The organism is Candidatus Sericytochromatia bacterium (genome assembly GCA_035285325.1).
Taxonomy (GTDB): domain Bacteria; phylum Cyanobacteriota; class Sericytochromatia; order S15B-MN24; family JAQBPE01; genus JAYKJB01.
The window spans coordinates 1-51581 of sequence record JAYKJB010000059.1; the positions used below are offsets into that span (position 1 = coordinate 1).

The window sequence follows — 51581 nt, forward strand, 5'->3', positions numbered from 1 at the left end:
CAGTGGAACCACCGGCGGTGCCGAAGTCGATGATGTTCTTCTTGCCGGTGGCGGCCTTCTGGAAGGAGCCGACGCGACGACGGCTGGTCCAGCCATCCTTGGACGCGATGATCTCGACGTTCGCACCTTCGGGCACGCTGTTCAGAACGTACGAACCCTGGGTGGTGGTGGTGGAGAACTCGTAAGGCGCGGTCTTGTCGAGCGACTTGACGATGATGGTGGCGCCGTCAACGGTGGCACCCTTCTCGTCGTAGACGTTGCCGGAGACAATCACCTTCTCGCCGGAAGCGGCGGGAGCGGCGGGAGGCAGCGAAGGCGCGGCGGTGCCGGTCGCGTCCGTCGAAGGCGACGCGATGGGAGCGGCCGCCGAAGGCGACGCCACAGGGGCGACCGGCGAGGCCGCAGGAGTGGCGGCCGCAGGCGCGGGAGACTGGGTGGCGGTGGGGGTACCCCAAGGGCAGCCGGTCAGCATTGACAGGGACAGGGTCCCCGCAACGGCGGCAGCCATCTGCTTACGCGAGAATGCCATTTCTGTACAATCCTCTTTCTTGTGTGTGGGACGACTTGCCACTGAAACCCGACGCGGGACCGCCGGACTCGAGTGCAGAACGATAAGGGTGGATTTACCGGTAGTTAAACTGGCTTCCGAATCATAAATTGTTTGCTTGATGCTGTCAAATGCATCCGGGGGACCATCTGGCCCGCTTGAGGCACTCGCCAGTTCGGTATCAGTTCAACCATCGTTTTTATAACACGGGGCATGATCGCTCCGTGTGCGGGCCGTCACATCGCTCATGTGAAAGTCACCACATGATCGCGTGAGGCCCTCAGCGCGTCGGAGACGCCAAGGGTTGCCACAAGGCGCGCGGCAGGCGTTTGACCTGGTCCAGTTCGAGGATGTACAGGTCGCCCGCCGGGTCAAACAACATGTCGCGCACATCCTGCAGGGTGTCGTCGCGCAAGGCACCGGCCAGCAGCGGCGCTCCGGGCCCGGCCACCAGCTGAAGCGCTCCCCCCGCAGGTTTCCGCCACACCCGGCGATCGCCACCCAGCCAGAGCGCCTCGTCAGGCCCCCAGGCCAGCGCCCGCAGATCCGACATTGCGACATGAGAGGCCAGCTCCGCCTCGCCCAGCAGCACCTCCCGTTCGCGCCCGCGCAGGCGCAGGACCCTGGCGGTGCCGGCCTCGAGGCACAGCCAGCTGCCCTCCGGCCCCGGGGCAAACGCGCGTGGCGCGCGCAGGTCGGCCCACTCGGCCGCGGCCTGCAATTCACCCCGCGCATCCAGCTGCACGATCCGATCCGGTCCCGGCTCGATGATCGCCAGTCGCCCATCCGGCCAGAAGGCCAGCTCGCGCGGGTTGGCCAGCGAGGCCCCCAGCGCGGGGCCATAGGGCACGCGCTCATAGCCACTGCGGCCATCGCCCGCGATCGTCGTCAGGGTGCCGGAGGCGTCCAGGCGCTTGAGGCAGGGCGCCTCGCCCGTCACGGCAAAGACCAGGCTGCCGTCCGGGGCGATCGCCAGCGCGGTCGGGTTGCCCATCGGCGTCTGCAGGGGCGGTAACCCGCGCAACAGGAAGCCATCGCTGCCCGAACCGACCAGCGGCTCCGTCGCTCCGTCGGGGGCGATCGCATACAGGCGTCGCTGGGTGAAATCGGCCACCACCAAGCGGCCATCGGGCATTCGCACGAAGCGCGTCGCGCCCACAAACCCGCGCCCGTGCCGCCCGGGAGCGGTGCCGGCCAGCCAGGTGAGCTGATCGGCGGCCCGATCCAGCGCGAAAACCGGTCCCCGCGGCCGCGCCAGCAGGCCGCGTCCTTGCGCCCAGGCCAGCGCCACCGGCTGATGCAGGCTCCCGAGGTGGCCAGCGGGGAGGGCCCACGGGGTCACCGTTCCCCGGTCCCAGAACACCAGTCCCCCGGGCAGGTGTTCCAGCACGCATACCCCGTCGCCGTCCGGGCCGAGGGCCATGGGGGCACGGAGGGCCGGCGAGGCCGGCACGTCTTGCAGGGTGCCACGCGCCAGATCGAGCCGGCGCAGGCGATCGTGCCCGCGATCGCAGATCCACAGGGCCTCCCCGATCCGCGCCAGGCCCTGAGGCGACTTCAGGGCCACCTGAAGCGGGTCGGTGGGCGCGCCGGCATCCACGTTCGGGCCGCCGCCCACCAGCACGCGCAGGCGTCCGTCGGCCTCGCGCACCAGCACGCGGTCGGCCCCGCTCTCGGCGATCGCCAGGCGGCCCTCGCCCAGATCGGCCAGCCCCGTCGGCGTGTTCAGACGCACCTGGGTGGCCCAGTCGCCTGCCGCCGGGAGCGACTGCTCGCCTCCCCCCGCCAGCACGCGCACCCCCGTCGGCCCCGCCTCCACCACGCGATCGTGGCGCGAGTCGGCCAGCACCACCCGAGCGGCGCCGGCCACCATGCCGCTGTGCACCGCGGGCGCGTCCGTCGGCGGGTCGCGCCGCTCGGCATAGCCCCAGGCACCGCTGGGCACCACCGTCTCGACTCGCTGGTCGGCACCGATGCGCCAGAGCACATGCTTGGTTTCCGAGAAGATCCAGCTGTCCGGGCCCTGCGTGGCCACCCCCGCCACCTCGCCCAGCACGAGTTCCGAGGCGGGTCGCCCGTGGCCCTCGCGCGTCACGCCGGCGAAGGTCAGCAGGGCGGCGATGCGGGCGTGCACCGCCGCCAGTTCGGGGCGCTTGGCCTGCGCCTGCGCCAGCAAGGTGTCGAGGCGATCGCCCGCCAGATCGGGCGCGGCCGACGGCAGATCGGGGCCCAGGGCGATCGCCAGCTCCCGCTGCGCCTCGTCGGTGAGGGCGGGCGTCAGGCGTTCGAGCACCTCCTGACGGCCCTGCACGTGCTGTCGCAACACGCGCGACAGGGTCATCGTGGAGAACAGATCCACCGTCACCAGACGGCTCACGGCGTCGGGGCCCTGCGGCAACAGGGCCAGCAGGGGGCCGCCCCAGGCCGGCGCATCGATCGCGATCAGGGCCTGTTGGAGACCGGCCGGCACCGTCAGCTCGAACTGTCCTTCGTCTCCCGACACCGCCGTGATCGGGAGCCCCGCACCGTCGCGGACCGGTTGCAAGGCCGCATCGACCAGACGCAAACTGACGTTGCCCAGCCGCGCCGAGGCAAAGCGCGCGAGCGAACCGCCATTCTGGCCCACCACGGAGCCACCGTTCTGCCCCACCACCGAACCGCCGTTCTGCCTCACCACGGAGCCACCGTTCTGCCCCACCACGGAACCACCGTTCTGCCCCACCACGGAGCCACCGTTCTGCCCCACCACGGAGCCACCGTTCTGCCCCACCACGGAGCCACCGTTCTGGCCCACCACCGAACCGCCGTTCTGGCCCACGACGCGGGCCCCTTGGCGTACGGTGGGGGTCGCCTGCACCGGGTCGAGCGAGATGCCGCCGAGCCAGGCCAAGGGAACCCAGATGGCACCGCGCACGCGGCCCGTCTCGGCCTTGCGCGTCAGGGGCTGGGGGGCGATCGCCGTGGCCGTCTCGCCCGCCGCTACCGGCAAGGCAGGGCCTGACGGAGGATTCCCGCGCACCACCTTGCGCTGGGGGGAGCGCACGCGAGAGGCCAGGTCAGCCGCGGGCGCGCCGCAGGCCGTGAGGCCGCAAGTCAGGAGCAGCGCCGCATCCGTCCAGCGGCGCCAAACAGGCCCCAGGCACATCGCTGCCACCTCTCCTGCCAAGCGAGCGTGCAACGACGGATCTATTCCCGGTTTGGCAACGAACGATCCGTTTTCAGGTCAGCGGTGCCTTCGGAAGGGGAGCTCGATCAGAAAAGAAAGCTCACCCCGAGGCGCGCCACGCCGCCAAGCAGGCTCAGCAAGGGGCCTTCCGCCTCTGCCTGGAAGGGCAAGGCGTTGTAGCCGTCCAGATCCGCCGCCAGCAAGAGGTGTTCACTGAGGTGATACTCGCCACCCAGCGAGCCAGCGGCCCCCGGGACGAACCGCCCCAGCGTGGCCTGCCCGAACATCGCGAGATTGCCCTTGAACCCGATCCGCAGCACGTTGCGACCCCAGTAAAACTTCTTGGCCAGCCCCAGATCCGCCAGCATGCCAGGACCAGCGGCGGAGATCAGGCCCGCGGAGCCAAAGGTGGCGTAGGTCTCGGTGGGACCGGGCAGTAGCGGGGCCATGTCCCATTCCGCCGACACGCCACCGCCGGCGAAAGTGGCGCTGTAGCCGTCTGAGCGGCGCACGTAGGCCAGCGGCGCACGCAGGCCCAGATGCAGGCCCCACTTGGCGTCTTCCAGCAGTCGCTGGGAGGGGTCCAAGCGTTCGGTCAGGTAGAGCGGCTGGGCTTCACTGCGTTGGTCTCCAAGTTCGCGCAGCTTGACATAACCCGTCTGACGGGAGCCCTTCATGACCCGAAAGCCGGCATCGCGAGACAATCTCACGTTGCGCCCCAGGTTGAAGGCGATCCGGTCTCGGGCCACCGACCAGCCAGCCAGGCCGATCTCCAGGCGAAAACAGGCCTGCCGGGCCACGGCCCGTGCGGTGTCCTCTGCCAGTTCCTCGCAGCGATCCGCATAATCGCCGAAGGCCCGCTCAGGAGACTGCAGCGAAGCCACTGTCGCATCGCTCGCCAGCTGCTGAATCTGCAGCTGCAAGGCGTCCTGGCTGGTCTTTTCATCGTAGTTGAAACTGAAGGGCCGCTTGAGCGTCAGCGACTCGCTCAGGAGGGCCACCTCCCCGCCGGTGCTCAGGTCGTACAGCGCGACCCGCCACTCGATCGGACAGACCAGTTCGATCAGGGCAACCGCCTGGAAGCCGCCGCCCTCTCGCGGCTTCTGCTTCGTCTGGAGTCCCGTGCGCTCGATCCGCCCCACGCGCAGCGTCGGCACCAACACATAGCCGGAACCCGAGCTCCGGTTCTGGCTGCGCGCCTGCTGAAGCATGGCCGAGAGCCGAGCCCCACGCGCCAGCGGGACCTCGGCCAGGGCAAAGCGCCCCGTCTGACGCAGGGCCCGCAGCAATCCATCCCCCAGCGGCTGTTCGGCAGGCAAGGCCACGCCGAGCCAGGGGGCCTGATACTGCACGCTCGGGTCGTTGGGCGAGGCCTGGTAATCACCGGGCGCCGCCCAGGCGCCCGTCGGGTTGGCCAGCGCCAGCAGCAGGACGAGCACCAGGCGCCCGCCCCAGCGCTTGGACTCGTTCAAACGACTTGCCAACATCGCGGGGGACTCAGTCGTCGCGACGCGCCGGGCGAATCTGGCGGATCTTGGAACTGGGGGGCTTGGGTGGCGCGGGCGGCGGGGGCTCCCGATCGGGACCCATCCGGCGGCGCGCTTCCCCGATCATGGTGGCGAAGTGGGCAAAGTCGTCCACGCTGAAGTACAGCGCCGCCTGGTAGGCGTTGACCACGACCTTGCCTTCCCCCTCGACGAACCAGACCGTCCCGAACTCGCACTCGCCCAGGGTCCGAAAGCCGTTGCCTTCCATCTCGCATCTCCTCGTGCCCCCGACGCTTCGTCCGGCCGGGTTGGCCGCCATTTTAGCACGCGCGCCCGACCCGAGGGACAGCTCACCCGCGCGCCAGCAGCATGCGGCCGAGCCGGCGCCAGTGTCGAGTGAGCAGACACAGCCGGCTCGCCTTTTCGCCGCTGGCCGCCACATAGTGCTGGCGCAGCCAGGTGTCCGTGGGCCAGAGGCCGGCCCAGAGGCCGCCGAAGGCCCAGCGCCAGCGATCAACCAGCAGCAGTTGCAACAGCAGCGACCGCACGTCGGCCCGCTCGGCGAAGGTGCCCGCGACCCGTGCCCAGGCCAGCTGGGTGATCAGGGCCACGCGCAGCGAATCGGGTGCCAGTGCCCGCAGGGCCGCCACCGGCACCGGCGCGGCATACAGGTGGCGGGCCAGCGACAAGGTCAGCCAGATGAAGCTGGCCGTGCCATCCGTGCGGGCATCATCGACCAGCTTCTGCCAGTCGAGCCCGGGGCGCCCCGCCATCAGGGCAATGTCGAGCAACCAGACCGAATTGTAGAAGTGATGCTGGGCCCAGTGCGTGCTGGCGTAGGCGAGGGCATCCTCGGGGGCCAGGGTCGCGACGCAGGAGCCGTTCACGTCGAGCGTCACGGCCTCCTGCCAGGCCCGCCGGGCGTCGACCTCGCCGCGCACGGCGAGCCGCTCGGACAACATCTTGAGATCGCGGTGCAGTTCGATCGCGGCGATCGCCGGCCCCAGCGGTTTGAGCAGGGCCACCTGACCGGTCAACCGCTCGGTCAGGCGCGCCCAGTCGGAATGCTCGGCCAGAAAGCCACTGGCCTCCAGCAGGGCCATGGCCTCGTCCCAATCCTCCGGCGCCACCAGCAGATCCAGATCGACCATGGGGCGCCAGAACGGGTTGGGATAGAGCGGCTCGGCATGCGTCGGGCCCTTCACCACCAGCACCGGCAGACCGACGGCCTCGAAGCGCGCCAGCACCTCGCTCAGCTGCTGATCGATCAGCAGGCGGTGCGCCTGGTTTTCTCGTAGATCACGCCGGCAGCGGGCACTGAACCAGTCGGGCGCCCCTGGAATCGCCTTGTGCGAGAGCATGGGCGTGAAGCGCCCGCTGCGCGCCAGATCGTACAGCGCCTCCCAGTCGAGGGCGGCCGGCAGGGCCGGCACGGCGACCCAGTCGAGCGTGTAGGCAATCAGCTGGTTCAGGGCGATCGCCTCAGGCGACACCGTCAGCGGGCCGGCCAGCATCCCGGCCACCCCGGTGGCCAGGGCATCCTGCAGCCGCGAGCCCCAGGCCCGGGCGCGCGCCCCCCGCTGCAATTCGCGGGCATAGACCAGCTGGCCCCCGCGGCGGGCCTCCTCGACGCGCCCGACCACCTGCTCGTAAAACACCGGCGGATCGGCAAATGCCTTGCGATCGCCTTTCGTCACCAGCATGGCCCGGCCACTCTCGATGTAGACCTTGATCACCCGGTGCGCCAGCAAGAGCGGCAGGGGCTCCTCGCCGTTCTCTCGCGGGGCCCAATGATGGACGAGCAGGATGTCACCGGGTGCGATCGCGTCATAGGTGACGTGCACCAGGCGCAGTTCGTCGCCCGCCCGCAGTTCGGGCCACATGCTCGAACCGACGGCGGAGAGACGCAACTCCCCGTTTTGATGGAGGCATGCTTCGAGCATGGCCCTTGGGTCTGGCGCGGACATCACCAGGCAAATATCGGCCCAGCTATGGCCAAACTTGAACGCCCGGCGCGAGCCTCAAACCGGCGAAAAACGTCCGCCCCGGGCTCGTTTCAGCCCTCTCAGCTCGGTCGCACCACGGAGGCCGGCGCCACGTCTTCGTCGCCGGCGCCCGGGTCCTCGGTCAGCACCTCGACCACGCTGGCGGGATGCACCGTGGTGGCCATGTCGGCGAACTTGCCATCGACCGTCACGAGCCATTCCTCGCCCTCGTCGCCGTCCAGTTCCCGCTGAATCAGGGGCAACACGTCAGCCACCGTCAGGCGGTTGGCGAAGTCGCGGCGCAGCTGGGCCCCCTCCGGCAAGGCCAGGTCGAGCGCCACGGGCTCGCCCGCGAGCAACACCTGCAAGTTCGGGTTGCGCACCCGCAGGGGGCGATCGTTGACCTTCACCTGAAGGCGATCGCTGCCGGCCGGCAACACGTCGGCAATGGTCGGATGTGGGAACAGTTGCTGGGTCACCTCGACCGTTTCCCCGCCCGCGATCGACTCATTGATATCGGCCTCCCGCCCGTCGATCACGACCTTGATGCTGCGCAGCAAGTACTCCTGCGGCTCCCCGTCGAAGTAGTAACGCAGCACGGAATCGGGCGTCTCCACCAGGCCCGCCTGCACCATGAGCGCCCGCACGCTGCGGTCGACGGTCATGATATCGCCGTCCTGCACGTGGCGATCGCCCATGATCGATTGGCCATTCACCTTGACCAGCGGCGGGAAGTCGAGTTGCAGGCCATTGATCTGCACGCGCACGGGGCTCATGTCGACGATGTCTGACACCTGCAGCGGCGTGTTCTCATCACCCGGGCGCGGACGCACGACCTCGATCGCCGAGCCGTCCGACAGCAGCTGGTCGGGCGTGGTCGGCTGGCCGTTCAGCAAGATCCGGGTGTAGCCCCCCGGCGTGCTGGGGAAGGAGCGTGCCTCGCCATTGACCGAGACCTGGATCAGGTGGACGGGACGCGGCATGAGCGCCTGCATGTCGTAACCGGCGGCCAGCAAGGCATCCTGGACCTTGGTGGTGCCCCAGTCTTCCAGGCTGATCACCTTGCCGTCGAGATAGACCGTCAGGAAGCGGAAGCCGGGGGCTTCCAGCGCGGCCAGGGCGATGCCCACCGGCGTCACGCCCATCGGGCCCTCCAGCAAGGGCGGGCAGCTCTCGATCCGACGCACCATCTCGGTGCCCCGCACGGCCACGCGGTTATCGGGCAGGCCGAGCGCCATCGCCAGCAAGGGGGCAATGCCCGGGAAGAGCGCCCCCCCACCGATCAGGATGATGGCCGAGGGTGGGGCCCCGTTCATGCCGACGATCTGCTCGGCAATCTGCTTGACCAGGGTTTCGAGCGTCGGACGCACGGCCTGGCGAATCGCCTCGGCCGCGAAGGTGTGCGTCAGGCCGAGCACGTCGGTGAAGGTCACCGCGCCCTCGGTGGAGAGGGCATGCTTGACCCGCTCGGCCTCCATGAAGTCGAGCAGGTGCGCCTCGGCGATCGCCTCGGTCAGGGAATCGCCCGCCTGAGGCACCATCGCATACGCCGTCACGGTCCCGCCCTGGGTCAGGGCAATGTCCGAAGTGCCCGCCCCGATGTCGATCAGGGCCAGGTTGAGCGCCCGCATGTTGGCCGGAACCGCCGCATTGATGGCGGCGATCGGTTCGAGCGTGAGATTCACGACCTCGAGGCCCGACTGATGGCAGACCGCCACCAGCGAGTCCGTCACGACACGCGGCAGGAAGGTGGCAATCAGTTCCACCTCGATGCGCTTGCCACGCTGGCCTTCGAGGTTGGCGATCGGCTGCCCGTCGAGGTAGTAATGGACGATCGAGTAGCCGACGCAGTGGTTCTCATCCGAGCGCAGCGAGCCCACCGCCGCCTGGATCGCGGCCAGTTCCAGTGAACGAAGCCGCTCCTTGTCGATCATCGTGTCGAGACCAACGTCCTGACTCGAACGGGCCCGATGGGTCTTGAGCGCCCGCCCGGCCGCGGCGATCGCCACTTGGGAGAGCCGCTGGCCGGTCTGCGTTTCCAGGCGCTGGCGCACCGCCCGCACGGCCCGCACGACCTTGGGGATGTCGTGGATCTGCCCGTCCCGCATGGCCCGCTCTTCATGGGCTTCCAGCGTGATGTCCAGAATGCGCAGGCGATCGCCATCCGGTTGCGCCACCATGCCGATCACGTTGCGGGTGCCGATGTCCAGGGCAAAAATCGGGGCTCCGGGAGCAACCACAGGAGACATGAGATACCTCGGGTCAGGAACAGTTGGTGACCATTGTACCCCTGACGCGGCCTGCGCGCCCAGGAATCACGACTCTTGGCGCGGGACCCGCAGGCGAATTCGGCGCAGGGGGCGCTCGGCGGGCAGATCCTCGGAGAGCAGCGGATGAATGGGCGAAGCGAGCCCTGGCGCATCCGCACTCGGCTCCTCAGGGGGCCTCGCCGCAACCTCGGGAGTCGTCAGGGTGAGCGCAGCGGGGCGGTCCTCGGCCAGCTGAGCCGAAGGGGCCGGCACCTCGTCCTGGCTCGCCGGTAGAACGCGAGGCAGACCGAGCACAGGTGGCGCAAGCGGGACGTCCGCCGGCGGTCGCGACTCCTCTGCAGGAATCACCGTCGGCACGGGTTCGTAGCGTGGGTGGGCCACGAAAGGAGTCACCAGCCGCACACACAGCATCTCGCCCCCCAGGCGTCGCACCGAGGGACCGGCAAAGGCCTCAACCGCCCGCTGCACGCTCGCCAGGATCGGCTCAGGCGCGCAACCGGGGCGCTCCCGCAAGACCTGCTGCAGGCGCTCCAGGCCGAAGGCCTCCCCCTCCCGGTTCTCCACCCGCAGCAGGGCTTCCGTGAACAGCAACAGGCTGTCCCCATCTGCCAGCCCGGCCTGCCCCTGGTCCAGCGGCGGCCCCGGCTCAGCCGGCAGCCCCCCCAGGGCGCGACTGCTCAGCAGGGTCAAAGAACCACCCCGGTGCAAGATGCAAGCCCCGTGAAAGCCAAGCCCCGCAAACAACAACTGACCGGTGGACAGATCGAGCTGCGCGCTGAAGGCCCGCCAGGCCGACGGGGGCTCCCCCTCCTGGAGCAGGCGGGCCTGCATATCGAGCAGCAGGCGGCCCGGCGGCTGCGCCGCAGTGGCCAGCGCATCCCAGAGCAGCAGGCTGCCGGCTCGCTGCAACCCGCCGGCCAGATCCCTGGCCCGGCTCTCCCCGACGAAAATGCCCAGCTGGGAGCGATTGTACAGTCGCCAGGTGCTCCAGGCGGCAGCCGGGGCGCCCCAACCCCGCGAGGCCAGTTCGACCCGCCAGGGAGAGGTCACGGCGTCCGGCGACCAGGCGGTGGGTGTCGGCGCCAAGGCGCGCTGCACCTGGGCTCGCGCGACCTGTCGCCACTCAAGAAGGTCACCCTGCCGACGCCGCTGCCAGAGCCAGAGTGCGCCTCCCCAGAGGGCCCCGGCTCCCACCCCAGCCATCAACGCCAGCCCCAGCGGGCCTTTCAGGTCCGGAGACGCGGGGGGTAATTGGCGCGCCAGGGCATAGACCCAGCCCCCCACCCAGGCGACCTGAGCGCTCCCGATTCCCAGCACCCCGAGCCAGGTTCGGGGCGTCCAGGAGAATGAAGACGAAAAACGAAGGGGAGAGTGGGACATCAAAGGCACATCGGCCAGCGGGCGGCGAGCCGATGGCCTCGCCTAGCCGGCCGTCTGGGGTTGCGTCGACTCGCTCGGGGTTTCCTTATCGTACATCACCACGCCCTCTTCCTCGATCATGGCGATGAATTCCGGGCCCAGTTCCGGATCGAAATGGCTGCCGATGCCCTGCCGGATGATGTTCAGGGCCTGGGAAAGCGGCATGGCCTCGCGGTAGTCGCGCTTGGAGGTGATCGCGTCGAACACGTCTCCCAGGGCCAAGATGCGACCACCGAAGGGAATCTCCTCGCCCGCCTGATTGTTGGGGTAGCCCTTGCCATCCCACTTTTCGTGGTGGGCCCCGGCCATGGCGGGAATGTGCCGCTGGGCTTCCGGGAAGTGGATGTTGTCGAGAATCTCCCGGGTGTGGACCACATGCCGCTTCATGATCTCGTACTCCTCATTGGTGAAGGAGCCGGGCTTCTTGAGAATCTCGTCGGGCGTGCCGATCTTGCCCACGTCGTGAAGCAGGCCTGCGATGCGGATGTTCTCCACCTCCTCCTCGGGCAAGCCGATACGGCGGGCCAGGCGCACGCTGTACTCCGTGACGCGCGCGGAGTGACCTGCCGTGAGGGGGTGCTTGGCGTCGATCGACGCGCCGAGCGCGTGGACGAAACTGTAGAAGGTCTTTTTGAGGTCGTCGGCCAGTTGCATCGTCTTGGCGTGCAACTTGGCATTTTCGATCGAGACGGAGGCGTGGCCGGCGATCGCCTTGAGCAATTCCAGGTCCTTCTCGCCGAAGGCATTCACGACGGCCTGACTGTCGACGTAGAGCAAGCCGATCACCTCGGCCTTGGCCACGATCGGCACGCACATCACCATGCGCAGGTTCAACGCCATGATCGATTGCTGGAATTGGAATTCCTCGTCGTTCAGCGCATCGGCGACGTTCTCCGCCTCGCCCGTCTGGAGCACCTTGGCGCAGATCGACTGGCTGACCTCGTGGTCCTGGTCCAGCGGCAGGCTGCTGCGGGTATCCCGCGCGGCGCGGCAGATCAGCTTGGAACCGCGATCCACCAGGAACAGGAAGCCCCGTTCGGCGCGCGACACCTCCAGGGTCATCTTCACAATCAGGTCGAGGACCTCTTCCATGTCCAGGGAACTGCTGATGGTCTTGCTGAGATGGTTCAGCATCTCCAGGCGTTTGCTCTTGTCGATCCACTCCTGATGCAAGCGGGCATTCTCGATTGCCCCGGCCGCCTGGGCCGCGAGGCTGAGCACCATTTCGAGATCGCTCGGCGTGAAGTTCTCGTTGACCGATTGCCGGTCGACGTAGATGGCGCCGACCACCTTGCCCTTGACGCGCATGGGGACGCAGATGACCGTGCGCAGATTGAGGTCGACCACCGACTGGCTCTGGTTAAAATTCTGGTCCGCAAGAGCGTCGAACACGCAGACCACCTCGCCCGTGCTGAGGACCTTCTCCGCGATCGACTTGGAGAACTGCCAGTCCAGCGGCGGCCGGCGATCGACATTGACGCGGCTGACCTGGGAGCGAATCTGGCCGTTCTCGAAGAACAGCAGGAAACCTCGCTCCGCCTCCGTCAGTTCCACGATCATGTCCACGGCCTGCTCCAGGATCTTGTCGAGGTCGTGCAGGTTGCTGACGGCCATCGAGAAGCGAATCAACTGCTCCATGCGGCGATTGCTGGCCTGCAGCTCGCTGATCTCTTGCGTCTGCACCGACACCGTCCGCGCCATGACGTCGTATTCCTGCACCAGCGAGGCGATGCGTCGCGCCTCGTTGGCCGCGGCACTGGCCGCGTGGCCGAGTTCACGGCCGATCCAGCTGGTGCGTTCCTCCATCGGGGCATCTTCGGGCATGGCAGGGGAGACCTCCGGAATGGGGCCGGCCACGGGGGCAGGCGCCGGTTCGCTGACAGTGGCGGTGGCGCGGGCCAGCTGGGCCCGTTCGGTGAAGGACAGGAACTGGTCACGTTCATCCGCAGAGAGCGGTTCGAGCAATTCGTTGAGCTTGGCCAGGGCCTGCTGGCACCAGCGTGCCGACCGCTTGGGGTCAGCATTGGCGCGGGCCATGCCGTGCGCGGCGATCGCCTCGGCCGCCGGCAACCCGAGATCGATGGCCATGTCGACCGCTTCCTGGAAGTAGCCGAGCGCTTCGGGGCGCTCTCCCTTGGCCAGGGCCCACTCCCCCATCAGCCGCTCGCACTCCATCCGCAGGTGGCGCATGCCAAGCTGGCGAGCCGCTTCTGCCGCCCGTGTCAGGCGCTCGCCGGCCGCATCCAGACGGTTTTCGGTCAGGTCGAGCCAGGCGAGCCCCTTTTCGGCACGCACCACCACGTGCGGCTCGTGCCCTTTCAGGCCATGCTCCTGAGCTCGCTCGAAATAGCTCCGGGCAGCGGGCGTCTCGCCCAGACGCGCGTGAATCTCGCCCATCAAGATCCAGAGCCGCGTCTCGATCTCGGTGTTGCCCGTGGAGACGACCAGGTCGCGCGCTTCCTGCGCCGCCCGCAAAGCGTCGTTCAGCCGGCCGAGGTAGAGCAGGGACTCGATCAAGTAAGGAATCATCGACGAGAGCACGTAGCCACTGGTTTCCCGTGCCTCCGCCTCGAAACCGCGCAGGCGTTGCAGCACCCCGGCCCCTTGGCCCCGGTACAGTTCAGCCAGACACACCAGCACCCCGGAATAGGGCATGGTGACCTTGTGGTGGACCTCCAGGGCGATCTTCCGGCAGTCCTCGGCCACGGCCTGCATGCGGGCAAAGTCGCCGCGTTCATGCAACACCAAGGCGTGGTTCAGCAGCGCCACGGCCAGGTCATCGGAACAACCCAGTTCGCGCATGATCTCCGCGTTGCGGACGGTCGCGGCCTCGGATTCCTTGAACATCCCGCTGTGCAGCAGCACGTTCGCCATCACCATGTAGGTGTAGCCCTCGCCGTACTTGTCGCCCACCGCCTGCTGCGTGTCGACGGCCGCGCGCAGGTGCGTCAAGCCCGCCTCGCGGGTGTCGGGGGAAAGCGTCAACAGGTAACCCAGCAAACAGGCGCTGCGCGCCCCGTAGAAGGACTCGCCCTCCGCCCGGCAGAAACGCACCCCCTCCTCGAACACCTCGCGGGCCCGGTCATTTTGGCCCAGGAAGAACAAGGCCCGGCCCAGATTCGAGAGCGCCCGCGCCTTGGCTCGCGTGGCCCCGATCTCCGTCGCGATGGCGATGCAGCGCTCGTTGAGTTGGGCTGAGCGCTGCAGATCTTCGGCGCCCCCCTTGAGCTGCGCGGAGTGGGCCAGATACACCAGAATTTCCAGGGACCGGGGCTTGTCACCAGCCTGTTCCGCCAAGGCCCTGGCCTGATCGAGGGTCTTGATCGCCATGTCGAGGTCATGGCGCACCTGGTACAAGTACCCAATCAATTGCAGATAATGGCTGCGCAGGTCTTCCGCCTCGGGCACGCTCTGCAACAAGGCCCAACCTGGTTCAATCAGCGCTCCGGCCATCTCGACGGAGTAGCGCAACAGGCCTTCCCCGGCCTTGAGGGCAAATCGGACCGCCTTCTCTCGCGCCTGACCGGCCAGATGGTGGCGTGCCACGGTGCTGAGCAGGTCGAGGTCGCCTTCTCCTTCCGGCGGCAACCGCTCTTCCAAGGCCTCGGCCACGCGGGTATGCAGGGCGGCCCGGGCGTCCGTGGCCAGGTTCTGGTACACCGCCTCCCGCATTTCACTGCCCACATAGGCATAGGCCACCCCATCCACCTGCAGGACGCGGGCCTGGCAAAGGTCATCCAGAACGTCCAACAACACGTCTTCAGACAGACCACTGAGCTGCTTCACCGTCCCGAAGGGCACGGGTTGCCCGAAGACGGCGATCAGGTCGAGCACCCCGCGCGCATCGGCGCCAATATCGGCCAGGCGAGCCAGGAACATCTCCGCGACATCGGACGGAAGTTGAGAGGTGGCCACCGTGGCCGGAAGATCCCACAGGCCCTTGGCCTTCCCGAACACCCCGGTGCGCACCAGATGCTCCAGCAGGCTGTTCAAGCGGGACGCCACCCCATCGGACCAGTCGGCCAGTTGCTGCACGAGGCTATCGGGAAGCGTCTTGGTGCCCAGCATGCTGCTGAGCATGGCTCGCACTTCGGACAGGTCGAAGGGCTTGACCTCCATCTTCTGGGCCGCAGTCGCTTCGGCGCGCCCGTGCGTGAACAGCAACAGCAGGGGCGTGCCCTGCAAGTTGCGCTGCAGGTAGGTGACGGTCTCGAGCGACAGCGGGTCCGCCAGGTCCCAGTCTTCAAAGACCAGCACGCCACCGCTCTGTTTCAGCGTCGCTGTCACCAGGTTGGTGATGGCGGACTGAATCAGCAGACGTTCCTGGTCCGGTTCCATCGCGGCCGGGGCCTCGGAGGCCTGGCCCAGTTCCGGCAGCAATTTCCGCAGCACCGGCGTCACGTCGGCCAGCACGGTCGGGCAGACCTCTCGTGCCCTGACGATGATGCCCTTGAGGATCTGAATGAAGGGCCCGTAGGGCAGCCGGGACGGGACGGCCCGCCCCAGGTAGTAGGGCACGTTTTCGAGCTGAACCGAGAAACGAAACTCCTCCAGCAGCCGGCTCTTACCGACGCCGGACAGACCAAACACGGCCAGGCTGGTGCCCTCGCCCCGCTGGATCAGGCTACCGAGCGCCGACTGCAGGGCGTCCAGCTCTGTGCGGCGCCCCACGAACTCGCTGGTGAGCAGCGTGGCATCCAGGCTCTCCTCCGTATCCACCCCCAGCGCCGCGAGCACCTCCGCCACAGCCTGGTAACGGGCCACGGGCTCTTTTTCGAGCATCCGCAACAGGATCGCCTGCAAGCCATCGGACACCGGCCCGCAAGCGCCCTTGAGCGGCGGCACCGGCGCCTGGGCATGCGCACGCAGCACCGCCACGGCGTTCTCGGAGGTGAACGGGGGATGGCCGGCCAGCAGGTGATAGGCCACAGCCCCCAGGGCGTAGATGTCGCTGCGCTGGTCGATCCGCCCCCCCTTGGCCACCTCGGGGGCCATGTAGGCAATCGTGCCCCGGATTGTTCCGTGGGCCGTTCCGGCCACGTCCACCAGGCCGAAGTCCATCAGCTTGACCACCCCGTCCGGTCGAATCCGGATGTTCTCGGGCTTCAAGTCGCCGTGCACGAAGCCCTGCTGGTGAATGAAGGAGAGGGCCAGGCAAAGCTGCCGCAGAATCGGCAGCACGTCGGCTTCCGGGAGCGGGAGCAGTTCGTCCAGCCCCTTGCCCTCCACCAGTTCCATGGTGAAGTAGGGCTTGCCATCGGGCAGCAGGCCAAAATCGAACACCTGGCAGTTGTTCGGGTGGCGGAAGCGGGACATGGCGCGGAATTCGCGTTTCATGAACAAGCCAGCGTTTTCGACCGCCGCGGCGTCCGCACCCGGCTTCGGGTTCAAAAGTTTGAGGGCCACGCGGTCCCCGCTGGTCTGGTCCTCGACCAGCAGCACCGAGCCCATGCCGCCTTCACCCAGGCTGGAAAGCGCCTTGTAGCGCGTGCCGACGTCCGCGAGTATGTCTGCCATCCCATTCGACCTGTTCAGGCGCACGGGTCTAGGTTCGTGCAACCAGAGGAATTCACCCAGGTCATATACCCGTGAGAGGCAGTTTAACCGCGCCGCTGCGATTTTCGTCGCGAGAGGCGACCTTGCGGGGTCAGAGCGGCAAGCCGGGCCAGAGCGGAGCCAGCAGCGCCGGAGCGAGCGGAGCCTCAGACGTGGCCGGCAAGGGCTCGGCGCCCTTGAAATCCTGTTCCAGGGCGCGGGCGAGCGCGCTGGCCAGCTCCGGTGCCTGCACCAGCACCCCCAATTCCCGGTTGTTGTTCATGGAATTGCTGGTGAAGTTGACCGATCCTGTATAGAAAGTGCCACCATCCACCTGAATGGCCTTGGCGTGCAAGTGCGGCTTGCGCTGGAAGAGCACCTCCACCCCGGCCGCGCGCCAGGCCCGCGCCACGTCCAGGTTCGATCGGTAAACGGGGTCTTGAGAGGGAGCGAGCCGGCGCAGGTCGGCCAGCAGGGCCCTCACCTTGACGCCTTCCTTGACCTTCGCGGCCAGCACGCTGTCGAGTTCCGGGTCGCCCGCCACCTCGACCTGCAGAAACACCTCGCGCCGGGCCGAGCGAATCAGCTCGAACAGCTTGGTCCGGCTGTTGTCCGGGCTCAGCACCAGGTCCGGGTCGGTCGGCGTATAGGCGCGCCGCTCCCAATCGGCCTCGAACAACGCGGCGATCGCCGCCACGTCAGAGGGTGAGCGGTCCTCCAGGATATACTCCCGCGCCCCTTTTCCCTCGGCATTCAAGCCACTTTTGGTGAAGTTGGCGGTAGAGACGAACGAAACCGTCTCATCCAGCGTGACCACCTTGGCGTGGGTGTAACGAAAGCGCGGATTGGTCCAGCGACACGCCACGCCAGCGTCGGTCAGGCGCTTGGCCGCGGCCCGATTGGTGGGCAGCGGGGCCCCCGGATTGCCTGGGTTGTAGGGCTTCTCCTCCAACAACACCTTGACCTCGACCCCGCGCTGGTGGGCGGCAATCAAGGCGTCGATCACGCCCGCGTGCGTCAGGATGTAAACCTGCAGTTTGATCGAGCGCTTGGCCGACGCCAAAGACTGCAGGAAAAAGGCATCCCGCTCATCTGGCATCACGTGCAGTTGGAGCCCGGTCGACGGTGACGACATCGGTGCCCGCATCACGCGCGCCGGAGCGATCGACGTCAGCTGTGACGGGGGAATCCGCCCGGCCCCGCACCCGAGCAGCAGCAGGGCGCAAGCGCTGGCGCCCAGCGATAGCCGCCGCATCAGTTGGCCGAAGGGCGATCGTAGACGCGGCCCCGGTACTTGATGTAGCCGCCCTCACCCCCCTTGGGGTCGTAGTGAGTCCAGTGCGCCACGTCGTAGGGGTTCGAGCGAATGTACTCGCACTTCACTTCCACCGGCTCACCGACCGCCACCGGCACCTTGGGCGCCAGTTCCAGGTTATGGGCCACCTTGATGTAACGGCCCTGCACTGACACCAGGAAATGCTGGTGACGATTCCCCAGATTGTCATCGGGGAGCAACTTGGTAACCGTCCCGTTCAGGACCTTCCAGTCCTTGTTCGCCCGCGAGGGGGGCTGCGTGTGCCCCTTCTTCTTCCGCAGGGCCTCCAGCGCCGAGGCCGAGGCGGAAACGCCCCAGCTGGCGCTGGCCGTTCCACAGCCTTGCAGGCCGAGCATCAGGGCAATGGTCAGAATAAAGGCCGGGTTTCGGTTCATCGATGGTGTCCCTCTCGGATTGAACTTCGGTGATCCCTGCGGTCTGCCTGCGTGGACAGAGGCGTTTTTTATTAAATTTAAATTATCTTATACTCAATCTTAACCAGCACAGTATACAAGCTCCTTCCCTGAGCAGCAAGAGGGCCCCACGCAATCGGCCCGTCCCCCCCGTTGACGGGACCCGGCGCGATGACCAGGGGCGTGCCCGCGGGAGCGAGCAGATGCGCTCCCCGATGGCGGGATGGCGCTCACCGGGCGTAGAGTCGCACCGTCTGCTGCACCGCCAGTCCGGCGAGCTTGCCGCCGCCCCCCGTGGCACGACTGGCCAACGCCAAGCGCACGAGCGCTTCACGCCCGGTCACCGGCCCCCCGATCAGGACCTCGAAGCCAAAGGGACGGTGTTCAGACGCCAGGGCATAGCGAGGGGTCTGCAACTGGCCACCCTGCAACAGGTCCACGGCGGGAACCGCGGGGGGCGACAACGCCGTGCCGTTGTTGAAGGCGACCATGGCCAGCGCCCGTCCGTCCTGAACGCCGAAGTGGATGGCCCCCCGATAATCACTGGCCGTCAGGCGCGAGGTGGCGGGGGAGAGGTCCGAGGCCCCGTCTCGCAGCAGTTGATAGAAACCGGCGGGCGTGAGGCCGGCGGTCGCGTCGGACACGCTGAGGTCGACCGCCCCGGCATAGGTCTGCCGCAATGTCGCCAATTTCTCGTCGAGATACAGGTCGGGCGCCGTGGCACCCGCGCGCACCCGGACGACCCAGGAGCGCACCTCCTCGTAATCGAGCACGGGCTGACTGGCCCAGCGCATGAGCGTGTAAGTATAGCCATCCACGGCGGGGTCACTGCCGCGCACCAGCGGCTCGCCTCCCGCCAGCGGCTTCTTGGCCAGGAAGTAAAAGTAGAACTTGTAAACGCTGAAACGATGGCTGTCAGTGCCGAACACCTGCGCCAGAGGCCCCTGGCCGGCAGGCAGCGCGGCGTCGTCCGCCACCGTGATGCCAGGTTCGACACAGACCATCCACAGGGCGTTGCCGACGCTGCCGGCGACACTGCCCCCCGAGGAGAAATTCGCCTCCGGCAGGAACTCGGGCAGCACCAGCTCGGTGGTCTCGACCTGCGGCGTCAACCCAGCGGCCAGGTAGGGGCGCAGATCCGTGCGCGCCAGCCAGCTGTTGGCCGCATCCCCCCTCGCAAAGACCTTGCGGACCGCCTTGAGACGCCGGAACAGTTCATCCAAGGCCTGGTCGCCGGTCTGCTTGATCTGGCTAGAGCCCACCGCCGCGTTCATGGTGGTGCTGGCTCCGAGGTAGGTGTTGATCAGGGTCCCACCCACGAACAGGGCGATCGCCGCGGCGAGCAAGACCTCGACCAGGGTGAAACCACCCGCGGCGAACCTAATAGAGCGAGACCGGAATTTCATGGAAGACATAATGCCCCGGTAGGGTGTAGGCGGCGGAGCCGTCCAGAGGATCGAGATCGCTGTGGCGATAGCCCTCGACGCGCAGTTGATAGGTGCCCGGCGTCAGTCCTGTTACATCCCAAGAGGCGGTAAAGGAAGGGGGGTAGCTTCCGGTCGGCTCAATCCCCGCTATATTTGGCGGAATTCCGGGCTCGGTTGCCCCATCGACGCTCAGGCCCCCGGATAGCGAGGCCGTTCGCCACTCGCCATCGGGTAGACGACGGAGCTTCACGAAACAGCGTACCTCAGCGGGGCCAGAGGAACCAGGTGGATAGACGGCCGGCAAGTCATACAGGGGGCTGTGAGGACGCCCATCCGAGCGAACCCATTTGGCATACACCTTGATGCTGGGAGAGGTTCCGGATATGGAGAATTTCTCCCCCCGCGTGGGACTGATCATCTTGATGCGGGGCAACAGTTTGATGTTGTACTGACCCAGATCCGGCAATCCGGAGGTTCGACCGCCATCCAGGTAAGTCGCCAGCATGCCGGCTACCGCCGTATCGAAGATGCGAGGCACCTCGCTCACGCTGTTCGGCACCAGGGTATTGGGGACCACCACGGCCTGCAAGTCGAACGGATAGGGCACCGCACTGGGGTTGGCGGGCGGTGATGCGTACCGGAGATACATCGGCGCCAAGGCCAGACCTGAGGTGGTATGGTCGTAGTAGGCCGCAGGCGCAGGGCTCCCGGTCAGCAAGGGCGCGGCGGTGGTGCGCGCAGCCGGGTAGAGCGCCAGCCCCCAATCATCGGGCGTGCTGCTGGGTTGAGGCGCGATGCCGAAGCGAGCCTGGCCCGCAGCCAGCACGGACAGGCCCAGCGAGTCGGCCCAGGCTCGGCCCGCCGTGGTCAACGATGCCGCCGCCGCGTCCCCGGCATCAAACACACTGACAGGCGCCCCGAGCAAGGCCGCCAGACCGGTCAACCCCACTTCCTTTCGGTTATGCGCGGGATTCCCGTCAGCGCGGGCATCCCAGCCCGTCGCATCGCCGATCGCCACTCGGCGATACAGCGAGGAGGAGAGATTGCCTTTGGTGGCCCATTCGGCCGTAAAACGCCCCGAGGGATAGAGTTCTCCCAACCAGGGAAGCGACAACCATTCACCCGGGTTGGCAGAGCGCACCAGACGGGTGCGCTCCCCGAACAATTCGTCGAACTCCTCAGGATTCGAACTCAAATAAGGAGCCGCCTCGGGCGACAGGCCGCTCACGCCGTCAATCGAGCCCGAAAGCGAAAATTCGCCCCCCAGCCCGATGTATCGGGCGGGAGCACCCGTCGGATTGACAAACACCACCCCATTGCGCAGCAAGGCCTCTCGCAACAGCCGGTAGAACAGTGGTGCATTGACATGCGAACCATTCCAGCTATCCGCCGAGTGAGAGAATGCCGTGTTGACGCTATCGGAGGCGGCGGTCCCCATCTCGGCGAGCTCGCCGCTGCTCAGGAAGGGGTTGGCCGGCGCCACGAACGTCGTGCTGTTGTTCACTCCGGAATAGACGGCTTGACCAGGCCGATAATCCTTCCAGAAGACGTTCAACAGCGGATTGGAGGGACTCTGATTGGCCTTGATTCGCAGGTCGAGATAGGGGCTGTGCCGCGGATCTCCCAGCAGCGAAATCTGATCTGTGGGAGGAACCCCCGCATAGCGCCCCCCTCCCGACCACCAGCCACCGTCAGAGGCCGCTCCGACATAGGCATAGGTGCGACTCACACTGGGCACACGCTCCTGCAGGCCCGCGTAGCCTGAACCGGTGGCCAGTTGAGTGACCACTTCAAAACGCCGCCCCGCCGCCGCCGCCAGCAGCGAGAGTTCAATGCCGATGCGCGCGGTGTTGCGTGGGCCGCGATAGTTCGGGTTGCTGCTCGCGGCCGTTGAGGGGGTTGGAGTCGGGGTCGGCGTTGGAGTTGGAGTCGGCGTCGGAGTTGGAGTTGGAGTCGGGGTCGGCGTCGGAGTTGGAGTCGGCGTCGGGGTCGGAGTTGGAGTCGGCGTCGGAGTCGGAGTCGGGCTCGGAGTGGGGGTGGGGGGGGGGTTATTGCCCCCCCCTTGGCCCCCGCCCTGGCCCCCGCCCTGGCCCCCGCCTGAGCCCCCGCCTTGCCCACCGCCCGGTTTGCCCTGAGCGAGTTGAAACGAATCCCCGCCGCCGCCGCCGCCTGCCGGCACGCCGGCATCCAGGAAGGGGAGCAGCGGGTCGGGGAAGTACTGCAAGCCGTGCAATTTGGCCTCTGCGCTGGCGTGGTCGATGCCGTAAACACTGCCGTCGTCCACGGTCTGCCGAGCGTCATAATCCAGATCGCTGACCTGAATGATCAGGTCGTCCCCGTCGAAGACCGGATCCGCGTCCCCCTCTCCGGCCGCAGGTGCCTCGCTGCCATGATGCGAGACACCGTCAGAATGGGCCGTCACGTGCGGCCCGCTGTGCTCGCCGCGCCCGGCGGCGCCTTCGCCAGCGAGGGTCGCGCCGGCTGCCAGCGCGGCGGCCGCAGCGGGTGGCCAGGCGGCAACCCGCACGTAACGTGTCCCCGCACCGGTGGTTCGCTCGCGCTGCACCGTCCAGATTTTCACGTCCTCGGCGGTGATGGTGCCATCGCCATTCTGGTCTTGCAGGTAGGGACGGATGCCCTTGATCACGATGCGCGCCTCGCTGGCGTGATGAAGGGACCCACTGTTCAGCCAGTCCGACTTGATGAAGCGGTTGGCATCCCCGGCGTCTGAGCTGGGATAGAACGTGTTTTCAGAGGTCGGCTGCCCATCCGCCATGAAGGGATGCACCAGCAAACGCAAGGGCTCATCGACTGGCGTGACCAGCTTGTAGGGATGGGTCACCAGGCGGCGCTCCTTGACGCGGGCATCGGAACTGGTATCACCAGGGTCCTTGGCCGCGTCGCTGTAATTGCGCAAGGGAACGACGGGCAACAATTCCCCGTGCAGATTGACGAGCACGGCCTGGGCATATTTCCCGGTGTCATCCCGCAGCATGTCCTCCAGCAACTGGCGATAACTCAGCGGACTGACATCAGGACCATCCGCCGCAGCACCCGTGGGGAGCTTCACCGTGCCGAAAGCCTCTTCGTCGGCCGTCGTGAACTCATCCGCGTAACGCACGGCGTGATTGAACTGATCGGCCATCGCATAATGGGTGTCATTGGCAGATTCAGCGATGGCACGACCGCGCAGATATCGCCCGCCGAAGGACTCGAGGTCGAGGTATCGCGGACTGTCGACCCCATCTTGAAGCCGCCCGGGATAAAAGTAGGTCCAGGCCATGGGGTCCGACTCGGCCCCATCCAGCGGTTTCTCATCATTGATGTAAGGCTGATACTGGGGGTCTCGCCCCTCACTCAGGCGCGTCACAAAATGAGTTCGGAATTGAAATCCCGGGTGCTGGGAGGCGAGTTTCGACAGCGCAGCGCTGAACACGGAGCGCGCCGCCGAGGGCGACGGGTAAAACGCCTCGGTGTCGTCCTTGCGGATCAGGTGGGGCAGGTTCTCGAGCGACAGGACATAAATGTCGATCACCTGGCGGGCCCCCAAGGCGAGGCCATCGGTGCGGACCACGTTCGAGACATCGACCAACGGCTCCCCGGCCGGCACGGATACTTGATCCGAAGTGTTGTGCCAAATCTTGACCGACACGAGATAGGCCTGAGAATCACCGGCCACCGACGTCACCGTGATGGCCCGCACGTATTTGTAGCGCTGTGTCCTCGCATCCTTTGGATTCGCGCTGAGGGAATCATCCGCGGACAGGCCAGGCAAGGTGGAGAGCACGAAGGATTGGCTGTTGTGAAATCGCAGGGGCGAAGTCGCGTTGGGGGCCGACCCCCCTCGCGAACTGATCTCCTCGATCATCTGCAGGCCCTTTTGCATGGCGAACGCACGGTCACGCTCGTTGACTCCAGCGCGAAGGCCGCTGGTGATGAACGCCCCCAAAGCCAGTAGAACCAAGCCGGTCACGGTCACGGAGATCAGGACTTCGATCAGATTGGCGCCACGGCGACCCAGCATCTACGTGCTTCCCCTACAAGGCCGGCACAGGTGGTTCGTCGAGCACCCGCACACTGGAATAATCGAGTCTGTAGCCTGCAATCGCGGCGAGGGCCGCATCCAGTTCCGCCTGAGAATAGCGCAGGGAGGCCTCACTCCCCACACGTCCCAGCAAAGTGACAGGTCCCCCCGCAACCACGCCGCCGAGCACCTGGGTCAGGTTGCGCTGAGTATAGGCCCCCGTGGTCACGATCAACCCTCGCCAGGCAATACCACCTGGCACGCTCAGGCCGTCAAGCGAAAGATCTCCCTCCACGAACAACAGACCGCTCCCCGCAAGAGGTTGGCTGGCGTCGAAGGTTGCTGAGCCTTTCAGATACAGAAAAACCTGGTCTGGAAGGTTGGCCGGCAAGGTCTCACTTGCCGTGAGGTCAACCACCGGGGTGGCCAGTCCCTGAATGGCGGCCAATTCGCCACTGCCGAAGAGTTCCCGCCATTGATTCGCCGCCACCCCGTCCACGTGCGTGACCAGGTTCGCATCTGACTGGCCGGCCAGCGGCGGCAACGCCGAGTTGCCGTAGTCGATGGTGCCGCTCTCGCTCACGCTGGCCGTCCGCAACCAGTAGGGGCGTCCCGTCCCATCCAGCACGTCGAGGCGCAACGCGGCGGTGCCATCCACCGCCGTCAGGCTGGTGGCACTGTTGGAGAAACCATAGAGCGCGGCCTCCCGGTAACGTGGATGGACGAGCGGCAACTCGGCCTCCACCGTGAGGCTACGCTTGCGTGGATCCGTGTCGAAGGTCAACCCGTCGGCCTGGCTGAACACGTAGGCGCGACATCGCACCAGCCAGACCTCGCCGGGCTGACGCCCGCGCTCCCGTCCGATGTCCCGGGCCACCCATGTCACCCCGCTGGCATAGCGGTCCGGATCGGCCGCGCCCGCTTGAGCGAGCCCATTTCGAGCAGGCGCGTCAGCCGAGCGTCCAATTTCGTAGCGGGCGTGAACCTGTCGGCTGGCATCCAGGACGTACTCGTTGACCAGCCCCAGTTGCTCCTCACCTTCCAAGGTGTCGGCCGTCTCATCCGGGTCGATCGAGCCGGAGGCCTTCGGGTCGAACATCGCCACCGGTTGGTAGGGCTGACGTTTCAGCCAGGCCAGGGCGTGGTTGACGCCCGTGAGGGCAACATTGAAGAGTTGGGTGTCTTGTCGGGCGCGCCGCCCCTGTTTCAAGGAATCCGTCAGGTACTGGGTGCCTGCCAAGATGAAGACCGTGGTGAGTGCCGCGAACAGGACCACCTCGAAGAGGCCAATTCCGGGCCGAGGGCGCTTCGGTGCCAACGGGCGAGCAGCAGCGGCCACTGTCCCAGCGTGGTGCATCCAGGCCAACAGGAAAGCACGCGTCAAGGGGCGCCGCAACACGGGTGTTTTCCCGAAAGCACAGTCATAAAAAAGATATTCCCGACAAGGAGCAGGCACTCACGCCGTCCGGCGCGCGCGTCACCCGCCCGGTGGGGACATCAAGCGCCCGTTGAACAGTTCCATCGCGAGCCGGATCGCGCTGTCTTCGTGCGGGAGAGGCGCCTCGGTCTGTCCCCTGGCAGCCGCGGGACCCGAGGCAACGGGGCCTGTCTCGAGCGGCGGGTCGTGCGCCACGTCATCATCCCACGCGGAGGGGGCATCGGGGGGTTGATAGTCGAAGGTCTCCTCGGGCGGGGCCGCCGTTGAAGGAGGGGCCGCCACCGGCCTGGCCGGGGTCACCCCCGGCGCCGCGGGGGGGGCAGACGTTTCACGCGGAGGGGGTGCCGCGGGCCTCGCAATGGGGACGGGCGCAGCCGGGGCGGGAGGCAGCGGCGTGGCCGAGGGAGCCGATGGCGAGGGGGCGGCACGCGAGGCTTCCTGCGTGTCGATCCGCAGATACGCGTCGGGGCCGAACACCGCCCTGATCGCCTCCACCAGCAAGGTCTTCTTGGGCGCTTGGCGGTCGAACTGGTCCTTGAATGGCTTGGCCATGCGCAGCACCACCGCCCCGTCACCCTCCCACGCGGCGATCGCCACCTTCTGCGCCAGCAAGGCGGCCGTGGGGACGCTGCGCGCCCGCACGTAGGCCTGAACCGAATCCCAGGCGCCGGGCGGGACCGCTCGGCTCCCCCCCGCGAGGGACCCGGGCGAGCGCGGGGGCGCCGCCGGCGGTGGATTCACGGCAGGTGGCTGGGGCGCCTGCGAGGCCCCACCGGGTAACACCGCCAGCGGGGGGCGCGGGGGCAACCCGCCCGCCCCATCGTCTGGCGCCGGAGGCGGCGAAGCCGTCGGCCGTCCTGACGGGCCCGCGTCTGAGCCCTCCCCGGGCGCAGGGGCCCCCTCGGCGCTGGGCGTGGGCGCTGGGGGGGGGGCGGCGGCCGGCACGGACGCGGACGCCAAGGGCGACGCCGCGACGGTCGCGGGCGCCGGAGACTCAGGCCGCGAGGCCGGCTCAGGGGGCGCGGCCTCCGAATCCGAACTGGCTGCGCGAGCGGGGGGAGGTGGCGCCGCGGCCGGAGAAGCCTGGGGCGCAGGTGGCCGAGACACGCTCGGTCGGGCAGGCGCAGCGGGGCCTCGGGGGACCCCGCCGGTCAACGCCGCCTCGAGCGCCTCGACCCGGCCCGCCAGTTCCAACAGGCTCGGAATGGCCGGTCGGCTCGCCAGGCGAATCAGGCCCAGCTCAAGCCAGATGGCCTGCTGAGGAGAACGGCGCAGCAGACCGTCGGTCTCGTTCAGGCTTTCAAGCATCCAGGCCAGCTCCGGCAACGAGACACGCGCCGCTTGGGCCCGCAAGGTTTGCTGCTGCGACAGCGGCACCTCCAACTCGTTGGCACGCTCTGGGGCCGCAAGCAGCACCATCAAGTGGCGAAAATGGTTCATCAGTTCCCGCACGATCGCCCCGTGATCGTGTCCGGCCGCCAGCAGGCTGGCCGCCACGGTCAGCGCATCGGGGATGGCGGCGCCGATCAGGGCCTCCCCCAAGGTCGCCACCTCCTCGCCGCCCACCAGGCCCAGGCCCTGATTGACGCGAGCCAGCGTGAGCGTCTCGCCGCCCAGGCCCGCCGCCAGCTGGTCGAGCAGGCTCAACGCATCGCGCAGGCCCCCCTGCGCGCGCCGGGCGATCGCCTCGAGGGCGGCCGGTTCCGCGGCGATCGCCTCCGCCTGCGCCACTTGCGCCAGCCTCGCCACGAGGGCCGCCAGGGGAATCCGGCCAAAGTCGAACCGCTGGCAGCGCGAGACGATCGTCGGCAACACCTTGTGAGGGTCGGTGGTCGCCAGGATGAACATCACGTGAGGCGGCGGCTCTTCCAGCGTTTTCAGCAGGGCGTTGAAGGCCCCCTGAGACAGCATGTGGACCTCGTCGATGATATACACCTTGCTGCGTCCCAGCACCGGCGCCAGCGCCACGCGATCCTGCAGGTCCCGGATGTTGTCGACCCCGTTGTTGCTGGCCGCGTCAATCTCGATCACGTCGAGGTGCGCGCCGGCCGTGATATCGCGGCAATTCGGACAAGCCCCGCAAGGCGTCGCGGTTGGGCCCTCCTGGCAGTTGACCGACTTGGCCAGGATCCTGGCCACCGATGTTTTGCCCGTCCCGCGTGGCCCGCAGAAGAGGTAGGCGTGGGCCAGACGGCTCTGGGCCAGCGCCCGGCTCAACGTGCTCGCCACCGCCTCCTGGCCCACCAGGTCGGCAAAGGTCCCGGGACGGTATTTGCGATACAGGGCAAGGTAGGGGGTCATGAGGGCATTGTAGCCGATCCGGCCAACCCACGCGGACAGGCAGATCGTTGGCGGCACGTTGAGAGGCCGGCAACGATCTGCCTGAGCGAACGGGCCGGCCGCGCCAGCCGAAGGTCAGAGCTCGACGACTTTGATGTCGAAGAAGCCCGGCAGGGCCCGAATCTGGTCAATGACCGGTTCCGGCACGGTCTGGTCCAGGTTCAAGACCATCAGCGCCGGGCCACTGACCGCCCGCCGCCCCAGCTGCATGCCGAAGATGTTGAGCTGATGGGTGCCAAGCAAGGTGCCCAGCTTGCCCACCGAGCCCGGCACATCCTGGTGCGGCGCGAAGAGCAGCACGCCGCGTAGGAACAGGTTGAAGGCGTAGTCGTCGACCTGCACGATCGTCGGCAGGTCGGCGTGCAGCAGGGTCCCGGCCACCACCCGCTCGCGCGTCGGCGTGCGCACCTGAACCCGCACCAGGCCGACATAGTCATCGGCATCGGCGGCCCGCACCTCCGTCACCTGAATGCCGCGCTCCTTGGCCAGGAAACTGGCGTTGACGAAGTTGACGCCTTCCGCCAGGGCCGGTGTCAGCAGGCCTTTCAGCAGGGCATTGGAGAGGGGCCGCGATTCCACGTCGGCCAGATCCCCGGCATAGGTGATGGTTACGGCCTCGATCGGCCCCTCGGCGAGTTGCGCCGCCACCACGCCCAGCTTTTCCACCAGGGCCATGGTCGGCTTGAGCGAGGCCATGACCTCCGCCCGCAGATTGGGAATGTTGACCGCGCTACGGGCTTCGCCCCCGCCCAGAACCTCGGCGATCTGTTCCGCCACGTCGATCGCCACGTTGAGCTGGGCCTCCTCGGTGCTCGCACCCAAGTGGGGCGTGAGCAGGACCTTGTCCCCCATGGCCCGCAACGCCTCGTTGACGAGCGGTTCCTGGGCGAACACATCCAGCGCCGCACCCGCCACCTGGCCACTCTCAAGGGCCGCCACCAGCGCCGCTTCATCGATGATGCCCCCGCGCGCGCAGTTCACGATGCGCAGGCCCCGGCGCGCCTTCGCCAGCATGTCGGCGTTGATCAGGTTGGTCGTTTCGGGTGTCTTCGGCACATGCAAGGTCAGGAAATCCGCCTGAGCCACAACCTCCTCAACGCTTGCCAGCGTGCAGCCCAGCTCCGCCGCGCGCTCGGGCGTCACGAACGGGTCATAGGCCACGATGCGCATGCCCGCCGCGCGGGCCACGTTGGCCACGTGCGAGCCGATCTTGCCCAGACCGATCACCCCGAGGGTTTTCTGGAACAGCTCGGTGCCCGTGAACTGACTGCGCTTCCACTCGCCTCGCTTGGTCGAGGCATCCGCGGGCGCCACGTGCCGGGCCAGGGCGAACAGCAGGGCCAAGGTATGCTCGGCCGCAGCGATCGTGTTGCCGCCAGGCGAGTTGACCACCACCACCCCGCGCCGGGTCGCGGCCGGCACGTCGATGTTGTCGACCCCCACGCCGGCGCGCCCGATGATGCGGAGCTTGTGCGCCGCCTCGATCAACTCGGCCGTCACCTTCGTCTGCGACCGCACCATCCAAGCGTCATATTCGCCCACCACGGCTTTGAGTTGCTCCGGGGTCAGGTCCGTGCGCACGTCGAGCTCCGCCACGCCCTCCAGGGCGGACAGGCCGCTGGCCTCGATCGGGTCGCTCACCAGCACCCGCGGCAGGGCCCGCACCGGCGCCACTGCCTGGGCCGTGGTCATCATCGCATCTGTCATGTCGGTCTCCTTCGAATCAGGCGCTTGCGCCCGTCACACCCGCGTCGCCGTCTCGCGCTCTCCCACCCCGAGCAAGCTGGCCTGCGCCGCACGCACTCCCGCACCCAGCGGAACCGCGGCACCAAGGCGGTGGCAGACGACCTCCAGGGCCGCCAGCACCGTGAGCATGTCGAGCGGTTGGTAGAAGCCCAGGTGACCGATGCGGAAGATCTTGCCCGCCATCTTGCCCTGGCCCCCCGCCAGCACCAGGCCAAACTGCTCCTGAACGGCCTTACGCAGCTGCTCGGCATCAATCCCCGCAGGCGGATAAACCGCCGTCACGGAGCGACTGGCGATATCGTCACGGGTCACCACCGGATGCAGCCCGAGCGCCGCCAGACCGGCCCGCAACATGCGCGTCATCGTTTCATGGCGCTCGAACAGCGCGTCCAGTCCTTCCCCGCGCATGATGCCGAAGGCCTCGTACAGGCCGTAAATCTGGGGCAGCGCCGGGGTCCAGGGCGTCTGGTTCTTCGCATCGAACTGCTTGTGCTGGGTGAAATCGAAATAGTAGCGTGGCGCCGTGGCCGTCTCGTGGGCCTTCCAGGCCCGCGCGGAGACGGAGGCCATCGCCAGACCCGGCGGAATCATGAAGGCCTTCTGAGAACCCGTCACCACGATATCGAGATCCCAGGCGTCCACCGGCAGGGGCACGACGCCCAGGCTGCTGACGGCATCCACCAGAATCAGGATGTCGGGATTGGCGCGGCGGGCAGCCCGGGCGATCGCCTCGAGCGGCTGCATGACGGCCGTGGAGGTCTCGTTGTGCGTCACCAGCAGGACCTTGAAGGCCCCCGTCGCGAGCGCCGCCTCGATCGCCTCGGGAGCAAAGGCCTCACCGTATTCCACGCTCATCCGGGTCACCTTGCCGCCAAACCGCTCGGCCATGTCGGCAAAGCGAGCCCCAAATTCCCCGGCGACCAGCGCCAGCACCTGATCGCCCGCGCTGAGAACGTTGGAGACGGCGGCCTCCAGGCCCCCGGTACCCGAGCTGGCACCCAGCAACAACACATCCCCTTCGGTCTGGAAGAGCCAGCGAATGCCATCGATGCAGGCGCGGTACATCGCACCGAACTCAGGGCCACGGTGATTGATCATCGGGCGCCCCAGCACCTGACTCACCCCCGGCGGGATGGGCGTCGGGCCCGGCAACATCAAACGCATATGTTCACGCATGTGTTCGTTCACGGAAACATCCTCAATACATCCCACCCGTGAGGACCCAGTCAGGGCCTCACGGGGACCATTATGCCACGTCGAGAAAACGAGCGACACGCCAGGCCGGCCAGGAACGTGGCGTGCAAGGCGGGCCACAAGTCACGCGAGGGCGTTCTGTGGTTCGAGCTGACGCTTCAGACGAATCGATGCCTGATTCAGTGGGTGTTGGTTCCGGCAGGTTGCTCGCCGATGGCACGAGGGTTTCGACGTCCGGCCCACTCGCGGTTGTAAGCCTCCAGCGCCTGGTCGAGCAACGCCTCGTTCGAGTGCGCCGTCGCAGCGGCCCCAGCCCAGAAGCCAAAGCCCGCCAGGGCCGTCAGGGCGGTGGCCACGAAAAAAATCGGCTGCATCTCGCGCGTGGCATTGGTCAGATTATAAGCCAGTCCCCCCGCGGTACCCGCGAGCCCCCCCAACCCGACCAGTGCCCCGATCCGGGCGAAGCCGGTGGTGTGACCGGCCATTTCCTGATAGCGCGTCAGATAGCTGGCCCCCGCGGCCGACACCGCGACCAGGTCCCAGACGGCCGGAGACACACCGTGATTCGGCCAGATCCAGTCCGTGACCGGATGGCTGCCAAGGCCATAAAAGACGCTACTCTCCTGGCCCGCGACCCGAAACCAGTGGCCCCCGCGGCTGCCGCGCTCCCCATCCGCCACGAACACGGTGCCGTTGTCAAAGGTCACGTACTCGCCGCGTTCCAGATAGGCACTGGGGCGCACATCCGAGGCCCAGGAGGGCTGCGGTGCCGACGCAACCAGCGCACCCGCCAGCCCCACGCGAAGGCAAACAAGCCCCGTGCGGCCAGCCTTGGGGAGCCACCAAGCCTGCGAGCGAGTGGCCCGCGTCGTTCGGTTCAACATAACGCCTCATTATACGGGTTTTCTGCCGGCCGGCGGTGACCGATACCCTCGCGCGGGCGAACCCCCGTCCGACGCTAGGTTGGGGCTGTCCGACGCGCCATGCTCGAGCCGCAAGTCCCGCGCCCCGCTCGCGCGAGGACAGGGAGCGGAACATGAAACCAACCGATTCATTGATCCACTGGGCCTGCCCAAGCGGGGGCGAAGGACTGGAACTACGATCCTCGGAAGGCGAAAGCCTCTTGAGCGGTGTTCAGGCCCGCGTGCGCCTCTCGGACGGCAGCGAATGGCGCTGCTCGCCCCAGCAGGTGATTCACACCGCGTCCGGGGGGCTGCGTTGGCTGAGTTCACCGGGCGACATTCGCCGCCCGAGCGGCGATCTACAACTGACATGGGAAATCAAACACCACCCCCACGGGTTGAAAATCCAATTGCAGCTAAAAAATCTCAGCACGAACGTGCTGCGCGTCGCGTCATACGCTCCCCTCATCGGGACTTGCTCAGCTGGTCACCCCCAGGAGCCGTTGGTGCTCCAGGCCGGATGGCAAAGCTGGAGCTACGCCACCCCCCTGATGCCTGTGAGTTGGCAACGGGACCTACCAGGTGGGCCGATTGCCGGCCCCTGGCAGCTGACACCAACTCCGGGCGCCTTCGTATCTCCCGGTCACACGGTGATCCAGTTCGGCGAGCAGCGGCCGGTTCTCCTCGGCTTCGCCTCGGCCGAGCGAGGTCTCGGCAGCGTCAGCCTCGCGGCCCAAGGACCTGACTGGCGGATCAATGCCGGATGGGAAGCGGAGGATTACGCGCTTGCCCCTGGTGAAACCCTGACTTGTGAGCCACTGCTCGTCTTTCTCGCTGAGACGCCTGAAACCCTGCTGGAGCGATACGCCTTCGCCGTGAGGGCCCAGACAGCGAACGAGCAACGGGGGCGAGCCCCCCAGTCAGGTTCGCCCCCAAAGACGGGGTGGTGCTCCTGGTATGCACACGGGGCTCAGATCGACGAACGCCGCCTGGCCCACACCCTCGTCACACTGCGCGAGCGGGCGCCGCAGCTGGAGCTCATTTTGGTGGACGACGGCTGGCAAGCAGACATTGGGGACTGGGACGCCTGGAATCACGGCTTCCCTTCCGGAATGGCCGCCCTCGCGAACCGTATTCGCCAACATGGCTTCACCCCAGGTCTCTGGCTAGCTCCCTTCTTGACTTCAGAGTCCAGCGACACCTTCAGGCGACATCCCGAATGGATTCTGCGCGACCCAGCGGGCAGCCCCACCCTGGCGTGCCACAACTGGGGCCAGCGCTGCTACGCACTCGACCTTAGTCGTCCGGAGGTACGGGCGCACCTGACCGCCACGCTCAGGACCATCGTCCGCAGCTGGGGTTTCGAGTTTTTGAAGCTCGACTTCCTCTACGCGGGTGCCTTGCCGGGCCAACCGTGGAAGACCAACGAGTCCAGCGTGACGCGGTACCGGAAGGGACTCGAAAGCTTGCGCACAGCCGTCCCCGAGGCTTACATGTTGGGCTGTGGGGCCCCCCTGCTTCCCTCCGTGGGGCTCGTCGATGCGATGCGCATCGGGCCAGACATTGCCCCCCACTGGGAAGACCCCGAGCCAACCGGCTCTGCCCCGGCCATGGAGAACGCGATGCGCAGCACCCTGGCCCGACTGTGGTGTCATCCGCACTGGTGGACCAATGACCCGGACTGCCTTCTGCTAAACCCGCAGGGCAGCAACCTGAGCCAAGCAGCCAGAGAAAGCTGGACAAGAGTGGTGGCTCTGAGCGGCGGGCTCCAACTCTTCAGTGACGATGTCTCGGCGTTGAGCGAAGCCGCCTTCCAGAGCCTCAACGAGCTCGGGAACCGCCGTTTCACCCCGCAAGGGGCGAGCAAGCCCAATGCCAATGGCGTCGCCTGCGTCATCGAAGCGCGCGAACACGGCCCCAGCGTGGAGGGTCGGCCCTGGTTGATGCTGCTCAACCCGAACGCTACCCCCGCTGAGGTCGAACCACCCATCGCTCCCGCCCACGAAACCAGAGCCACCATCAGCCCAAACGCGGAGCAGCACGGGGCGCTGTGGATAGACGGTCAGGCTCGCCCCGTCGCTCGTCTGCCCGCCTTCGGCTCTGCCATGTACCGCATGTCCTTGCCCGGAACGGACTCGACCCGAGGTTTCTTCAAGGGAGCGAAACCCAGCCAACCCATCACACGAGGCACGCCGAAAAAAAACCCCCGCCAGAGGCGGGGGCCAGGCGATTAACGCTTGGAGAACTGGAAGCGCTTGCGGGCGCGCTTGCGACCGTACTTCTTCCGTTCCTTGGCGCGAGGATCGCGGGTCAGCAGATCCTCACCCCGCAGTGCCGAGCGAAGGTCGGGGTCCATGGTGACCAAGGCGCGGGCGATACCCAGGCGGATCGCTCCAACCTGGCTATTCACGCCCCCGCCCATCACGTTGCAATGAACGTCGAAACGACCGGCACTCTTGGTTGCTTCAAAGGGAAGCGCGAGCTGCGGGAACAGGGTCTTGCGACCACCAATGTAGTCTTCCGCCGTCCGCTCGTTGATCTTGATCGCGCCGGTGCCGGGCACCAAACGAACGCGAGCAATCGACGTCTTGCGACGACCGGTGCCCCAGTACTGAGCCACTTTTTGAGCCATCTTCGGGTTGCTCCTTCAATTACTGCGCGGACAGATCGAACGCGGTCGGCTGCTGAGAGGCATGCGGATGCTCGGCACCAGCATAAACCTTCAGCTTACGATACTGAGCCGCGCCCAGCTTGGTGTGGGGCAGCATCCCGCGAACCGCCTTCTCGACGACCCGAATGGGCTTGGCAGCCAGCAATTTGTTGAAGGTCGTCTTGCGGAAACCACCGGGCCAGCCGGTGTGATGGATATATTCTTTATCCGTCGACTTCTTGCCCGTCACGACAATCTTGTCGGCATTGATCACGATGACGAAGTCGCCCGTGTCGACGTGGGGGGTGTAAATGGGTTTGTGCTTTCCCCGGAGGAGGGTGGCAACGACGGTTGCCAGCCGGCCCAGGGTCTGCCCTTCGGCGTCGACGAGGTGCCAGGTACGGACAACCTCGCCTTCCTTGGCCATTGTGGTCTGCATGTGGTCTGTTCTCCTGCTCGCGGTGGGCCTGCCCACCACAGAGCGATCACAATGTGGGTAAAACGGGGGGGGAAACGAAGTTAAAAGTCTGAGACCAGGCGTGCTGAGCGGGATAACCGACCGACACGAAGGTAAGCCCATGAGGAGGCGCCGTCGGACCAGACGGCCGTGGCGCCACACCTTCCCAGGTGTTTCGAAAACCTTCCACCGACAGCACCCCCCTCCCTACGCGCAGAGCCGTGCCAACCAGGCGACGCACCATGTGATAGAGAAAGTGATCGGCGGTGATATGGAAAAAGAGCGTGCTGCCTTCCTCTTGAATCTCTGCCTGGCTTACCCGGCAGATCGGGCTGACTGGATCACTGCCCGTGCTGGCAAAATGCGTGAAGTCGTGGGTTCCCAGAAGCGAGGACCAAACCTCCCGCAACGCCACCAGGTCAAGAGGCCCCTCGACCCAGCTAGCGAACCGCGCCTGCAGTGGCGAACGCGGCCCCCTGTGCACAACGGCGTACCGATAACTCCGACTGATGGCCGAATGGCGAGCGTGAAAGTCCGGGGAAACCTCTTCAGCACGCAACACGGCGATATCCCGTGGCAAAACCGAATTCAGCGCCGGAATCCAAGCTTCTTGAGGCAAGAGCTTCGGAGTCTGGAAACTGACGACCTGCCCAGCGGCGTGAACACCGCTGTCGGTCCGACCGGCAGCCGCTGTGCGCACAGGTGACTTGAGCACCTTGCCCAAAGCGGATTCCAGAAGCCCTTGAACCGTACGGCCTCGGGTCTGGACCTGCCAACCGAGCAGGTCGGTGCCGTCGTAACTCACGAGCAGACGCATCGTGTGCATCAGGACGGCACCAACGAGTTCACACTTCCAACGACACGATGGCCATGGGAGCGGCATCGCCACGACGGGGGGCCGTCTTCACGATGCGCGCGTATCCGCCGTTACGAGTAGCGAACCGCGGGCCCACTTCCTCAAACAGACGCTTGACCACGTCGTTGTCATACACGAAGCCAGCGACCTGACGGCGAGCGTGCAGATCGCCCCGCTTGGCGAGGGTGATCATCTCATCGATAACGGGGACCACGGCCTTGGCCTTGGCTTCCGTCGTCTCGATCTGGTCGTGGCGCAGCGCAGCAGTCGTGAGGGCGCGCAGCAGAGCCTTGCGCTGGTCAGACGGCCTGCCCAGCAGGTGACGCTTCTTTTGGTGACGCATAATCTAATCCCTTATCTCGCAAGAGCGACGCCTAGTCGGCGTGCGCCACTTCTTCGTCCTTGTCCCTGGCCATCGAGTAACCGAAAGCGCGCAGGCGCTCGATCACCTCGTCAGCGGACTTCTTGCCGAAGTTCTTGATGTCCATGAGCTCGCGCTCGCTCTTCTTGAGCAGATCGCCAACCGTGTAGATGTTGGCGCGCTTGAGGCAGTTGTAAGCGCGAACGGAGAGCTCCAGCTCTTCGATCGACAGATCGAGGGGCGAAGCAGCCCCCGCCGAAGCACCCGCCACGTGCTCGTGAGCGGCGAAATCGGCCTCATCACGACCCAGCAGGGCAAAGGGCCGGAACTGATCAATCAACGACTCGGCGGCCTTGGAGAGGGCCTCCTCGGCGCTGAGCGAGCCGTTGGTCCAGATCTCGAGATTGAGACGATCGAAATCCACGGACTGACCGACCCGCGTATCTTCCACCGTGTAGTTCACCTTGCGCACAGGCATGAAGATGGCATCGATGGGAATCACCCCGACCGTCTGCGGACCCTTGCGGTTCCGTTCAGCCGGAACGAAGCCCTTGCCGCGCTCGACGTGGAACTCGACATCCAGCGTGGCGCCGGCATCGAGCGTCGCAATGTGCCAATCCGGGTTGAGAATCTCGACATCCGGATCGGTGACGATGTCACCAGCCGTGACGGGCCCTTCGCGACTCACGCGCAGGTGAGCACTCTTGGCTTCGGAGCCGTGCAACTTCAGCACCACACCCTTGAGGTTGAGCACGACGTCCACCACATCCTCGGACACGCCAGGGATGGTGGTGAATTCATGGGGAACCCCATCGATGCGAATGGCCGTGATGGCAGCGCCTTCGAGGTCCGAAAGGAGCACGCGACGGAGTGCATTGCCCAGCGTCGTGCCATACCCACGCTCGAGGGGCTCAGCGACGAAGCGACTGTAATGGAGACCTTCCTCGGTGGTGCGGGTCTCGACGCACTGGATATTGGGCTTATCCATTTGAGAATCTACCTCTTTCGGCTAGACCGACCGTCAGGACGGCCAGAAGGAGCGACAAAGCTTAGCGTGAGTAGTACTCGATGATGTACTGCTCGTTCGCGGGAGTGTCATTCTCCTCACGGGTCGGCATGTTGACGACCGAGCCTTGCAGTTTGTCGGCTTCGAACTGGAGCCAGCTGGGTACGCGCGGGGCGGTCACGCCCTCGAGACGCTTCTTGAAGAAGTCCGTCTTCTTCTCGACCACCTTGAGCACCATCCCGGGCTTCACCTGGAAGCTGGGGATGTCGGTGCGAACGCCATTGATCTCGATCATCCCGTGGCGAACGAACTGACGGGCCTGAGACCGACTGGAGGCGAGCCCCAACCGGAAGACCACGTTGTCGAGGCGACGCTCGAGCAACGCGAGCAGCACTTCACCCGTCACGCCGCGCTGGCGGACAGCCTCGGCGTAGTAGCGGCGGAACTGCTTTTCCAGCACACCGTAGACCCGACGAACCTTCTGCTTCTCGCGAAGACGGATGGCATACTCGGACGGCTTGTGACGGGCCTGACCATGCATGCCAGGGCGATAAGCCCGGCGAGCGATGGGGCACTTGGCGCTATTGCACTTGTCGCCCTTCAAAAAGAGCTTGATTCCTTCAGCCCGGCACAACCGGCAACGGGCATCTGTATAACGAGCCACTTGGCAATTCCTCCTTGCAGGAACCTGAAAAAAACGGGCTCGAAGGGCGAACGGGTCTCCTAGGACGCGGGCGTTCGCACCTCCATCGACCGAGTTACACGCGACGACGCTTGGGCGGACGGCAACCGTTGTGAGGGATCGGAGTCACGTCTTTGATCAGGGTGATCTCCAATCCGGCGGCTTGCAGTGCGCGAATCGCGGTTTCACGGCCCGAGCCAGGACCCTTCACCAACACTTCGACCTGCTGCATGCCGTGTTCCCGGGCGCGCTGCGCGCAACCGTCGGCGGCCATCTGGGCCGCGAACGGCGTACCCTTCTTGGCGCCCTTGAAACCGGCCGTACCGGCGGAACCCCAGGAAATGGTGTTCCCCTGCGTGTCGGTAATGCTGACAATGGTGTTGTTGAAGGTCGACGAGATATGAACCACGCCATTGGCGATGTTCTTGCGTTCGCGACGCTTCGGTTTGGCGGTGGGCTTAGCCACGGATGAACCTCCAATGAGCCGGGCGGTTTCCGGTTACAAAAGGCCGGACCTGACCCGAAGAGACGAGTTTCTGAACAGAGAATGTGGCTTGCGCCGGTGAGGGACCAGCGCGATTGCAAGGAGTTGGTGGCGAGTTCCCCGGGGCAGCCTACCCGAAGAATCACCAACCCGTGCCTGCCGGAGCAGGCGGATTACTTCTTCTTACCGGCGACGGTCTTCTTGACGCCGCGGCGCGTACGCGCGTTAGTCTTGGTACGCTGACCGCGAAGGGGCAGACCCCGACGGTGCCGGATTCCGCGGTAAGAACCGATTTCGATGAGACGCTTGATGTTCATCGCGACTTCACGACGAAGATCGCCTTCCACCTGGTGGTTGCGGTCGATCTCCTCGCGCAGGCGACCGATCTCGTCTTCCGTCAGGTCCTTGGTACGCGTGTCCGCATTGATGCGGGTGCGGCCAATGATCTGAGCGGCCTTGTAGGGACCGATGCCAAAGATGTAGGTCAGCGCGACTTCAATCCGCTTTTCGCGTGGAAGGTCGACGCCTGCGATGCGGGCCATGGGGTACGTTCCTCCTGGTTTTAAGAACTCTTTAAATATCTCATAGTAGACAAAAAGGCGCAAGCAGCCGCATTTTCCGGCTGCCGGCCGGATCAACCCTGACGCTGTTTATGCTTCGGGTTCTCGCAAATCACCATCACACGGTTGTGGCGCTTGATCACGCGGCACTTTTCGCAAATGGGCTTGACTGAGGCACGGACCTTCATGGACCGACTCCTTTCTGGTGAAACACCTTATTTTAACCTTAGCTTTGACTTAATCACAAGGCCAAAACGCCAGATCGACGCGTCGTGATCTCAGGTTCCCCTTCCGTCACGATGATCGTGTGCTCAAAATGAGCCGACCAAGACCCGTCCGTCGTGACGACCGTCCAGCCGTTTTTCTTGACCTTGACTTGATGTCCCCCGATATTGACCATCGGCTCGATCGCCAGTGCATCCCCAGGAACCAGGATCGGGCCCTCTTCGGCTGTCCTGAAATTGGGAATCTGAGGGGACTCGTGCAAATTCTTACCAATGCCGTGGCCGACAAAATCGCGAACCACGGAGAAACCTGCCGCTTCAACCACGTCCTGAACGGCCCCACTCACAGACCGCAGCGGCAATCCGCCACGCGCCTCGGCGAGACCAGCCATCAAACTCTGCTCCGTCACTTCGAGCAGCCGCTGCACGTCAGGCGCCACTCGCCCCACCGCATAGGTCCAGGCGGAGTCTCCGTAGTAGCCATCCACGATCGCCCCGATGTCGACCGAGATGATGTCGCCCTCCTCCAACCGACGGCGACTGGGAATGCCGTGAACGACCTCCTCGTTGTAAGAGGCACAGATCGTGGCGGGAAAACCGTGGTAGCCCTTGAATGCGGGAACACCGCCGCCGGAGACAATCACCCGCTCGGCGATCGCATCCAGCTCCTTACTGGACACGCCTGGCTTGACCGCTTCAGCGATGGCCTCGTGAGCCATGGCGACCAAGCGACCGGCAGCCCGCATCGCTTCGAATTCAGAGGTTTGGGTCAAGCGACTCATGACAGGGCCTTCAACGACTCGAGCATCCGGGCAAGTTCCGCGCGGACCTCATCCATGGCGCGGTTCCCATCCAACCGCTGCAACAGACCTCGCTGCTCGTAACGCTGCGAAATCGGCGCGGTCTGTTCCAGATAGACCCGCAAGCGATTCCGCACCGTCTCGGCAGCATCGTCCGCCCGCTGGTAAAGCTCGCCTTGGCAATACTCACAGTGGTCACCGGCCGCAGACGGGTTGAAGGCGACATGAAACGACGCCCCACAATCGCGGCAAACGCGACGCCCAGACAAGCGTTCCACCAGTTCATCTTCGGGCACATATACGTCGATGACCAGCTGCACGTCCTGATGAATGCCAGCCAGCATCCCGTCCAAAGCTTCCGCCTGGGGAGCCGTCCGCGGAAACCCATCCAACAAAAAGCCCTGCCGCGCGTCGGGCTCAGCGAGACGCTCCTTGATCAACCCACACATCACCTCATCGGGCACCAGGTTTCCGGCATCCATGTAGCGCTTGGCCTCGAGTCCCAGGGGAGTCCCCGCCTTGACGGCGGCGCGCAACATGTCACCAGTGGAAATCTGCGGAATGCCATAATCGGCCGAGAGCATCCGCGCCTGGGTGCCCTTGCCGGCACCGGGTGCCCCTAACAAGACAATTCGCATCCTACACTCCTTGAAAAGAACCTGAGAAACCGCCTGAGCAAAGCGCTAGGACATGAATCCTTCGTACTGCCGCGCAATCAGGTGCGTCTGCAATTGATTGTAAAGGTCAATCGCCACGCCGACCATGATCAACAAGGCTGTCGAACCAAGCCCCTGAAGGGTCGTAACCCCTGTCGCCCGCTCGACCAGATAGGGGAGCACGGCAATCAAACCCAGGAAAACGCCCCCAGCAAAGGTGACGCGATTCAACACCCACTCGATAAAGTCTGCGGTGGGTTTGCCTGGTTTGTAGCCCGGCACGAAGGACCCATATTTTTTGAGGTTCTCAGCGAGGTCATTGGGATTCAAAACCAGGCTCGCGTAGAAGTACGCAAAAAACATGATCAGGGCGAAATAGACGAAGAAATACAGGTAACCGCTGGGCGACAGTGCAGCCATGAAGTGATTGAGTCCATATTGGAGCACCGCCTTGACGTTTTCCCACTGCCAAAAAACCGCCTGCCCCACTTGCCAGTTCACCGCGCCGGTTTTGGCCGCGCCCAGCAACTGACTGACGGTCGCAGGAAAAATCAACAGTGAGGACGCGAAAATGAGCGGCATGACGCCCCCCATATTGACACGCAACGGAATGTAACTCTGCTGGGCCGGAACAAACCGACCACCGGCGCTTTGACGCTTGGCGGACTGCACCGGAATCCGACGCTGCCCTTCCTGGACAAATACGATGGCGACGAGCATGGCGAGCAAGGCAAGGAGAAGCGCTCCCACCGCCATGCCGGAGATACCGCCGCTTTGCATGAGCTCGCCGGTCTTGGCGAAGTAGCTCGGGAACGCGGCGATAATACCGGCGAAGATCATCAAGGAAGCACCGTTACCGATACCCCGCTCGGTGATCACCTCCCCGAGCCACATGATGAAGGCAGAGCCGGCCACCAAAATCGACACCGTCGAGATCATGAACCACCATGGATAGGGACCAGCCGGGTCGTGGCCAAGGGCAGCGCCAGACTTCCACAACCAGTTGGTCATTCCGAACGACTGAATCGTCGCCAGGACCAGCATCAGGTAACGGGTCCATTGCTGAATTTGCTTCCGTCCGGCCTCGCCCCCCTCCTTCTGGAGTTCCTCCAGTTTCGGGATGACGCCCGTCATCAGCTGCATGATGATGCTGGCATTGATGTAGGGAGTGATTCCCATCGCAACGATGGAGAACTTCGCCAGGGCTCCGCCGCTGAAGAAATCAAGAAAGCCACCCAAAAAGTTCATCTGATTGAACAGCGCGTCCAGAACCTGGTGGTTAATGCCGCTGATCGGAATGTGGACCACAAAGCGGAAAACGAGAACCATTCCGAGGGTCCAAAACACCTTCTCTCGCAACCCTGGGGCGTGCCAGAGATCGCGAAGGACCCCGATCACCTTATTTTGTTCTTGCAATGCTGGAACTCCCTGATCGTGAACGCCCGAACAACCTTGTGCCTGGGGCACGTTGGCGTCGGGCGTTCCACGAATGAGCGATACCAAGCCGTCCGGCTTAGTTGCTCTCTGCTTCCGAGGTGACACCGAGCAGCTCGATGCTGCCGCCAGCCGCCTCGATCTTCTCGCGAGCCGAGGCCGACACGTGGTGGGCCTTGACCGTCAGCGCGACGGACAACTCGCCAACGCCGAGAATCCGAACCCCGTCCCGCTCCCGCTTGATCTTCCCAGCCTCGATCAGCGCCAACGCGTCAACGACGCTGCCCTTGGCGAAATCCGCCAAGTCGGCGACGTTGATCACCGACCACTCGGGCCGGTAAGGCATACGGAAATGCTTCTTCTTGGGAAGCCGACGATAGAGCGGCATCTGACCACCTTCGTGACCGAGCTTGATGCTGCGACCACTCCGCTGACCCTGGCCGTTGTAACCCCGCGTGGAGGTCTTACCCATGCCCGAGCCGTGGCCACGCCCCACCCGCTTGTCGGGATGAGTCGCGCCCTCGGCGGGGCGAAGATCCGTGAGATGCATAACTCAGTTCTCCTCCGCGACCGTCACGAGGTGACGAACCTTGTTGATCATGCCGCGAATGATCGGGGTGTCGAAATGTGAAACCGTGCTGTTGGTTCTGCCGAGGCCAAGCGACTCCAGCACACGGTGCTGCTTGTAACAGTAGCCGATCCGACTACGAACCAACTTGACGCTGATCTTCTTCGTCTCAGGCATGCTTCACCTTCCCCAACAACTCTTCAACGGTCTTGCCCCGGTCAGCAGCGACCTCTGCGGCACTGCGCAGGCGACGAAGTCCGTCGATGGTGGCCCGCGCGCTGTTCAGAGGCGACGAAGCGCCCAGGTTCTTGCTAAGAATGTCATGGATCCCAGCCAGTTCCAGCACGGAACGAACGGCCCCACCGGCGATAACGCCGGTACCCTTCGAGGCAGGCTTGATCATCACGCGGCTAGCATCGGACGCACCGACGATCATGTGCGGGATGGTCGAACCCACCATCGGAACGGTGACGAGTTCTTTCTTCGCGTCGGCGATCGCCTTCTGGATGGCGGAGATCACCTCGTTGGCCTTGCCAACACCGATCCCGACTTGCCCCTTCTGGTTGCCGACGGCGACGATGGCCCGGAAGCTCATTTTCTTACCGCCCTTGACGACCTTGGTCACGCGACGGATCTGAATAACCTTCTCCTGCCATTCGGAGGGCTCGGCCACTTCGCGCTCACGGCGATCGCCTGGCCGGCCCGTATCACGCCCGCGACGGGCGCGATCCCGGTTTTCATTCATACGATTGTCCATGGTTCAACGCTCCTAGAAGTTCAAACCGGCTTCGCGCGCGGCATCGGCCAGGGCGGCAATGCGCCCGTGATACAGGTTGCCCCCACGGTCGTAGACGACCGCCTCGATACCGGCGGCCTTGGCCCGTTCAGCGACGACCTGACCCACCTGGCGCGCCGCGTCGACGTTGCCACCCTTTTCGAGCTTCAACTCGAGCGAGGAAGCGGCCACCAGCGTGCGACCGGCAATGTCGTCGATCACTTGGGCGTAAACGTGTTGATTCGAGCGGTAGACCGCCAGACGGGGACGCGAACCGCTGCCCGAAACGCGCTTGCGGATGCGCTCGTGACGGATGGAAGTCTGCGCCTTGCGACTCTTCTTGGTAATCATCGCGCGCCTCCTTACTTCTTCTTACCGCCGGACTTGCCGGCCTTGCGACGAATGACTTCGTAGTCATACTTGATGCCCTTGCCCTTGTAGGGCTCAGGCGGACGAACCGAGCGGACCTTGGCGGCCATATCGCCCACCAATTGCTTATCGATCCCTTCCACCACCACCGAGGGCTTGGGGCCGGGTGGGACGGTGAAGGTGATACCAGCAGGCGCCTCGATCTCGACAGGGTGGGAGTACCCCATCTGGAGGGTGAGTTTGCTGCCGGCGACAGCGGCACGGTAGCCGACGCCGTTGATCTCCAGCACCTTCTTGAAGCCGTTGGTAACGCCTTCGACCATGTTGAAGACCAGGGTCCGAGAGAGACCATGCAGCGAGCGGGCGGTCTTGGTATCGCCGCCAGGCGAGACGAGCAGCACGCCGTCTTCGAGGGAGACGGAAACCTCCGGACGCAGGGTCCGGCTCAGGGAGCCCTTCGGGCCGGTCACGAGAACGGTCTGACCAGTACCCCGACCGGCCGAAATCTCGACCTTCACGCTGGCGGGCACGGTGATCGGACGCTTTCCGATACGAGATTGTGACATGGGTGCCTCCTACCAAACGTACGCGAGGACTTCGCCGCCCACGCCATGCTTGCGGCAGTCCCGGTCAGTCAGGACGCCCCGTGGCGTGGACAGGATCGCGATGCCAAGTCCACCAAGGACCCGGGGAAGATCATGCTTGCCGACATACACCCGCAAGCCAGGCTTGGAGATGCGCTTGATGCCGGTAATGACGCGCCGCTTGCCGGACACGTACTTCAGATCGACGCGAATGCGGGGCTTACCCGACTCAGCGTTGACCAACTCGAAACCGTCGATGTAACCCTCAGATTGAAGGACGCGTGCAATTTCGTGCTTAAGTTTGGAGTTCGGAAACTCCGTGCTGCCCAGGTTCGCCGTGTTGGCGTTCCGAATGCAGGTCAGCATATCCGCGATGGGATCGGTGACGGGCATGGTTACCTCTCAAACAGGCTGCGTTTGCGGGACGCGATGGCCCTCGCACAGCCAGCCAGTGGGACCCAGTTCGCCAAATTCAAGCTGGTTAAAGCGTGAACAAGCGAGAATTAAATTTTACCACGAACCCGGGCGTTCACGCCAAGGACGGGATCTAACCACAGAAGAAGAGGGGCGCCCCTGCCGGGAGCGCCCCTTCCGTCCACCTACCAGGAAGACTTGACGACGCCAGGCAGCTTGCCTTCGTGAGCGAGCTTGCGCAGCTGATTGCGGCAAAGACCGAAATCGCGATAGTACCCGCGCGGCCGACCCGTCAGCTGGCAACGATTGTGCAACCGAACCGGGTTCGAATCGCGAGGAAGGTCAGCCAGCTTCTGGCGAGCATCGTTGTACTCGTCCACACTCTTGGCCTTGCCGTTGATGATTGCCTTGAGCTCGGCGCGCTTGGCCGCGAACTTGGCAATCGCCCGTTGCTGGCGTGCATGCTTGGCCCACTTGGACTTCTTAGCCATATGATGAATCTCCTACGTCAACAACCGGTCAGGAGGCGGAGACGGCGCCAGCCGCGCTGCGGAAAGGCATGCCCATCAGCCGAAGCAGGGCTCGCGCTTCCTCGTCCGTGCGGGCTGTGGTCACGAACGTGATGTCCATGCCACGAACCTTGTCCACCTTGTCATACTCAATTTCAGGAAACAGGATCTGCTCCTTGAGCCCGAGGGTATAGTTGCCGCGGCCATCAAAGGCCCGGTCGCTCACCCCACGGAAGTCACGAATGCGCGGCAACGCAAGCGTAAAGAGGCGGTCGAGGAACTCGTACATCCGACGCCCACGCAGGGTGCACATCGCGCCGATGGGCATACCAGCACGAAGCTTGAAGGTGGCGATCGACTTCTTGGCGCGCGTCACCATGACCTTCTGACCCACGATCGAGGTCAGGTCACGAACGGCGACATCCAGCGACTTGGGGTTTTGAACGGCTTCGCCGAGCCCCATGTTGACCACAACCTTCTCCAGCCGGGGCACCATCATCGGGTTCTCATAGTTGAACTCCTTGATGAGGGCAGCGACGACGTCTTTCTGGTACTTTTCCTGGAGGCGAGCAAGCGCCTGGGTACTCATAGATATTCTCCGAATTCAGGAACTGGGCGTCAGACGATTGACGAGGAGGTCTTCCGGGCAAAACCGGGAGCGACCTCCTGGTGACGTATCCAGCTCGCGAGGGTTAAAGTGCGCGAATCAAGCCTCGCGCGGCTTACTTGTCGAGCTGTTCGCCCGACTTGGCGATGCGAACCTTGGTTCCATCGGCCAACGTCTTGACCTTGACCCGGGTCGGCTTTTTGGTGGCGGGATCGATCGGCATGAGCTTGCTCATATCAACCGGCATTTCCTGCTTCACGATGCCGCCCTGAGGATTGGTCATGGAAGGCTTCTGGTGCTTGGTCCGGACGTTGACGCCCTGCACCACCGCCTGATTGCTCTCTGGATTGACCCGCAAGACCTCACCGGTCTTGCCGCGGTCGCCACCCTCGGCCTCCTTGCGGCCGGCGGTGACCATCACGATGTCACCCTTCTTGATGCGCTGCATGGTCGCTGATCTCCAATCGTCTGACTAGATGACTTCCGGAGCCAGCGAGATGATCTTCATGAAGTTCTTGTCACGAAGCTCGCGGGCGATCGGACCAAACACGCGGGTCCCCCGGGGGTTGTTGTCTTTGTTGATGATGACGGCCGCGTTCTCATCGAACTTGATGTAAGAGCCGTCGACCCGACGCACGCCCTTGCGGGAGCGAACGACGACGGCCTTGACCACGTCCGACTTCTTCACGGGCATGTTGGGAATGGCATCCTTCACGACGGCCACGATGATGTCGCCGATGTTGGCGAAGGTGCGGTTACCACCACCCACGACGCGAATGCACATCAGCTCGCGCGCGCCGGTGTTGTCGGCAACCGTCAATCGGGATTGTTGTTGGATCATGATGAGTGTCCTTCGGTAGCGCCCGACCGGGCGAAAGCCTTACTGGGCGCGTTCCACGATCTCGATGAGCCGCCACGACTTGTCCTTCGACAGCGGGCGAGTTTCCTCGATCCGGACGACGTCTCCTTCACGCGCGGTGTCTTCCTCATCATGCGCCTTGAAGGTATTGGTGCGCTTGACGAGCTTCTTGTAACGGCCGTGCGGAACGGTGCTCTCGACCGCCACAACGACAGTCTTTTGCATCTTGTCCGAGACGACCTTGCCAGTAATTACACGCTTGGGCATTGGTTGGTTTCCTTAGTGGTCTATTGCGCGGCAGCGGTCGCCTGGGTCTCGCGGAGAACCGTCTGTAAAACCGCGATGCGGTTCCGAACTTCGCCGATCTGGGCGGTGTTCTCCAACTGACGGATGGCGAGCTGGAAACGAAGTTTGAACAAGTCTTCCTTGGCTTCCTTGAGTTTGGCGCGAATGTCGGCCTCCGGCAGGCCTCTGAACTCTTGCAGTTCCTTTTTGCTGGTCTTAGTCTTCACGGGCGCCTCCTTCAGCGGCCGCCAACTGGGCTTGTTGCTCGGCACGGCTGACAAACTTCGTCGCGATCGGAAGCTTGTGAGCCGCCAAGCGCATCGCTTCACGGGCCAACTCCTCCGTCACCCCGTTCATCTCGAACAGGATGCGGCCAGGCTTGACCACGGCCACCCAGTACTCGGGCGCACCCTTACCGGAACCCATGCGGGTTTCAGCAGGCTTGGCCGTCACGGGCTTGTCAGGGAAAACACGAATCCAGATCTTCCCACCACGCTTGATCGAGCGAGTCATCGCGCGACGCGCGGCCTCGATCTGACGGGAGGTGATCCAGGCGGGGTCGAGCGCAACCAGGCCGAAATCGCCAAAGTTGACCTGCGTGCCCCGGGTTTCGTGGCCAGAACGGTCGCCACGGTGGTGGCGCCGGAATTTGGTGCGTTTAGGCATCAACATGGATGAAATCCTCGGTATAGGGAGCCGCCTCTGGAGGACCAGAGGCGGTCACACCAGCATGCAACTAGTCTTCAGCAGCGTCTTTCGACTCCGCGGCCCGCTCACGCCGACCACGACCCTCGCCACGCTCGCCCTTATCAGTCCGCTCGCGACGACGCGGTGCGGCGGCTTCGGGAGCCACCTCGGCACCAGGGATAACCTCGCCCTTGAAGACCCAGACCTTGACGCCGATCACGCCGTAAACAGTCTGTGCGGTGGCAACGCCATAGTCGATGTCAGCACGAAGGGTATGGAGGGGAATCCGCCCCTCGCGCATCCACTCGGTGCGGGCAATTTCAGCGCCACCAAGACGCCCGGCCACCATGACCTTGATGCCCTTGGCACCCGACTTCATGGCCCGCATCATGGCCTGCTTCATCGCGCGACGGAAAGCGATTCGCTTCTCGAGCTGAGACGCGATGGACTCAGCCACCAGAACGGCGTCGGCCTCGATGCGCGTCACTTCCTGCACGTTGATCTGAACCTTCTTGTTGGTCAGACCCGCCAGGTCCTTGCGAAGCTGGTCGATACCTTGACCGCCACGACCGACGATCACACCAGGCTTCGCGGTGAAGATGTTGACGTCCACCTGATCGGCCTTGCGCTCGATGTCGACCCGAGAAATCCCGGCAGCATGAAGCTTGCTCTTGACGAAGGAACGAATCTTATCGTCTTCCAGCACGATGGCCGGATAGTTCTTGGGTTCCGCGAACCAGCGGCTGGACCAGGTCCGGTTGATCCCCAGGCGCATGCCAATGGGATGAATCTTCTGCCCCATGACGCGTTACTCCTTGCTCTCGCTGCCGCGCACGCCAAGCGTGTCGGAAACGACAATGGTGATGTGACTGGTGCGCTTCTTGATCGGGAAGGCGCGGCCCTGCGCGTGGGGTTGGAACCGCTTCAACGTGGGCCCCTGGTCGACGAAAGCTTCCTTGACGAAAAGCTTGGCGGCAGGAACCTGGTGGTTGTTTTCCGCATTGGCGATCGCCGACTTGAGGATCTTGCCGAGCACCTGGGCCGCAGCGTGCGGCAAGAAGTTCAGCATGGTCTGAGCCTCGAGCGCCTTCTTGCCCCGAATCTGGTCCAGCACGCGGCGGACCTTCAAGGGGGACATCCGGACGTATTTCACACTCGATTGAGTTTGCATCTAACTATCCTCCCCTGACCTAGCGACCGCGCTCTTGGCCAGCATGCCCCTTGAAGAGGCGCGTGGGAGCAAACTCGCCCAGCTTGTGACCAATCATCTGTTCGGTGATGTAGATGGGCACGTGCTTCCGGCCGTTGTACACGGCAATCGTGTGACCAATCATGGCGGGCACGATGGTCGAGGCGCGTGACCAGGTCTTGACGACCTTCTTTTCGTTTCGGCCGTTCATGACCTCGATGCGCTTGGCAAGCGAGGGATGAATGAACGGACCCTTTTTCAGTGAACGAGACATCGATGGCTCCTAATTAACGGGACCGCTCACGGACGATGAACTTGCTCGAGACCTTCTTCCGAACGGTCTTGAAGCCCATCGCGGGTTTGCCCCAGGGGGTCTGCGGCTTGCCACCAATGGGTGACTTGCCCTCACCACCGCCATGGGGGTGGTCGCACGCGTTCATAACCACGCCACGCACAGTCGGGCGAACGCCCATCCACCGCTTACGCCCGGCCTTACCAAGCTTCATGTTCTTGGCGTCGATGTTACCGACCTGGCCGATCGTCGCGATGCAATCCATATGGACCATACGCTGCTCCCCGCTAGGGAGCTTCACCTGAGCATATTCACCGTCTTTGGCCACCAGCTGAGCCATCGCACCGGCAGCGCGAACGATCTGTCCGCCCTTCCCCTTGCGCAGCTCGATGTTGTGGATATTGGTACCAAGCGGAATGTTGCGCAAAGGCAACGCGTTGCCCACCTTGATATCGGCATCGGGAGAGGCGATGATCACCATCCCCACTTCGAGACCGACGGGGGCGAGCACATAACGCTTCTCACCGTCCACGTAATTGACCAAAGCGATGCGGGCGTTGCGGTTGGGATCGTACTCGATGGTGACGACCTTACCGGGAACTCCGACTTTGTTGCGCTTGAAGTCGATCACACGGTAATGACGCTTGTGGCCGCCGCCGCGATGACGAGTGGTGACGATGCCCTGGGCATTGCGACCAGCCTTGGACTTCAGTGGCGTGAGAAGTGACTTCTCCGGGCGATCCGTGGTGAGTTCTTCGAACGTGCTCTTGCTCATGCCCCGCTGTCCGGGGGTCATGGGCCGTAGCTTCTTGATAGGCATTTGCTTTCAGGCCTCCCTAGACCGAACCGTAGAAGTCGATCGTGCTGCCCTCAGCGAGCTTCACGTAAGCCTTCTTGGTCTTAACGAGCGACTCAATCCTACCGCCCGTGCGTTTGCGAACCTTCTTCACGCGCTTCATCGCGGACGTGTTGACATCCACCACGTCGACGTTGAAAAGCAACTTCGCGGCGCGCGCGATGTCGATCTTGTTCGCCTTCCGATCCACTTCGAAACAGTAGGTGTTGTTCTCGTTGAGCGCCGTGTTCTTCTCAGTGATCAGGGGGCGCTTGATCACATTGTACAGGTCGGTCATGCCTTGAACACCTCTTCGATATGACGGAGGGCTTCTTCAGTCGCGACGACCCGATCGGCCGCAAGGAGGTCCTTGACGCTGAGATTGGAAGCCAGCACCAGCTTGACGTCTTTCAGATTACGAGCCGAGAGCGAGAGCGCCTGGTCGGCCGACTTGACCAGCAACAACACCTTACCTTGGACCTGAAGCTTGCCCAGGAAAGCCACCAGCGATTTGGTGGATGGGGCTTCGATACCGAAAGAGGAGACGGCGATGGTGTCGGCAATCTTGGCCAACAGGGCGGAGCGGAGAGCCAACCGACGGGACTTCACCGACAGGTTCAAAGAGAACTTGCGGGGCTTGGGCCCGAAGATGACGCCGCCATGACGCCACAGGGGGGAGCGAATGGAGCCAGCGCGAGCATTGCCCGTTCCCTTCTGCTTCCAAGGCTTCTTCCCGCCGCCACTCACCTCGGAGCGGGTCAGCGTGCTGGCGGTACCGGCCCGCTTGTGACGCAGTTGACGAATCACGTGGAGGTGCATCAGGTGCACGTGGGGGGCCTCAGGCAAGAAAGCCTCGGCGAAGGCAAAGGAGCCAGCCTTGGTGCCCTTGGCATCAAAAATTTGAATCGTTCCAGCCATGTCGGCCTCCTACTTCCCAACTCGAACGGTCGGGCGAACAATCAAGATGCCACCCTCGGCGCCAGGCAAGCCGCCCTTGATCAAAAGAAGATTGCGGTCCGCGTCCACGCCAACCACTGTCAGCTTCTTTACGGTGACCTGCTCGGCGCCCATGCGGCCAGCCATCTTGCGGCCCTTGTAGACGCGACTCGGCGTGGTGCCCGCACCGATCGAGCCAGGATGCCGGTGGAACTTGGAACCGTGCGACATCGGCCCGCGGCCGGCGTTCCACCGCTTCTGAAGACCCGCAAACCCTTTACCGATGGACGTGCCGGTCACATCGACCAGCTGCCCGGCCGAAAACAGGTCCGCCTTGATCTCGGAACCCACCTCGTAGCCAGCGACGTCGAGACGGAACTCACGCAACACCTGGGCAGGCTTCAAGCCGGCCTTGGCGAAGTGACCCTTCTCACCCTGGGACAGACGCGATTCCTTCGCCGAACCGTAGCCAACCTGGACAGCGTCATAGCCGTCGGTCGCCGCGGTCTTCTTTTGAACGACCGTGCAAGGACCAGCCTGCACAACCGTCACGGGGATGGCGCGCCCCTCTTCATCAAAGATCGTCGTCATGCCGACCTTTTGGCCAATCAAACCCATCGCCATATACTTTCTTTTCCTCCTAGATGCCGGGCGTTTGCTGCCGGGAATCTATCTATCTGAATGAGATAGCCCTGCGGCTGTGAACACAGGGGGGTCCTCACCCAGGATGCCAATCGCGAGACTGACAGTTACAGCTTGACCACGATATCCACACCGGCGGGGAGATCCAAGCGCATCAGCGCCTCAGCCGTCTTGTGCGTCGGCTCGAGAATGTCGATCAACCGCTTGTGGGTCCGGGTCTCAAAATGCTCACGAGACTTCTTGTCCACGTGTGGGGAACGATTCACGCAATAGATGGCCTTGTGGGTCGGAAGGGGAATAGGCCCCACGACCGCAGCACCCGTGCGCTTGGCAGTCTCCACAATCTGCTCGGACGACTTGTCCAGCAAGCGATGGTCAAAAGCCTTGAGCCGAATACGAATCTTTTGTTGAGCCATTTTAACAGAACCTCTAGGGTGGCGTCCAATCAGCCCTTCGGCTTACAGGAACGCATAAAGTGAGCGAAGGCGTGGGCGACCAGGCCGCCCACGCCGCCCGAGGAGGATCAGACCTTGATGGAGGCCACGACGCCAGCACCCACCGTGCGGCCGCCCTCGCGGATCGCGAAGCGCATGCCCTGCTCGATGGCCACCGGCGTGATCAGCTCGATCTCCATCTGGATGTTGTCGCCGGG

The 51581-nt window shown here is 64.8% G+C and carries 52 protein-coding genes; 1 reads left to right on the forward strand and 51 read right to left on the reverse strand.

The window, feature by feature from the left end; translation table 11 throughout:
• From VKP62_07490 to VKP62_07570, 17 genes are all read right to left on the reverse strand, one after another.
• Positions 1 to 529 (reverse strand): carboxypeptidase-like regulatory domain-containing protein (locus VKP62_07490; protein MEB3197033.1); only part of this gene is annotated, 529 nt, incomplete at its 3' end.
• Positions 530 to 827: 298 nt separating this feature from the next.
• Positions 828 to 3692, reverse strand: coding sequence for a hypothetical protein (locus VKP62_07495; protein ID MEB3197034.1), 2865 nt, complete (start codon positions 3690 to 3692; stop codon positions 828 to 830).
• 107 nt (positions 3693 to 3799) lie between these two features.
• Positions 3800 to 5200: a hypothetical protein gene (locus tag VKP62_07500; protein ID MEB3197035.1), complete on the reverse strand. Its 1401-nt coding sequence runs from the start codon at positions 5198 to 5200 to the stop codon at positions 3800 to 3802.
• A gap of 10 nt (positions 5201 to 5210) precedes the next feature.
• On the reverse strand, positions 5211 to 5468 hold the full coding sequence (locus tag VKP62_07505; protein ID MEB3197036.1) for a hypothetical protein: 258 nt from the start codon (positions 5466 to 5468) through the stop codon (positions 5211 to 5213).
• Positions 5469 to 5550: 82 nt separating this feature from the next.
• The gene (locus tag VKP62_07510) at positions 5551 to 7143 is read right to left on the reverse strand and encodes a nucleotidyltransferase family protein (GenBank protein ID MEB3197037.1); all 1593 of its coding nucleotides are present in this window, start codon (positions 7141 to 7143) and stop codon (positions 5551 to 5553) included.
• Between the two features lie 122 nt (positions 7144 to 7265).
• Positions 7266 to 9434, reverse strand: a complete 2169-nt coding sequence (locus tag VKP62_07515) for a cell division FtsA domain-containing protein (GenBank protein ID MEB3197038.1) — start codon at positions 9432 to 9434, stop codon at positions 7266 to 7268.
• 66 nt (positions 9435 to 9500) lie between these two features.
• Positions 9501 to 10835 (reverse strand): SpoIIE family protein phosphatase, encoded by a 1335-nt coding sequence (locus VKP62_07520; protein MEB3197039.1) that lies wholly within the window; start codon positions 10833 to 10835, stop codon positions 9501 to 9503.
• Between the two features lie 42 nt (positions 10836 to 10877).
• Positions 10878 to 16391, reverse strand: a complete 5514-nt coding sequence (locus VKP62_07525; GenBank protein MEB3197040.1) for an HD domain-containing phosphohydrolase — start codon at positions 16389 to 16391, stop codon at positions 10878 to 10880.
• Positions 16392 to 16521: 130 nt separating this feature from the next.
• Positions 16522 to 17544: a phospholipase D-like domain-containing protein gene (locus tag VKP62_07530; GenBank protein MEB3197041.1), complete on the reverse strand. Its 1023-nt coding sequence runs from the start codon at positions 17542 to 17544 to the stop codon at positions 16522 to 16524.
• A 119-nt stretch (positions 17545 to 17663) separates the two neighbouring features.
• Complete coding sequence (locus VKP62_07535; GenBank protein ID MEB3197042.1) at positions 17664 to 18119, reverse strand: DUF3465 domain-containing protein; 456 nt, start codon at positions 18117 to 18119, stop codon at positions 17664 to 17666.
• A 248-nt stretch (positions 18120 to 18367) separates the two neighbouring features.
• A complete protein-coding gene (locus VKP62_07540; protein ID MEB3197043.1) occupies positions 18368 to 19552 on the reverse strand; it encodes a hypothetical protein in 1185 nt (394 codons plus the stop codon).
• Positions 19518 to 23588 (reverse strand): hypothetical protein, encoded by a 4071-nt coding sequence (locus tag VKP62_07545; protein ID MEB3197044.1) that lies wholly within the window; start codon positions 23586 to 23588, stop codon positions 19518 to 19520. The genes VKP62_07540 and VKP62_07545 overlap by 35 nt, the downstream gene beginning before the upstream one ends.
• Positions 23589 to 23601: 13 nt before the next feature.
• Complete coding sequence (locus tag VKP62_07550) at positions 23602 to 24987, reverse strand: hypothetical protein (GenBank protein MEB3197045.1); 1386 nt, start codon at positions 24985 to 24987, stop codon at positions 23602 to 23604.
• Between the two features lie 78 nt (positions 24988 to 25065).
• Positions 25066 to 27327, reverse strand: a complete 2262-nt coding sequence (gene dnaX / locus VKP62_07555; protein MEB3197046.1) for a DNA polymerase III subunit gamma/tau — start codon at positions 27325 to 27327, stop codon at positions 25066 to 25068.
• A 114-nt stretch (positions 27328 to 27441) separates the two neighbouring features.
• On the reverse strand, positions 27442 to 29022 hold the full coding sequence (serA, locus tag VKP62_07560) for a phosphoglycerate dehydrogenase (GenBank protein ID MEB3197047.1): 1581 nt from the start codon (positions 29020 to 29022) through the stop codon (positions 27442 to 27444).
• Between the two features lie 84 nt (positions 29023 to 29106).
• Entirely contained in the window at positions 29107 to 30300 is a 1194-nt protein-coding gene (locus tag VKP62_07565; protein ID MEB3197048.1) for an alanine--glyoxylate aminotransferase family protein, read from the reverse strand.
• 185 nt (positions 30301 to 30485) lie between these two features.
• On the reverse strand, positions 30486 to 31190 hold the full coding sequence (locus VKP62_07570; GenBank protein ID MEB3197049.1) for a hypothetical protein: 705 nt from the start codon (positions 31188 to 31190) through the stop codon (positions 30486 to 30488).
• 152 nt (positions 31191 to 31342) lie between these two features.
• Here VKP62_07570 and VKP62_07575 point away from each other — a divergent pair, with 152 nt between their 5' ends.
• Complete coding sequence (locus tag VKP62_07575; protein ID MEB3197050.1) at positions 31343 to 33442, forward strand: glycoside hydrolase family 36 protein; 2100 nt, start codon at positions 31343 to 31345, stop codon at positions 33440 to 33442.
• On the opposite strand, the gene rpsI is transcribed toward VKP62_07575, so the two are convergent.
• The 34 genes from rpsI to tuf form a co-directional block, all read right to left on the reverse strand.
• Positions 33439 to 33840, reverse strand: a complete 402-nt coding sequence (gene rpsI / locus VKP62_07580) for a 30S ribosomal protein S9 (GenBank protein MEB3197051.1) — start codon at positions 33838 to 33840, stop codon at positions 33439 to 33441. The two genes, VKP62_07575 and rpsI, sit on opposite strands and share 4 nt — an antisense overlap.
• A 19-nt stretch (positions 33841 to 33859) precedes the next feature.
• Positions 33860 to 34297 carry a 50S ribosomal protein L13 gene (gene rplM / locus VKP62_07585; protein MEB3197052.1) on the reverse strand — a complete coding sequence of 146 codons (438 nt, stop codon included), beginning with the start codon at positions 34295 to 34297 and terminating at the stop codon, positions 33860 to 33862.
• A gap of 46 nt (positions 34298 to 34343) precedes the next feature.
• On the reverse strand, positions 34344 to 35132 hold the full coding sequence (gene truA / locus VKP62_07590) for a tRNA pseudouridine(38-40) synthase TruA (protein ID MEB3197053.1): 789 nt from the start codon (positions 35130 to 35132) through the stop codon (positions 34344 to 34346).
• 28 nt (positions 35133 to 35160) lie between these two features.
• On the reverse strand, positions 35161 to 35514 hold the full coding sequence (gene rplQ, locus VKP62_07595) for a 50S ribosomal protein L17 (protein MEB3197054.1): 354 nt from the start codon (positions 35512 to 35514) through the stop codon (positions 35161 to 35163).
• 31 nt (positions 35515 to 35545) lie between these two features.
• Entirely contained in the window at positions 35546 to 36520 is a 975-nt protein-coding gene (locus VKP62_07600) for a DNA-directed RNA polymerase subunit alpha (protein MEB3197055.1), read from the reverse strand.
• Between the two features lie 61 nt (positions 36521 to 36581).
• The gene (gene rpsD, locus VKP62_07605) at positions 36582 to 37202 is read right to left on the reverse strand and encodes a 30S ribosomal protein S4 (protein MEB3197056.1); all 621 of its coding nucleotides are present in this window, start codon (positions 37200 to 37202) and stop codon (positions 36582 to 36584) included.
• A gap of 94 nt (positions 37203 to 37296) precedes the next feature.
• The gene (gene rpsK / locus VKP62_07610) at positions 37297 to 37686 is read right to left on the reverse strand and encodes a 30S ribosomal protein S11 (protein ID MEB3197057.1); all 390 of its coding nucleotides are present in this window, start codon (positions 37684 to 37686) and stop codon (positions 37297 to 37299) included.
• Between the two features lie 191 nt (positions 37687 to 37877).
• Positions 37878 to 38246: a 30S ribosomal protein S13 gene (gene rpsM / locus VKP62_07615; GenBank protein MEB3197058.1), complete on the reverse strand. Its 369-nt coding sequence runs from the start codon at positions 38244 to 38246 to the stop codon at positions 37878 to 37880.
• 92 nt (positions 38247 to 38338) lie between these two features.
• Positions 38339 to 38452 carry a 50S ribosomal protein L36 gene (rpmJ, locus tag VKP62_07620; GenBank protein MEB3197059.1) on the reverse strand — a complete coding sequence of 38 codons (114 nt, stop codon included), beginning with the start codon at positions 38450 to 38452 and terminating at the stop codon, positions 38339 to 38341.
• A 53-nt stretch (positions 38453 to 38505) separates the two neighbouring features.
• A complete protein-coding gene (gene map / locus VKP62_07625) occupies positions 38506 to 39270 on the reverse strand; it encodes a type I methionyl aminopeptidase (protein MEB3197060.1) in 765 nt (254 codons plus the stop codon).
• Positions 39267 to 39926: an adenylate kinase gene (locus tag VKP62_07630; GenBank protein MEB3197061.1), complete on the reverse strand. Its 660-nt coding sequence runs from the start codon at positions 39924 to 39926 to the stop codon at positions 39267 to 39269. Before VKP62_07630 ends, map begins: the two co-directional genes overlap by 4 nt.
• A 45-nt stretch (positions 39927 to 39971) precedes the next feature.
• The gene (gene secY / locus VKP62_07635) at positions 39972 to 41360 is read right to left on the reverse strand and encodes a preprotein translocase subunit SecY (protein MEB3197062.1); all 1389 of its coding nucleotides are present in this window, start codon (positions 41358 to 41360) and stop codon (positions 39972 to 39974) included.
• A gap of 97 nt (positions 41361 to 41457) precedes the next feature.
• On the reverse strand, positions 41458 to 41928 hold the full coding sequence (gene rplO, locus VKP62_07640) for a 50S ribosomal protein L15 (GenBank protein ID MEB3197063.1): 471 nt from the start codon (positions 41926 to 41928) through the stop codon (positions 41458 to 41460).
• A 3-nt stretch (positions 41929 to 41931) separates the two neighbouring features.
• On the reverse strand, positions 41932 to 42123 hold the full coding sequence (gene rpmD / locus VKP62_07645) for a 50S ribosomal protein L30 (GenBank protein ID MEB3197064.1): 192 nt from the start codon (positions 42121 to 42123) through the stop codon (positions 41932 to 41934).
• Positions 42116 to 42703: a 30S ribosomal protein S5 gene (gene rpsE, locus VKP62_07650; GenBank protein MEB3197065.1), complete on the reverse strand. Its 588-nt coding sequence runs from the start codon at positions 42701 to 42703 to the stop codon at positions 42116 to 42118. Before rpsE ends, rpmD begins: the two co-directional genes overlap by 8 nt.
• Positions 42704 to 42715: 12 nt before the next feature.
• Complete coding sequence (rplR, locus tag VKP62_07655) at positions 42716 to 43072, reverse strand: 50S ribosomal protein L18 (GenBank protein ID MEB3197066.1); 357 nt, start codon at positions 43070 to 43072, stop codon at positions 42716 to 42718.
• Between the two features lie 11 nt (positions 43073 to 43083).
• Positions 43084 to 43656 (reverse strand): 50S ribosomal protein L6, encoded by a 573-nt coding sequence (gene rplF, locus VKP62_07660; GenBank protein ID MEB3197067.1) that lies wholly within the window; start codon positions 43654 to 43656, stop codon positions 43084 to 43086.
• 9 nt (positions 43657 to 43665) lie between these two features.
• Positions 43666 to 44067 carry a 30S ribosomal protein S8 gene (gene rpsH / locus VKP62_07665; GenBank protein ID MEB3197068.1) on the reverse strand — a complete coding sequence of 134 codons (402 nt, stop codon included), beginning with the start codon at positions 44065 to 44067 and terminating at the stop codon, positions 43666 to 43668.
• Positions 44068 to 44273: 206 nt separating this feature from the next.
• Positions 44274 to 44579: a 30S ribosomal protein S14 gene (gene rpsN, locus VKP62_07670; protein MEB3197069.1), complete on the reverse strand. Its 306-nt coding sequence runs from the start codon at positions 44577 to 44579 to the stop codon at positions 44274 to 44276.
• A 28-nt stretch (positions 44580 to 44607) separates the two neighbouring features.
• Positions 44608 to 45186 carry a 50S ribosomal protein L5 gene (rplE, locus tag VKP62_07675; GenBank protein ID MEB3197070.1) on the reverse strand — a complete coding sequence of 193 codons (579 nt, stop codon included), beginning with the start codon at positions 45184 to 45186 and terminating at the stop codon, positions 44608 to 44610.
• Positions 45187 to 45319: 133 nt separating this feature from the next.
• Complete coding sequence (rplX, locus tag VKP62_07680) at positions 45320 to 45652, reverse strand: 50S ribosomal protein L24 (protein ID MEB3197071.1); 333 nt, start codon at positions 45650 to 45652, stop codon at positions 45320 to 45322.
• Positions 45653 to 45676: 24 nt separating this feature from the next.
• Positions 45677 to 46045: a 50S ribosomal protein L14 gene (gene rplN, locus VKP62_07685; GenBank protein MEB3197072.1), complete on the reverse strand. Its 369-nt coding sequence runs from the start codon at positions 46043 to 46045 to the stop codon at positions 45677 to 45679.
• 39 nt (positions 46046 to 46084) lie between these two features.
• Positions 46085 to 46330, reverse strand: a complete 246-nt coding sequence (gene rpsQ / locus VKP62_07690) for a 30S ribosomal protein S17 (protein MEB3197073.1) — start codon at positions 46328 to 46330, stop codon at positions 46085 to 46087.
• Between the two features lie 20 nt (positions 46331 to 46350).
• Positions 46351 to 46548: a 50S ribosomal protein L29 gene (gene rpmC / locus VKP62_07695; GenBank protein ID MEB3197074.1), complete on the reverse strand. Its 198-nt coding sequence runs from the start codon at positions 46546 to 46548 to the stop codon at positions 46351 to 46353.
• A gap of 16 nt (positions 46549 to 46564) precedes the next feature.
• Entirely contained in the window at positions 46565 to 47020 is a 456-nt protein-coding gene (rplP, locus tag VKP62_07700) for a 50S ribosomal protein L16 (protein MEB3197075.1), read from the reverse strand.
• A 64-nt stretch (positions 47021 to 47084) separates the two neighbouring features.
• On the reverse strand, positions 47085 to 47837 hold the full coding sequence (gene rpsC, locus VKP62_07705; GenBank protein ID MEB3197076.1) for a 30S ribosomal protein S3: 753 nt from the start codon (positions 47835 to 47837) through the stop codon (positions 47085 to 47087).
• Positions 47838 to 47843: 6 nt separating this feature from the next.
• The gene (gene rplV, locus VKP62_07710; protein ID MEB3197077.1) at positions 47844 to 48206 is read right to left on the reverse strand and encodes a 50S ribosomal protein L22; all 363 of its coding nucleotides are present in this window, start codon (positions 48204 to 48206) and stop codon (positions 47844 to 47846) included.
• Positions 48207 to 48225: 19 nt separating this feature from the next.
• Positions 48226 to 48498, reverse strand: coding sequence for a 30S ribosomal protein S19 (gene rpsS, locus VKP62_07715; protein ID MEB3197078.1), 273 nt, complete (start codon positions 48496 to 48498; stop codon positions 48226 to 48228).
• A gap of 13 nt (positions 48499 to 48511) precedes the next feature.
• Positions 48512 to 49336 carry a 50S ribosomal protein L2 gene (rplB, locus tag VKP62_07720; GenBank protein ID MEB3197079.1) on the reverse strand — a complete coding sequence of 275 codons (825 nt, stop codon included), beginning with the start codon at positions 49334 to 49336 and terminating at the stop codon, positions 48512 to 48514.
• Positions 49337 to 49352: 16 nt separating this feature from the next.
• The gene (gene rplW, locus VKP62_07725) at positions 49353 to 49649 is read right to left on the reverse strand and encodes a 50S ribosomal protein L23 (GenBank protein ID MEB3197080.1); all 297 of its coding nucleotides are present in this window, start codon (positions 49647 to 49649) and stop codon (positions 49353 to 49355) included.
• Positions 49646 to 50269 (reverse strand): 50S ribosomal protein L4, encoded by a 624-nt coding sequence (gene rplD, locus VKP62_07730; protein MEB3197081.1) that lies wholly within the window; start codon positions 50267 to 50269, stop codon positions 49646 to 49648. Before rplD ends, rplW begins: the two co-directional genes overlap by 4 nt.
• A 9-nt stretch (positions 50270 to 50278) precedes the next feature.
• Positions 50279 to 50911 (reverse strand): 50S ribosomal protein L3, encoded by a 633-nt coding sequence (gene rplC / locus VKP62_07735; protein ID MEB3197082.1) that lies wholly within the window; start codon positions 50909 to 50911, stop codon positions 50279 to 50281.
• A gap of 125 nt (positions 50912 to 51036) precedes the next feature.
• The gene (rpsJ, locus tag VKP62_07740) at positions 51037 to 51345 is read right to left on the reverse strand and encodes a 30S ribosomal protein S10 (protein MEB3197083.1); all 309 of its coding nucleotides are present in this window, start codon (positions 51343 to 51345) and stop codon (positions 51037 to 51039) included.
• A 107-nt stretch (positions 51346 to 51452) separates the two neighbouring features.
• A partial coding sequence (tuf, locus tag VKP62_07745) for an elongation factor Tu (GenBank protein ID MEB3197084.1) occupies positions 51453 to 51581 on the reverse strand: 129 nt, incomplete at its 5' end.

Bases quoted from the DNA above. Each gene is read 5' to 3' on its own strand.
- map (MEB3197060.1), bottom strand. From the start codon at position 39,270: ATGAGTCGCTTGACCCAAACCTCTGAATTCGAAGCGATGCGGGCTGCC.
- VKP62_07515 (MEB3197038.1), bottom strand. From the start codon at position 9,434: ATGTCTCCTGTGGTTGCTCCCGGAGCCCCGATTTTTGCCCTGGACATC.
- rplQ (MEB3197054.1), bottom strand. From the start codon at position 35,514: ATGCGTCACCAAAAGAAGCGTCACCTGCTGGGCAGGCCGTCTGACCAG.
- rpsQ (MEB3197073.1), bottom strand. From the start codon at position 46,330: ATGCCCAAGCGTGTAATTACTGGCAAGGTCGTCTCGGACAAGATGCAA.
- rplD (MEB3197081.1), bottom strand. From the start codon at position 50,269: ATGGCTGGAACGATTCAAATTTTTGATGCCAAGGGCACCAAGGCTGGC.
- rpsE (MEB3197065.1), bottom strand. From the start codon at position 42,703: ATGGACAATCGTATGAATGAAAACCGGGATCGCGCCCGTCGCGGGCGT.
- VKP62_07520 (MEB3197039.1), bottom strand. From the start codon at position 10,835: ATGTCCCACTCTCCCCTTCGTTTTTCGTCTTCATTCTCCTGGACGCCC.
- rpsJ (MEB3197083.1), bottom strand. From the start codon at position 51,345: ATGGCTCAACAAAAGATTCGTATTCGGCTCAAGGCTTTTGACCATCGC.
- rplX (MEB3197071.1), bottom strand. From the start codon at position 45,652: ATGCAGCGCATCAAGAAGGGTGACATCGTGATGGTCACCGCCGGCCGC.
- dnaX (MEB3197046.1), bottom strand. From the start codon at position 27,327: ATGACCCCCTACCTTGCCCTGTATCGCAAATACCGTCCCGGGACCTTT.
- VKP62_07630 (MEB3197061.1), bottom strand. From the start codon at position 39,926: ATGCGAATTGTCTTGTTAGGGGCACCCGGTGCCGGCAAGGGCACCCAG.
- rpmJ (MEB3197059.1), bottom strand. From the start codon at position 38,452: ATGAAGGTCCGTGCCTCAGTCAAGCCCATTTGCGAAAAGTGCCGCGTG.
- rplR (MEB3197066.1), bottom strand. From the start codon at position 43,072: ATGATTACCAAGAAGAGTCGCAAGGCGCAGACTTCCATCCGTCACGAG.
- rplP (MEB3197075.1), bottom strand. From the start codon at position 47,020: ATGTTGATGCCTAAACGCACCAAATTCCGGCGCCACCACCGTGGCGAC.
- rpsC (MEB3197076.1), bottom strand. From the start codon at position 47,837: ATGGGGCAGAAGATTCATCCCATTGGCATGCGCCTGGGGATCAACCGG.
- rplB (MEB3197079.1), bottom strand. From the start codon at position 49,336: ATGCCTATCAAGAAGCTACGGCCCATGACCCCCGGACAGCGGGGCATG.
- VKP62_07530 (MEB3197041.1), bottom strand. From the start codon at position 17,544: ATGTCGTCACCGTCGACCGGGCTCCAACTGCACGTGATGCCAGATGAG.
- rplM (MEB3197052.1), bottom strand. From the start codon at position 34,297: ATGCAGACCACAATGGCCAAGGAAGGCGAGGTTGTCCGTACCTGGCAC.
- rplV (MEB3197077.1), bottom strand. From the start codon at position 48,206: ATGCAAACTCAATCGAGTGTGAAATACGTCCGGATGTCCCCCTTGAAG.
- rpsS (MEB3197078.1), bottom strand. From the start codon at position 48,498: ATGTCTCGTTCACTGAAAAAGGGTCCGTTCATTCATCCCTCGCTTGCC.
- rplW (MEB3197080.1), bottom strand. From the start codon at position 49,649: ATGACCGACCTGTACAATGTGATCAAGCGCCCCCTGATCACTGAGAAG.
- VKP62_07505 (MEB3197036.1), bottom strand. From the start codon at position 5,468: ATGGAAGGCAACGGCTTTCGGACCCTGGGCGAGTGCGAGTTCGGGACG.
- rpmD (MEB3197064.1), bottom strand. From the start codon at position 42,123: ATGCCTGAGACGAAGAAGATCAGCGTCAAGTTGGTTCGTAGTCGGATC.
- rpsM (MEB3197058.1), bottom strand. From the start codon at position 38,246: ATGGCCCGCATCGCAGGCGTCGACCTTCCACGCGAAAAGCGGATTGAA.
- VKP62_07525 (MEB3197040.1), bottom strand. From the start codon at position 16,391: ATGGCAGACATACTCGCGGACGTCGGCACGCGCTACAAGGCGCTTTCC.
- rpsI (MEB3197051.1), bottom strand. From the start codon at position 33,840: ATGGCTCAAAAAGTGGCTCAGTACTGGGGCACCGGTCGTCGCAAGACG.
- rpsN (MEB3197069.1), bottom strand. From the start codon at position 44,579: ATGGCTAAGAAGTCCAAGTGGGCCAAGCATGCACGCCAGCAACGGGCG.
- VKP62_07510 (MEB3197037.1), bottom strand. From the start codon at position 7,143: ATGCTCGAAGCATGCCTCCATCAAAACGGGGAGTTGCGTCTCTCCGCC.
- VKP62_07540 (MEB3197043.1), bottom strand. From the start codon at position 19,552: ATGTCTTCCATGAAATTCCGGTCTCGCTCTATTAGGTTCGCCGCGGGT.
- rplO (MEB3197063.1), bottom strand. From the start codon at position 41,928: ATGCATCTCACGGATCTTCGCCCCGCCGAGGGCGCGACTCATCCCGAC.
- VKP62_07535 (MEB3197042.1), bottom strand. From the start codon at position 18,119: ATGAACCGAAACCCGGCCTTTATTCTGACCATTGCCCTGATGCTCGGC.
- VKP62_07545 (MEB3197044.1), bottom strand. From the start codon at position 23,588: ATGCTGGGTCGCCGTGGCGCCAATCTGATCGAAGTCCTGATCTCCGTG.
- VKP62_07495 (MEB3197034.1), bottom strand. From the start codon at position 3,692: ATGTGCCTGGGGCCTGTTTGGCGCCGCTGGACGGATGCGGCGCTGCTC.
- rplC (MEB3197082.1), bottom strand. From the start codon at position 50,911: ATGGCGATGGGTTTGATTGGCCAAAAGGTCGGCATGACGACGATCTTT.
- rplE (MEB3197070.1), bottom strand. From the start codon at position 45,186: ATGAGTACCCAGGCGCTTGCTCGCCTCCAGGAAAAGTACCAGAAAGAC.
- rpsH (MEB3197068.1), bottom strand. From the start codon at position 44,067: ATGCCCGTCACCGATCCCATCGCGGATATGCTGACCTGCATTCGGAAC.
- VKP62_07575 (MEB3197050.1), top strand. From the start codon at position 31,343: ATGAAACCAACCGATTCATTGATCCACTGGGCCTGCCCAAGCGGGGGC.
- VKP62_07600 (MEB3197055.1), bottom strand. From the start codon at position 36,520: ATGGATAAGCCCAATATCCAGTGCGTCGAGACCCGCACCACCGAGGAA.
- rplN (MEB3197072.1), bottom strand. From the start codon at position 46,045: ATGATCCAACAACAATCCCGATTGACGGTTGCCGACAACACCGGCGCG.
- VKP62_07570 (MEB3197049.1), bottom strand. From the start codon at position 31,190: ATGTTGAACCGAACGACGCGGGCCACTCGCTCGCAGGCTTGGTGGCTC.
- rplF (MEB3197067.1), bottom strand. From the start codon at position 43,656: ATGTCACAATCTCGTATCGGAAAGCGTCCGATCACCGTGCCCGCCAGC.
- VKP62_07500 (MEB3197035.1), bottom strand. From the start codon at position 5,200: ATGTTGGCAAGTCGTTTGAACGAGTCCAAGCGCTGGGGCGGGCGCCTG.
- truA (MEB3197053.1), bottom strand. From the start codon at position 35,132: ATGCGTCTGCTCGTGAGTTACGACGGCACCGACCTGCTCGGTTGGCAG.